Here is a 56,687-nt window from a genome sequence, read left to right on the forward strand (position 1 = left end):
CGTCGGTGAGGGCGAGCGGCGCTTCAACGTGCTGCATGCGGAGTTCTTCGGCAACGATGCCGAACTCGACGCCGGCGACTTCCACGAAGACGTGCGCGGCCAGATCCTGTGGGGCCGCGGCCTCGCGCTCGGCCACGCGGACCCGGCGCAGCAGTTCGGCCTGTCGCCCACGTATTGCGGCCATACGCCGACGCGCGCGGTGAAGAGAATCGGCTCGCAGATTTACATCGATACGTGCGCGTTCGCGCCCGAAGGCCGGCTCACGATCGTCCAGGCCGGCACCGACGAGCGCTGGTCGGTGAAGGAGCGCTGGGCGTCGTCCGAAGGCGCGAGCGAACTCGCGTGGCCTTGACGCCCAACTAACCCGGCACGCACGTTGCTCGACGTTTCGCCAACGATCGAAGATCAACCGAATCAGTGGAAACTACCGGGCGAGGCGCGCTGTGGCGAGAATCGGAACGAACAACGAAACAGGCGGCGGGGCCAGCGCCCCCTTAAGCGCGGGCGTGCAGGGGTGCCCTGAAGACCTGCCGCCGGGCCTGCGCTATATGGACGATTCACGGCGCGGCTATACGCGCGAATGGATCGACGGCGCCTTCGCGTACTTCAACACGCAGGGCAAGCGCATCGACGACGAAGCCGAGATTCGCCGCATCAACGCGCTCGCGATTCCGCCCGCTTACGTCGATGTCTGGATTTGCCCCGATTCGCGCGGCCATCTCCAGGCGACCGGGCGCGATGCGCGCGGGCGCAAGCAATATCGATATCACCCGCAATGGCGCGAAACCCGCGACGCCAACAAGTACGAGCGCATGCTCGCGTTCTCTGCGGTGCTGCCGAAGCTGCGCGCGCGCGTCACGCGCGATCTGTCGCTCGACGGCATGCCGCGCGACAAGGTGCTCGCCACCGTCGTGCGGCTGCTCGATACGACGCTGATCCGCGTCGGCAGCGAAGAATATGCGCGGGAGAATCGCTCGTACGGGCTGACGACGCTGCGAAAGCGTCATCTGAAAGTGTCGGCGGGAACGCTGCGGTTCAGGTTTCGCGGCAAGAGCGGCATCGAGCACGATGTCGCCGTGAGCGACGCGCGTGTCGCGCGCATCGTCAAACGCTGCATGGACCTGCCGGGCCAGGATTTGTTCCAGTATCTCGACGCCGACGGCGAGCGCCATTCGGTTTCTTCATCCGATATCAACGATTATCTGCGCGAGATAACCGGCGCCGATTTCACGGCGAAGGACTACCGGACATGGGCGGGCAGCGTGTTCGCGCTCGCGGCGCTGAGAAAGCTGAACTGGGAGACGGTGACGGAGGCGCGCAAGCATATCGTCGGCACGGTCAAGGAAGTCTCGCAACTGCTGCGCAACACGCCCGCCGTGTGCCGCAAGTGTTATGTGCATCCGGCGGTGATCGAGGCGTTCGAAGCGGGCGAACTCGCCGAGTCGATGCCCGCGACCCGCCGTCACGGACTCAAGACCGACGAAGCGGCCCTCGCGATCTTCCTCGAAAAGGAAGCGAAACGCCGCACGCGCGAGGCGGCGCGCAAGAACCGCAAGGGCGCTGCGCCGAGCGATGCGCGCCTCACGCGGCTGCTCGGCGAATCGAGCCGCAAGGCGCGCGCCGGTGCGCTGAAGGCGAGCGGCAAGAACGCGGCGTCGCAGGCTCTGGAAAACGTCGCGAAAAAGCCGGCGAGCAAGGCGGCGCGCCCGGCGTCGAAGAAGCTCGCGCGTGTGCGCACGCAAACGGCGGTGGCGATCGGCTAGGGCGTGTGAAACGTTTGCCCGATCAGCCGATTCGATTCAGCTCGAAGACGTAATCGATCGTCTCGCCGTTCCAGTTGTACTCGAGATACGCGGCGTGGCGGCAGTCGCGCAACATCGTCGTGCGCAGGGCGGCGAGGCATTCCCCATCCGGATCGCGCACCGACGGATACACGATGCCCGGCGCACCCGCCGTGCGCACCGCGCGCCCAAGCGCCTTGCCCGCGGAGTAGTCATCGGGCGCGAGGATGCGCGTGTCGAGCCCGGCTTGCGCGATCGCGTCGCCACGCAGATCGACGGCTTCTCCATGCGTCGTCACGCGATAGAGACGCATCTGCTGGCGCAGCGGCGCTTCGTTCGTCGCGGCGAGAAAGAGTCCCGAGTGATAGCGCGTTTCCGCAATCGCCGTCTGACGTTCGCGGCCGCAATAGAACACACCGTAGCTGCCGTCGGAGAAGCGGCTGCCGTTCGGATTCAAGTGCGTGAACGCGGCCATGATCGGCCCGCAACCCGGCCCGAAGCAGCGCTCGTCGGGCGGCACGAGATCGAGTTCGCCGAGTTCCGTGCGCAGCCGGTCGTTGGTCATGGCTTCGAGCGCGTAGAGCGCCTCGAAATCTTCTGGCGACGCCACGCGATCGAATAGATTGACAGCCGGAAAGCGTGTGGGGATCACGCGATATGCAGGCGACCAGTCGATGAGGCTATGCGGCCAGCGTTCGCGCCAGTTCGACGTTTCCTTGCTGAAAGCGATCCCCATCACGCCCAGCCGCCTCGCATCGCATCGAGGTATTGGCGTACGGCGACGAGATCGCTGATATTGCCCGCGAGCAACCGATCCAGCGCCGGGCGGCCGCCGAACGGCGGCGCCGCGTTGGCGCGGCGAATCCAGGTGTCAGCGGCTTTGGGATCGGGAAGGAGGATTTGCAGTGCCTTGTAGATGCCGAGAATCAGCGAAAGGCGCTCCAGCGTGTCCCGCGCGAGGCGGGCGGATTCGGGGTCCTGCTTCCACTTGAAATAGGTAGAGCGCCCGGGCGAGCCTAGCAGCGTAATCTGCTCTTCGGCGGATAGCTCCCAGTCGCTGGCGATGCGGAAAAAGGCGCGCAGGCCGGCGGCGGAGAGATCGCTCGAATCCAGCGCCGGACGCGGCACCGGGCGGCCTGCCGGCGCATGTTCGGCGCGTGCGGCGTTAGACATGTCATCAAGTCTCGAAAGGAACTTGTCCTGCATATTAGTCCATATATGGATTAATGCAAGGATGTCATGCGCTTTTCTGCTCGCGGCGCCGGATCATTCTTCGTCGTCGGACGGACCATAGCGGCGGCCCGGCACGTGCGATTTGAGCGCATCGGCGATCTGCGACGGCGTGCAGTCGGCGGGAAGCACGCAGCACTGCACGCGCTGATCGTTTTTCATCACCCATTCGACCATTCGATACGGCGCGCCCCAAGGTCGCTCGACCGGCAGCGACAGACGGCATTCGCGCAGCGTGAGCGCGTACTGTTTGCGCATCGTCGGGGCGAGATTGGCGGAGCTTCGGCGTGCGACGGTGTTTGCTGGCATGGCACATTCCTCTCGGTGATGGGTCGGCCGTCCGGTGCGGACGGCGGCATTGGAGCCGGATCGCGAGACGAGTGTGTCGGCAGAGAATTAAGCGCAACTTAATCGCTAAGGATGGCCTTTGGGAGCGCGGCGAAATGTCGCCGCACACCATTCGCGATGTCACCGATGGCGGCCGCATACGCCGGTCAAGAGGCGCTTCGGCATTTTCGCCACGTCGCGCGGCGCTCGTTTGCCGCCGCGTCGGCTTACTGTATATTCGTACAGCTTGTCTGCAACAGGAGCTTGCCGATGACCCCACGCAACGATCCGCTCGAAGCCGCTGCGCTCGAACGTTTCATGCGCGCGACGCGCGCGGTCAACGCGGCGTTCGATGCCACGCGCGGCGAGTCCGGTTTCGAGCCGGACGGGCATTCTGTCGCGCGCTCCCTCGAGCGTCTCGACGCCGCGTTGCGCGAACTGGAAACATCCGAGCAGTCGCTCGACGCCATCCTCTCGCGCAGAGCGGGCCACTAACCGTTGGAGCGAATCACTTGAAGCGCGTATTCCTGATCGTCGTTCTTCTGATCGGCTCGTCATCGCTTTTCGCGGCCGAGCGCTATACCGAAGTCTGGAATCCTCCCGAAGCACAGTCCGTGAAGGGCAAGAGCAAGACGCACGCGGCGCAGACCGCGGCGAAGAAAAAGCGCAAGAGCGCGACGCCAGTCAAACAGGTCGCCGATAAAACCGCTAGCGAGCAGCCGAACGCGACGCCGCGTCCGAAGACCATGTCGCCCAAGCAGAATGAGCCCGTCATTCCGCGCAAGATCGAACCGAACGGCCAGGTGATGCGCGTCTGAGCACGCAAGAACGAACGTAAAAAAGGGCGCTCCGACGGAGCGCCCTTTTTTTGCGACTAAGCGCGGCAGTGTGACTTCACAAGCGGCCCATCAACAAAAGCACGATCACCACGACCAGCACGACGCCAAGAATACCGCTCGGCCCGTAGCCCCAACTGCGGCTATGCGGCCAGGACGGAATGGCGCCGATCAAGAGCAGGATCAGGATGATCAGCAGAATGGTTCCGATCGTCATTCGACTCTCCTTATTAAAATTGACCGCTTGACGGATCGGCGCCCGGCGCAGCCTCCCAACTGTCATCGACAGTCATACGCCGGGTGTGCGGCGGCGCTGGGCCGCCGGCGCGATCAGTGTTGCGATCGACGGACTCAGTAGAGCAATGGCCGTGCCAATGCGCACGAAAGCCCGTGGCGCAAGGCTTTCCGCGCAGCGGCGCAATGCGCGCGTGAACCGACGATTGTCGAAAAGGAGAGTCGAAACGAAGCGCGGTAGGCAAAAGTTGCACGGCGCGGGCAAGCCCTTAGAAGGCTTCGCGCGCCGTTTGTCCGATCCGGCGTTCAGAAGATGCCGCGGAACGCCCAGAACAGCAGTCCCGAGAGCGCGATCGATACCGGCAGCGTCAGAATCCACGCGAGCGCGAGACTGCGCACTGTGCGCCACTGCAATCCGGAGCCGTTCGCGGCCATCGTGCCCGCGACGCCCGACGACAGTACGTGCGTCGTGCTGACGGGCAGGCCATAGGCATCGGCGGCGCCGATGGTCAGCATCGCGACCAGTTCCGCCGATGCGCCTTGCCCGTAGGTCAGATGCGTCTTGCCAATGCGCTCGCCTACCGTCACGACGATGCGCTTCCAGCCGACCATCGTGCCCAGACCGAGCGCGACGGCCACGGCGACCTTCACCCACGTCGGAATGAACTTGGTCGCGTGGTCGAGCTGCTTCTTGTAGTTGTTGAGCACGGCGTCATCGTCCGTCGAAAACGCGGGCGCTTTCTGTTTCTCCATGATGCGCAGCGCCTCGGACGCGATGTACATCTCGTTGCGCACGTTGCGAACATTGCCCTGCGGCACGTCGGCGATCGTCGGGCTCGGGCGAATCTGCGATTCGATGGAATCGACGAGACTCTTCAGCGACGCGATCGTGTTCGGCGCGAGCGTTTTCGTCTGTACGAATTTCTCGACCTGCGCGCGCGCGTCGGCAGCGGGCGCCGCGCCGTTGCTGTAGCGCTGCAGCACGCCGGATGCGCTGTGGCTCACCGCGACGAAGGTCTGCGTTTCGTTCGCCGTCACGGCCTTGTTTAGCGCGTATGCGGTCGGCACCGTGCCGATCAGGATCAGCATGATGAGGCCCATGCCTTTCTGGCCATCGTTCGATCCGTGCGCGAACGACACGCCCGTGCACGTCAGGATCAGCAGGCAGCGAATCCAGAACGGCGGCGGCGTGTTCTTCTCTGGCTCCTTGTAGAGCGCCGGCACGCGCACGACCAGCTTCAGCACGTAAAGCAGAAAGCCCGCGAGGATGAAGCCGACGAGCGGCGAGAACAGCAGCGACTTGCCGACCGACATCGCCTGACTCCAGTCGACGCCCGACGTCCCGTTCGTGCCGTGCAGCATCTGGTTCATCAGGCCGACGCCGATCACCGAACCGATCAGCGTGTGCGAACTCGAAGAGGGAAGACCGAGCGCCCAGGTGCCGAGATTCCAGATGATCGCCGCGATCAGAAGGGCGAAGACCATCGCGAAGCCTTGCGAGCTGCCGACGCCCAGGATGAGTTCGACCGGCAGCAACTGCAGGATGCCGAAGGCGACCGCGCCACTCGAAATCAGCACGCCGATGAAATTCCAAGCGCCCGACCAGACGACCGCTAAGTTTGGCGTCAACGAGTGCGTGTAAATTACGGTGGCAACGGCGTTGGCCGTATCGTGAAATCCGTTGACGAATTCGAAGCCGAGCGCGATCAGCAGCGCAACGCCGAGCAGGATGTACGGAAACGCCGACGATTCGCGTACCGGCGCGAGGTCTTCGAGCAGATGCAGCACGCAATAGACGGCGCCCGCGCCGATGGCGAGCAAAAAGATCAGCAGCGCGAGTCGCTGCCCGAACGTGCGGCCCTCTCGGGATTGGGGAAAGGCAATCTGGTTCATGTCGCGTCCTTGGGGGCTGGTCCTGCGCGAGTCGTATCGGAAGATGACAGGTAGACAAGAAGCGTTTCTGAAGCTCGAATGAGCATGTTTCCCGTGGCGTGTGTCGTTTTCATGAATCGGGAAATGACAATGATTTCGTATGAATTGAGGGGCGGCGCAAGACCGCTCAGGGAGCGTTCATGACGATGTGGGTCGAAGTGACGTTGCAACCGCATCGATCGGACGACGAAGCGATCGGTCCGCTCGCGGACGAATTGCAGCGCATTGCCGCGTTTGCGCATGTGACGCCCGCGCCGACGCGCTATTCCACGCGCGAGATTCCTTTGGAAAGCGCGGGCTGGCGGCTGATGGTCCAAACGCAAGAGGGCGCGCGCACGTTGTGCGCCGTGCAGGAGGAAGGCGCGCCGATGCCCGGCTTCACGCGCTATCGGACCTTCGCGCGGCCTGCGGGCGAGGATCTGGCGGCGTCGCTGATCGACTTCGCGCAATCCGACGATGCGCTCGCCGGGCCGCTCGAGGGCGCGCAGCGGCATATGCGGCCGGAAAGCGCCGCGACGCCCGAGGACGACGGCGGCGAAACCGTCGGCGTTCCTGAGCGCAAGATCGAGCGCATTCAATGGCGCGTCGAGAAAGGCGGCGCGGAAGTCCTCGTGACGCTCGAAACGCCGGAGCACGGCTCGCCGGTGTTGCGGTTCGCGACGCCGGCGGTGAACGGCGCGCTCGACGCCGTTTTCGGCCTCGCGGGCGACGTGCTCGACGCGGCGCCGTTCTTCATCGCACCGGACGACGCGCAGGAAGCGCGCAGCGAGCCTGTGCATGCCGCGAAGCTCGATCTGCCGCGCACCGCGACGCGCCGCGAAGCGTTCGTTGCGATCGCGGCGTCGGTGGCCGCCCAATGGTTCGGCAACGCGGCGGCTGCGCGCCCGAATCTCGGCGATGAACACGTGCATCAGTTGCGCGTCGCGCAGCGGCGGCTGAAGACGCTGCTCAAGCTCTTTCGCGACTATGTCGACGATGCCTGGAACACGCGCATCGCGCCCGATCTGAAGTGGTTCGGCGATCAGCTCGCCGATGCGCGCGACTGGGACGTCTTCACCGACAAGACGCTGCCCGCGTACGCCGAAGCGGACGACAGCGCAGATCGCTGGCAGCCCGTCATCGCCGCTGCGGACGTGAAGCGCCAGGTCGCGCGCGACAAGGTGCGCGACGCGCTCGCGTCGAAACGCTATGCGCGCCTGACACTCGCGTTCGTCGAATGGCTCGCGCGCTTTGCATCGCACGAGGACGAGTCGCCGGTGCGCTTCGTCAGTTATGCGGAAAAGCGGCTGCGCAAGGATTATCGGCGGATCGCGCGCGTGCCCGATCTGGTGTCGCTCGAAGCACACGAACGGCATCGCGTGCGTATCCACGCAAAACGCCTGCGCTACGCGCTCGAATTTTTTCGCGCGGTGACGTCGCGGCGCACGCGCAAGGACACGGCGAAGCTGCTCGGCGAGTTGCAGACGGTGCTCGGCGAAGCGAACGATGCGTCCGTCGCCGCCGATCGGCTCGCGGCCTTGTCCGAAGCCACCGACTATCAGCGCGGTTTCGCGCGGGCGTGGGGCGCGGCGTCGGCGCGAAAGGACGCGCAGGAGGGCGAGCGGCTGCTTCGGGCGCTGCATCGTCCGCGTGTGAAGGCATCGATATAATGCGTCACGCGTTTCATTGTTTCAGCACGATCCAAGAGGCGATAAGTGAATACAACAGCACCGTCCAAGGCACGTGATCCGCTGGAACTCGGCGGCGCCGTATGGCTGCGAAGCGGCACGGAAACGCTCGGCGGCGCGGCGCGCATCACGCTGCTGGCCGCGATCCGCGACTCGGGATCCATCACCGCGGCGGCGAAGGCCGTCGGCATGAGCTACAAGGCCGCGTGGGATGCGGTCGACGCGATGAACAACCTCGCCGGCGAGCCGCTCGTGACGACCGCGGCGGGCGGCCGAGGCGGAGGCGGCACGACGCTCACGCCAGCGGCGCTGCGTCTCATCGACACATATCGCGCGATCGAGCGCGAGCATCGAAAATTTCTGGAACGGGCGGGCGCGGCCATCGAGGGCTTCGCCCGCGATTGGCAACTTATCGGGAGACTTGGCATGAAAACAAGCGCACGCAACCAACTGGCCGGCAAGGTGACGAAGGTCACGCGCGGTGCGGTCAACGACGAAATCGAACTCGGCTTGCCGGGCGGCCAGACGATCGTCGCCGTCGTCACGCACGAGAGCACGCAGTCGCTGGGCCTGAAGGAAGGCAGCGAGGCGTTCGCGCTCATCAAGGCGTCGTGGGTGATGCTGATGGAAGACACGAATGCGAAGCTGTCCGCGCGCAATCAATTGCGCGGCACGATTGCCAGCGTGACGAAGGGCGCGGTGAATGCGGAAGTGTCGCTGTCGCTCGACGGCGGTACGACGATCACCGCGATCATTACGAACCAGAGCGCCGATACGCTCGGCCTCGCGCAAGGTCAGAAGGCGGTGGCGGTGATCAAGGCGTCGAGCGTGATTATTGGCGTGAACGACTGAGCGTCACGCCGAAGGCAGCGGCCGTTTCAGGCGGCGGCGCGTTCTTCTGAGGGTCGTTCTGTGCGGCGATCCGGTGCGCGGAAGGTTTTTGCCTTCCAGCTCGCCCGCACATAAGGGCGCTCGTGGCCCGACAGCCCGAGCGCGATTTCCGTGATCCAGTGCTGCGTGGGCACCGGCACGCCGTGCAAAGCCACGACGACGGCCGCGAGACTCGCCGCGACGGGCATCGGTGCGAGCTTGCCGGCCTCCGCGCGCCACGCGATCCACACGAACGCGAGCGCGACCACCGCGCCGAGCGCGCAGCCCGCCACCACTTCCGATACCGAATGCGCGTCCAGCACTACGCGCGACACGCCGACCCACGTGCCGATCAGCAGACCTAGCATGACGCCCGCGGCGCGCACTGCACCGCGCGCGGGCAGCAGCGCGACGAAAATCGCGACAGGCAGCACCGCCGTGGACATCAGCGCATGTCCGCTGATGCCGGTGAAATCAAGATGGCGCACGCCGATTCCCCAGCCGATGAACGCGATCTTGCTCAACGCGACGAGTCCGCTCGCCGCGCCGAGCAGCCCGAGCCAAGCGCCCGCATATTTCCAGCGATAACCGATTGCGAGCCATGCGGCGACGATCAGCGCCACGGGCCCCATGACGCCCACGCTGCCGAGCGCGGTGACGGAAATCCAGGCGGAAACGGGTAAGTCCACGTTCATTGTTGTTCTTGGGAATAAGGGTTGCTGCAGTGCGGCAGCGGCAGCGTGAACCGTTAAGCCGGCGGAAGATTCATTCGACACGCTGCCGCAAATTCTCACCAGTATACCGCTTGGGACGTTGCTGAATTATGCGACATTCCTTAAAGCTGCTCACGGTAACATCGCGTAACTTTCGCATATTTTCGGCTTCTTTATTGATTTACAGTTAATTCATCCAGATATGGAAGCCGGAGCGGTGCGCTGCGCAGCCGTTTTGGTGTTATTGTGCAATGCACAACCCGGCGCGGTTTTTCGTCGCGCCATCCGATTGCATGTTTGTGGAGGACCCAGCCGAATGCCAAAAAGCCTAACCAAGCTCTGGTTGCGCGGCTTGAGACGCCTGGTCGCCGGCCAGGTCGAACCGATCAGAACGCCGAAGCCGCGCGCCGCGGCCAAACCCACGCGCGCGAAGACCGCAACCAGGTCGAAGCTCAAGTCGGGTGCGGCGACGAAGGCGGCTGCGCCACGCGTCGGCACGAGCCCGGCGCCGCGCGAGTCGCGCGTGCGTCCGCGCGCTTCGGCGTGGGCGCGCGGGAAATGGGCGCGCTCGTATCATTCCGCGCCGCCGACGGCGGGCCGCTTCGTGAATCACATGTCGTACGCGCTCTATATGCCGCCGAAAGCCGACGCCGAGCCGATGCCGCTCGTCGTGATGCTGCACGGCTGCAAACAGAACGCGGACGAGTTCGCGCAAGGCACGCGCATCAATCTGCTCGCGGATCGTTATGGGTTCGCGGTGCTTTATCCCGAGCAGTCGAAACACGATCACGCGCATCGCTGCTGGCGCTGGTATGACGATTCGGGCAGCGGAGGCGGCGGCGAGGCCGCGTCCGTCGTGTCGCTGGTGAACGCGATGATCGAGCAGCACGATTTCGATCCCGAGCGCGTCTATCTTGCAGGCATGTCGGCCGGGGCGGGATTGTCGGCGCTGCTGGCGGTGCGTTATCCGCACATGTTCGCGGCCGTCGGACTGCACTCGGGTGTGGTTTTCGGCGAGGCCAACTCGGCGATCGGCGCGATGGATGTGATGCGCCGTGGCTCGCGCAGCGATCCCGTTGCGCTGATCGACGCGGCCGTCGACGTGCGCGCTTATCCGGGCATGCCGGCGATCATCGTGCACGGCGAACTGGACTCGGTGGTGACCGCGACCAATGCCGAACAACTCACGAAGCAGTTCCTGCGGCTGAACGGCTTTATCGATGCGGCGGGCAGTCGCCGCGCGGGCGAGGCGCGCGAGGAAACGCATCCGGATGGCGTCGTGACGGATTACTTCAAGAATGGCCGGCGGGTCGTGAAGACGTCGATCGTGCGCGGGCTCGGTCATTCCTGGGCCGGCGGCGACGATACCGTCGCGTTCCATTCGTCGAAAGGGCCGGATTCATCGGCGGTCATGTGGGAGTTCTTCAAGCATCAACGGCGTCCGAGCGAGACGCGCGCGATGCCTTCGTCGCATGAGGCGGGACGCCAGCGTTTCGAGTGTTGCAAATAAGTCTTTAGTATCAGTCTTCTAGCACGCAGGGCTTGGCTTGAATCAGGGATTACCCTATAATCGCTGTCATAGGTAGTAACCCTAGTATTCCAGCGAGGTCCACCATGTTTCTTCTTAGCCGCCTTTTCCTGTTCCTGACGAAGTCCGCCGACGAGCGCGATCGTGCGCGCGACGACGCTTATCTCGCAGAAGCCACTGACATCTACGATCTCGAATATCGTATGAAGAAGTTGGATAAGCGTGGCGCGGCGCGTCATCCGTCGTGGATGTCGAATTAAGCGCAACGTTTGATTCGTGAAAGCCGGCTTTCCAGCCGGCTTTTTTCGTTTTCGGGCCGCGAGCGTCTCTGCGCACGTGCACGCATCGCGCCCGCTCGATGTGCGCGTTGGTCAGGCGCTCAGGCGTTGGGCGTGCCGGGCGCTTCGGGAATATCGGGCGAGTCGGGCGACTGCACGCCGAAGCATCCGCGATAGGTTGCGTAGAACGAGCAATACAGCGCGGTCGTGACGATGATCGACGCGGGCATCAGCACCGCGAGCGCCATTTCCTGCCCCGCGCCGAGCGCCTGCATCAGCGCGGTCAGGCCGAACGAAACCGCGAGCGCGATGGCCATCCACAGCACGCCGTAGTAGACGAACGCGCCGCGATTGCGCCAGCACGAGACGAGGCTGAAGAACAGCGCTTTCGCGGGCGGAACGTCGTGCCATGCGACGAGGATCGGCGCGAACCAGAAGAGCATCGCGACGGGAAGGTAACACGCCATCGCGACGAGCACCGCGAGCGGGCTGAAGCTCGCGGCAACCGTTTCGGGATCGCCGCTCGGGCCGTCGCCCAGCATGATGCTGAGCAGCGTGCCGCCGTCCGCCAGCGCCGACGCCATGAAAATCACCATCATCGCGACGATGTACAGCGCGCCCAGCGCAAGCAGCCTGCGCGCGACGACGCCGCCGTAAGAACGGAATCCGTCGACGAGGATGGTCGGCCATACCGGCTTGCCCGCAATCGTGTTGCGGCACGCCGCCATGAAGCCGACCGCGACGCCCGGAATGAACAGCAGCGGCAGCAGCGGCCCGACGAGCGGCACGCGCGAGATCAGCGTCATCACGAACAGGTAGGCGAAGAACACCGTGAGAAACGCAAACGGGTTGCGGCGGAACAGCCATATTCCCTGACGGAACCACACATAGCCGGTTTTGGCGGGAACTTCGATCAGTCGCATGTCGCTGGGTTATCGGTTGACGGGAGAAGCGGATTGGACGCGTTCGCGCAGAATGCGTTCGAAATGGCCGGGATCGTGCGCTTTCAGCATCTGTGCTTCGCGCGGGCAATGGAAGTCGTACAGGCGCGAAACCCAGAAGCGCATCGCGCCGGCGCGCAGCATGTCGTTCCAGTGACGCTCTTCGGCCGGCGTGAACGGGCGCACGGTCTGATAGGCGCGCAGCAATGCATCGACGCGCGCGGCATCGAGCACGCCGGTGGCAAGATCGATGCACCAGTCGTTCACCGTCACGGCGACGTCGAAAAGCCACTTGTCGACGCCCGCGAAGTAGAAGTCGAAGAAGCCGCCGAGACGCGCGTGCTCGCGGCCGTGCGCGAAGAGCACGTTGTCGCGGAACAAATCGCAATGGCATGGACCGTCGGGCAGCGAAGCGTAATCCGCCGAACCGTAAAACGCCGCCTGATGCGCGAGTTCGTTCTCGAACAATTCGCGCTGCTCGCGGCTCAGAAATTCGACGATCGACGGCGCTTTCTCCTGCCACCACGACAGGCTGCGCAAATTAGGCTGATGCCGCGCGAAGTCGCGTCCCGCGAGATGCATGCGCGCGAGCATCTGACCGACTTCGATGCAATGCGCGGGCGTCGGCGTAAGTTCGGGCGCGCCTTCGAGCTTCGTCACGATCGACGCGGGCTTGCCGTGCAGCAATCCGAAGAGCGAGCCGTCGCGGCGCGGCATCGGATCGGGAACGGGCACGCGATGCGAGGCCAGATGGCGCATCAGATCGAGATAGAACGGCAGTTGCGTCGCCGTCAGATTCTCGAAGATCGTGAGCACATACTCGCCGTGCGTCGTCGTGAGAAAGAAGTTGCTGTTCTCGATGCCGGACTGGATGCCGCGAAATTCGACGACATCGCCGAGATCGTAGTCTTGCAGCCAGTCGCCGAGATCGGCGTTGGTGACGGGAGTGAAGACGGCCATGCGGAAAACGTCGGTCAGGTTGGGCGGCCGGGAAGCGGCCGGTGAATGATGCCGCCGGACAGGGCGCCACGGTGCGGTGACCCGCCCGAAAACGAGCGGGTCCGAAGCAATCTTGCGGGATCAGTAATGCAGGTTGATCGACGGCAGGCGCGTGCTCGCCTTGCCGTTGTCGCGCACTTGCGGCGATGTGTCGGCGGGCGCGCTCATCTGATAGCGCGTGCCGAAATTCGAACGCACGTCGATTTCGACGGGCTTGCCCTTGTCGCGGAACTCGGTGATTTCCGTGCCGTTCGTGCTCAGTTCGTGATAGCTCGGCATGCGCGGCGGCGAAATTTCGACCTTCGAGCTGACATTCGCGGGCGGACGGTTGATGGACTTCAGATCGGGCAGGCCCGCGGCTTCTTCCGGCGACATTTTCTGCACCGCTGGTTGAGGTGCCTCGTTGGCGGACTGCTGCGCCGGTTGCGCAAATGCGCCGAAGCTTGCTGCGGCGAGGACTGCCGCGGCGGCGGCGCAAAGGTGCGGCTTCATGATGGTTCTCCAGGCGATGGCCGGATTCTAACAAAACGATTGCTGACTGAGCGGCGCGCGCACGGCCAACGCCTTATTTTGCGCCGCTTTCACGAATTCTGACCTCGAAAGCCAAAAAGGTGTTGCGAGGTGTGATCGCTCGCACTCACATGAAAAGGGACTTCATGGTCCGCCCATTCTTCCGTGTTAATGTCGATTCATCACGAGGGCATCGAAGAACACACAAGATCATGACAAACGACCGGACACAAATTACGCAGGGCACGCCTGCCAGCGATTTTCCGACCGAATCCTTCGAAGATCCCGCCGCGGCCGTCGCGCGTCTTTCGGCGATCTATGAAGCGAATACCGCCTATCTGCGCGATGCGTTCGCGCGTTATCGACGTAACGAGCAGTTCACGCATCGCGTACGCGCGTGCTATCCGTTCGTGCGCGTGCGCTCGGAGCTCAACACGCAGATCGATTCGCGCCGCTCATACGGTTTCGTGGCCGGCCCGGGCATCTATGAAACGACGCTGACGCGCCCTGATCTTTTCGGCGATTACTATCGCGAGCAATTGCGCCTGCTCACGAAGAATCATCACGTGGGCCTTGAAGTCGGCGTGTCCGCGCAACCCATTCCGATTCACTTCGCATTCGCCGAAGGCATTCACCTTGAAGGCGATCTCGATCGCGACCGCTTGCTCGCGATGCGCAATATCTTCGATACGCCCGACCTCGCGCTGCTCGACGACCGCATCGTCAACGGCACGTACGAGCCGGGTCCGGGCGAGCCGCATCCGCTTGCGCTCTTCACGGCGGCGCGCGTCGATTTCTCGCTGCATCGGCTGAGACACTATACGGCGACTTCGCCCACGCACTTCCAGAACTACGTGCTGTACACGAACTACCAGTTTTATATCGACGAGTTCGTGAAGCTCGGCCGCACGATGATGTCGCGCGCCGACGATGAAGAAACGCGCGCGTATCGCAGCGAGTATTCGTCGTTCGTCGAACCGGGCGATGTCGTCACGTACAACGCGAATCTCGGCGAGCAGCCTGAGGAAGGCACGCCGTCCGTGCGTCTGCCGCAGATGCCGGCGTATCACCTGAAGCGCGCGGACGGCAGCGGCATCACGATGGTGAACATCGGCGTGGGGCCGTCGAACGCGAAGACGATCACGGACCACATCGCGGTGCTGCGTCCGCATGCGTGGATCATGCTCGGGCACTGCGCGGGGCTGCGTAACACGCAGCGACTCGGCGATTACGTGCTTGCACATGGATACGTGCGTGAGGATCACGTGCTCGACGACGATCTGCCTTTGTGGGTGCCGGTGCCCGCGCTCGCGGAAGTGCAGGTGGCGCTCGAGCGCGCGGTGGCGCAGGTGACGAAGCTCGAAGGCGTCGATCTGAAGCGTGTGATGCGTACGGGCACGGTCGCGAGCGTCGATAACCGCAACTGGGAGTTGCGCGATCATCGCGAGCCGGTGCGTCGCTTGTCGCAAAGCCGTGCAGTGGCGCTGGATATGGAGAGCGCGACGATCGCCGCGAACGGGTTTCGTTTTCGCGTGCCGTACGGGACGCTGCTATGCGTCTCCGATAAACCGCTGCATGGGGAATTGAAGCTGCCAGGGATGGCGGATCAGTTCTATCGCGCGCAAGTGGATCAGCACTTGCAGATCGGCGTGAAGGCGATGGAACTGCTGCGCGAGAACGGGCTGTCGAAGCTGCACTCGCGCAAATTGCGGAGTTTTGCGGAGGTGGCGTTTCAGTGATGCTTTCTTCGTGAAGCGATGCGAGCGGCTTCGAAGGCCGCTCGCATCGAACGAGATTACAGATAGAACATCCGATCCTCATCCGACTTCCCTTCCGCCGGCTGCTCGACCGATTCCTCGCGATCCTCGTAGAACCGCAGCACTGCATCCAGCACCTGATCCGGATCGTCGATGACCTGCATCAGATCCAGATCCTTCGGGCTGATGACGCCGTTGGTCAAAAGCGTGTTTTTGAACCAGTCCAGCAAGCCCGCCCAGAACTCCGCACCGACGAGCACGATCGGCACGTGACGCGACTTCTTTGTCTGGATGAGCGTGAGCACTTCGGCGAGTTCGTCCAACGTGCCGAAGCCGCCGGGCATCACCACGACCGCGTCGGAGTTCTTTACGAACGTGACCTTGCGCGTGAAGAAGTGACGGAAGCGCAGCGAGATGTCCTGCCATTGATTGCCCGATTGCTCGTGCGGCAATTCGATGTTCAATCCCACCGACGGCGACTTGCCCGCGTGCGCGCCCTTATTGGCCGCTTCCATGATGCCCGGACCGCCGCCCGAGATGACGGCGAAGCCCGCATCGGAGAATTTCTGCGCGATTTCGATCGTGAGCTGGTAGTACGGCGACTCCGGTTTCAGACGCGCCGAACCATAGATGCTGATGGCAGGGCGGATCTCCGAGAGGTACTCGGTCGCCTCGATAAACTCTGCCATAATCGTGAACATCTGCCACGATGCGCGAGCCTTCTTGGCCGTCGCGCGCTCTTGATCTGCGAGCGATCGCAGACTCGGAATCACTTTTCTCTTGTTCATAATGCCTGAAGAACTAAGTCTTGAAGGTAAGACCCTGCTATTGGTCGACGGTTCTAGTTACTTGTACCGGGCCTACCATGCGATGCCGGACTTGCGAGGCCCCGACGGCGGCCCTACCGGCGCTCTGTATGGGATGGTCAACATGCTGCGGCGCTTGCGGCGCGAAGTCAATGCAGAGTATAGCGCGTGCGTATTTGATGCCAAAGGCAAGACCTTCCGCGACGACTGGTACGCCGAGTACAAGGCCAATCGTCCCTCGATGCCCGAAGAGCTCGCGAGACAGATCGAACCGATTCACGTCGCCGTGCGCGCGCTCGGATGGCCGCTCGTCATGATCGAAGGCGTCGAGGCGGACGACGTCATCGGCACGCTCGCGGTTCAGGCGGAGAAGCGCGGCATGAAGGTAATCGTGTCGACGGGCGACAAGGATCTGGCTCAGCTCGTGACGGATCATGTCACCCTCATCAATACGATGACCAGCGAAACGCTCGACCGCGCCGGCGTGCTCACGAAGTTCGGTGTGCCGCCGGAGCGTATCGTCGACTATCTGTCGCTTATCGGCGATACGGTCGACAACGTGCCGGGCGTCGAAAAGTGCGGGCCCAAGACAGCAATCAAATGGCTCACGCAATTCGAAACCCTTGATGGCATCGTAGAACATGCGGGCGAGATCAAGGGTGCGGTAGGAGACAATCTGCGCAAGGCACTGGACTTCCTGCCAATGGCGCGCAAGCTCGTCACGGTGCACACGGAATGCGACCTCACCTCGCAGATCGAGTCCATCGACGCGACGCTTCAGTCGCGTCCTGAATCGCGCGATGAACTGCGCGACGTCTTTCTGCGCAACGGCTTCAAGACGTGGCTGCGCGAGATCGAAATCGCGGATGCCGTCGAAGGCCCGACCGACACGCCGCCCGCCGAAGTCACCGAAATCGTGCACCACTACGAGACGGTGCAGACGTGGGAGCAGTTCGATGCGTGGCTCGAGCGCATCGACGAAGCGGAGCTCACGTCCTTCGACAGCGAGACCACGTCACTCGATCCGATGAACGCGCAGCTCGTCGGCATGTCGTTCTCGGTCGAGCCGGGGCACGCGGCGTATATTCCGGTCGCGCATCGCGGGCCGGACGCGCCCGAGCAGTTGCCGCGCGATGAAGTGCTCGCGAAGCTCAAGCCGTGGCTCGAAGATGCATCGAAGAAAAAGGTCGGGCAACATCTGAAGTACGACGAACAGGTTCTCGCGAATTACGGTATCGAGATGCGCGGCGTCGAGCACGACACGCTGCTGCAATCGTATGTGCTCGAATCGCATCGTCCGCATGACATGGACAACCTCGCGTTGCGTCATCTCGGCGTGAAGACGATCAAGTATGAAGACGTCGCGGGCAAGGGCGCGTCGCAGATCGGTTTCGACGAAGTGCCGCTCGACAAGGCATCGGCGTATGCGGCCGAAGACGCCGACATCACGTTGCGTCTGCATCACGCGCTTTATCCCCAAGTCGCGCAGGAAGAGGGCTTGCTGCATGTGTACCGCGATATCGAAATGCCGACGGCGCGCGTGCTGCGCAAAATGGAACGCAACGGAGTCCTGATCGATCGCGAACGGCTCGATACGCAGAGCAATGAAATCGCGAAGCGCCTCATCGATTTGCAGGCGCAGGCGTACGAGCTCGCGGGCGGCGAATTCAATCTCGGCTCTCCGAAACAGATCGGCCAGATTTTCTTCGAGAAGCTGCAATTGCCGGTCGTGAAGAAGACGCCGAGCGGCGCGCCGTCCACCGATGAAGAAGTGCTGCAAAAGCTCGCGGAAGATTATCCGCTGCCGAAGGTGCTGCTCGAACATCGCGGGCTTTCGAAACTCAAGTCCACGTACACCGACAAGCTGCCGCGCATGGTCAACGCATCGACGGGACGCGTGCACACGAACTACGCGCAGGCCGTCGCGGTGACGGGGCGCCTGTCGTCGAACGAGCCGAACCTGCAAAACATTCCGGTGCGTACGGGCGAAGGACGGCGCATTCGCGAAGCATTCATCGCATCGCCGGGCTGCAAGATCGTGTCGGCGGACTACTCGCAGATCGAACTGCGCATCATGGCCCATATTTCCGGCGACGAGTCGCTGATGCGCGCCTTCAAGGAAGGCGAGGACGTGCATCGTGCGACCGCGTCCGAAGTGTTCAGCGTGACGCCGCTCGAAGTCGACAACGACCAGCGCCGCATCGCGAAGGTCATCAACTTCGGTCTCATCTACGGGATGAGTTCGTTCGGGCTCGCGTCGAATCTCGGCATCACGCGCGATGCGGCGAAGCTTTACATCGACCGATATTTCGCGCGTTATCCGGGCGTCGCGGCCTACATGGAGAACACGCGCGTGACCGCCAAGATGAACGGCTTCGTCGAGACCGTGTTCGGCCGGCGTCTTTGGCTGCCCGAGATCAACGGCGGCAGCGGACCGCGTCGTCAGGCGGCCGAGCGCGCCGCGATCAACGCGCCGATGCAAGGCACCGCCGCCGATCTCATCAAACTATCGATGATCGCCGTACAGGACTGGCTCGAAAGCTCGGGCATCGGCGCGAAGATGATCATGCAGGTACACGATGAACTCGTGCTCGAAGTGCCCGAAGAGTCGATGCCCGAGGTCAGGAAACGCTTACCTGAACTGATGTGCGGCGTCGCGACGCTGAAGGTGCCGCTCGTCGCGGAAGTGGGCGTCGGCAATAACTGGGAAGAAGCGCACTGAAATTTCTGGCGCAAGGACATATGCGGCATGTGTCGCGTATGTCCGACATGTTGGTGACGCGCTTGTGACTGTCACCGAAGCTCCGCACAATGTTTGAATCGAGGAAGATAAGCACGCAGGCCGATCGAATATAAAAGCACAGGGAGAGTTCCATGCATCGCTTCATCATCATCGGCGGAGGCGCTGGCGGCCTCGAACTCGCGACGCGTCTCGGCGACCGCTTCGGATCGACGGACGGCAAGACGCCGCCCAAAGCGCAAGTCACGCTCGTCGACCGCAATCCCACGCACATCTGGAAGCCGCTTCTGCATGAAGTCGCAGCGGGCAGCATGGACCCGTTCACGCAAGAGCTCGAATATGCGGCGCAGGCGTTGTGGCACGGCTTCGAGTTTCAGCAGGGCGAGCTTGTCGGGTTGAATCGCGCGGCGAAGCGCATCACGATCGGCGCATTGCGCGATGAAGAAGCGGGCGAGCTTCTACCCGAGCGCGAGCTGGAATACGACACGCTCGTCATCGCGATCGGCAGTACGACGCATTTCTTCGGCGTGGAAGGCGCGCAGCAGAATTCGATCGCGCTCGATACCGTCGGTCAGGCCGAGTTGTTCCGCAAGCGCCTGATCGCGGCCTGCATGCGCGCCGAGCATTTCGCGCCGGAGCCGGTCGCGGCGGGTATCGACGAGGCCGAAGACGAGCCGGGCGTCGATCCGGTGCCGCGCATCCAGGTGGCGATCGTCGGTGCGGGCGCGACGGGCGTCGAACTATCGGCGGAACTGCGCAATACCGCGCAAGTGCTTTCCGCATACGGATTGCACAAGCTCGATCCAAAGCACGATATTGGCATCGTGCTAATTGAAGCCGGACCGCGCATCCTGCCCGCGCTGCAGGAACGCGTGTCCAGCGCGACGGCGGAACTGCTCACCAAGCTCGGCGTCAAGTTGATGACGGGCGAGACCGTCGCGCAGGTTTCGCGCGATACGATCCGCACCGCGAGCGGCAAGACGATCCGCGCGGATCTTACCGTGTGGGCGGCGGGCATCAAGGCGCCCGCGATCCTTACCAATCTCGACGGTCTTCCGACCAACCGTCTCGGCCAGCTCGTCGTGCGCCGCACGCTGCAAACCGAAACCGACGACAACGTCTTCGCGCTCGGCGATTGCGCCGCCTGTCCGTGGCCCGGCAACGAGCGCAACGTGCCGCCGCGCGCGCAGGCCGCGCATCAGCAGGCGAGTTTTCTGTTCAAGTCATTCGAGCGGATGTTGCAGGGCAAGCCGCTGCCCGAGTACACGTATCGCGATTTCGGCTCGCTCGTGTCGCTCGGGCATTACAGCGCAGTCGGCAATCTGATGGGCGGGCTGATCGGCGGCAACATGCTGATCGAAGGGCTGTTCGCGCGTTTCATGTACATGTCGCTTTATCGGCTGCATGTGGCGGCGCTGCACGGCTATGCACGCATGGTGCTGGATACCGTCGCGCATTGGCTGCGCCGCTCCACCGCGCCGCGCGTCAAGCTGCATTGATGGAATAGATCCGCTGCGCCGGTCGTTCAAAGCTGTTTAAAATGAGCGGCGCGCTTAATCCATATGCGCGTTCGTTGTCGTGCAGCGCCGCGCCGCGTGCAGCCTCGGACACGCAGCGCGGTTCCAAGCATCCATGCCGTCGCATTCGAATCGCGAACATGACGCGACGGCCCCGCCGCGGGAGCCATCCATGCTAGACCCCGAAGTCGACAGCCTCATTCCGCACGTCCCGTTCAACCGCCGCACGTTCATCAAGGCGACCTTCGGCACCGGCTTCGCGGCCGCCGTGCTGCCGGTGTCCGCGCAGACCATTCACACCGACAGCGACGGGCTCGAAGCCGGCGCTATCGGCATACGCGGTGCGGACGGCGCGCTGGTTCCGGCGTATCGCGCGCAACCGAAGGGCAAGACGCATCTGCCGGTCATCATCGTCATTCACGAGATTTTCGGCGTCCACGAGCATATCGCCGACGTGTGCCGGCGCTTTGCAAAGCTGGGTTATCTGGCCATCGCGCCCGACCTCTACACGCGTCAGGGCGATGCATCGGCGTACAAGTCGATGCAGCAGCTCAACGAGCAACTGGTGTCCAAAGTGCCCGATTCGCAGGTGATCTCCGACATCGACCAGACCGTCAAATGGGCGGATGAGCACGGCGGCGATCCAAAGCGCATCGGTATCACGGGTTTTTGCTGGGGCGGGCGCATCACGTGGCTCTATGCCGAGCACAATCCCAACGTGAAGGCGGCGGTCGCGTGGTACGGGCGGCTTGTCGGCAACAAGACCGAGAACACGCCGACGAATCCGATCGATCTCGCGAGCCAGCTCAAGGTGCCGGTGCTCGGACTGTATGGGCGGCAGGATCAGAGCATCCCGCAGGACACCATCGAGCAGATGAAGCAGGCGCTCGCGAACGATCCGCCGCCCGCGAAGGACTCGCAGTTCGTCGTGTACGACGACGCGCCGCATGCCTTCTTCGCGGATTATCGGCCGAGCTATCGCAAGGCCGACGCCGAGGACGGCTGGAAGCGCGCGCTCGCGTGGTTCCGCGAGCACGGCGTCAAATAACGGCGCTTAAGGGTTCGCGCCGGTCGCGACGGGCCGGCCTGGATCGGCGCTCCATTCGCTCCACGAGCCGGGATAGAGCGCCGCGCCGTGCAGACCGGCAATCTCCATCGCGAGCGCGTTATGGCATGCCGTGACGCCCGAGCCGCATTGCAGGACGACGCGATCCGCAGGCGTCGCGCCGACGAGCGAGCCGAATGCCTCGCGCAGTTCGTGCGCGGTCTTGAAGCGGCCTTCGGCCGTCAGATTGTTCTTGAAGAAATGATTCAGCGCGCCGGGAATGTGCCCGCCGACGGGATCGATGGTTTCGTTCTCGCCGCGGTAACGATCGGCGGCGCGGGCATCGATCAGCAGATGATCGCGCGTGCCGATGCTGCGTTCGATCGCCTGGGCGTCGATCGTCACCTGGAGCGGCGCGCCCGCCTTGAACGTGCCTTGCGTCTTCGGCGGCACGGTGGCGTCGAGCGGATTGCCCGCGGCTTCCCAGGCTTGCAGGCCACCGTCGAGCAGCGCGACGGAATCGTGTCCGAGCCAGCGCAGCAGCCACCAGAGACGCGCGGCGTACATGCCGCCTTGGGCGTCGTAGGCGACGACCTGCTGGCCTTCGTTCAGGCCGAAGCTCGCCAGTTTCGCGACGAGCGCGGCGCGCTCCGGCAACGGATGACGCCCGTTCGTGCCGGTCTTGGCGCCGGACAGATCGCGATCCAGATGAAGATAGTGCGCGCCCGGAACGTGCCCTTGCGCATAAGCCGCTTCGCCCGATTCGGGCGCGGCGAGATCGAAGCGGCAATCGAACACGACAATGCTGCCGGGCGCGGCGGCGAGCCGTTCGGCGAGATTCGCCGCCGAGATGAGCGTGGTGTAGTGAGTGTGCGGCATGACGGCTCCTGAGGGGCGCTCCTGTGCGAGGCCTTGAACCGTTAGTCTAAACAAAAAGGCGAGCCCGAAAGCCCGCCTTTTCGTAACACTGGCCGAACGGCCTATGTCAGATCACGCCCAGTTGATGCCGCAGGAATTCGTGGAAGTGCTGCATTCCGGATTCCATCGGGCTTTGATACGGCCCGACCTGGTTTTCGCCGCGCGACATCAGCGCGCGACGGCCGGCGTCCATGCGTTCGGCGATCTCGTCGTCCTCGCGCGCGGTTTCCAGATACGCGGCGCGTTCCGCCTCGATGAACTCGCGTTCGAAGAGCGCGATTTCCTCGGGGTAGTAGAACTCGACGATATTCGTCGTCTTCTGCGTGCCCTGCGGAATCAGCCAGGACACGACCAGCACGTGCGGATACCACTCGATCATGAGACCAGGGTAGTAAACCATCCAGATCGCGCCGAATTCGGGCGGCGCGCCGTTGCGAAACCGCAGGACTTCGTCGTGCCACTTGCGATACGTCGGGCTGCCCGGCTTTTCCAGATTCTTGTGGACGCCGACGGTCTGCACGCTGTACCAGTCGCCGAATTCCCATTCCAGGTTGTCGCACGACACGAAGCTGCCGAGCCCCGGATGGAACGGCGCGACGTGATAGTCCTCCAGATAGACCTCGATGAAGGTCTTCCAGTTGTAGTTGCACTCGTGCACTTCAACGTGATCGAACATGAAGCCCGAAAAATCGAAGTGCCTCGCCGTGCCAAGCCTCGCGAGATCCGCGGCGACATTGCGGCCCTCCGATTCGAAGAGCAGGCCTTGCCAGTTCTGCAGCGAAGTCTTGCCGAGGTTCAGGCAGGGCTTGTCCGCGAAATGCGGCGCGCCGAGCAGTTGACCATCGAGATCGTAAGTCCAGCGATGCAGCGGGCAGACGATGTTGTCCGCGCTGCCGCGGCCATTGAGCATGATCGCCTGGCGATGGCGGCACACGTTCGACAGCAGCTCGATATTGCTCTGCTGATTACGGACGAGCACGCGCCCTTCGCCTTCGCCCGGAAGCGCGAAATAGTTTCCCGCCTCGGGAACCATGAGTTCGTGCCCGATGTAGCGTGGACCTTGCTTGAAAAGTGTGTCGAGTTCGCGCGTAAGAAGCGCTTCGTCAAAGTAAGCCGTGACTGGCAGCTGACTGTGAATGGCGTTCAGCTGCAATGCATTGCTCAGATTGGACATTCCCACTCCCGATGAAAACGTGAAAGCAGTGAACAACCCAACCATCGAAGATTCGATTTAGGGAGCCCGCGATTATACCGAAATCCGCATCTCTGGGGTGCTTAAGGTCTTGATTTGGGTATAAATTGTCGCGAGAGTTCCTCGCAATCGACACGCATACGCGCGCTGGCGCCACACGCCGCGATGTTTGGCGGACAATCCCGCCGGACGGCGTCACCGCTTCGGCATGGACGGGATGCGGGTCGAAAAAATGTCTTTTGCCGTAGAATGTGCGACTTGGTTCCAAAAATTCAATTTGCACATCCACGATTCATGGCAAAGACCGCTGTCCAGGAAACAGGCGAGCAGACCGGCGCCGAGGCGCCGAGCGCGGACGCCGCGCAGCTTCCGGAAAATTACGAGGCGGCGCTGGCAGAACTCGAAACGCTCGTCGCGCGCATGGAAGAGGGCGCGCTGAGTCTCGAGGAATCGCTTGCGGCCTATCGCCGCGGCGCGGCGCTTGTCGGCTTCTGTCAACAGCAACTCGAAAAAGTCGAGCAGCAAGTACGCGTTCTCGATGGCGAGACGCTCAAGCCGCTGCCCGCCGAGGTACAGCGCGCCACCCAGGGTGCCGGAGCGACGAACGACAACGGGGACGACGATCTATGACCTTCGAACAATGGATGCGCGCGACGCTCGATCGCGTCGAGACGGCGCTCGAACACTATCTTCCCGGCACCGACATCGCGCCGGCGCGACTGCATGAAGCGATGCGCTATGCGGTGCTGGGCGGCGGCAAGCGCGTGCGGCCGCTGCTCGTCCACGCGGCAGGCGAACTGACGGGCGCAAGCGCGCACGCCGTGGAAGCGGCGAGCGCGGCGCTCGAGATGATTCACGTGTATTCGCTGGTGCATGACGACATGCCCGCCATGGATGACGACGCGTTGCGCCGTGGCAAACCTACCGTACACATCCAATATGACGAAGCGACGGCACTACTCGTCGGTGACGCGCTGCAATCGCAGGCGTTCGTCGCGCTGACCGCCGAGGGCAATGGTCTGAGCGATGTCCAGCAGGCCGCGCTCGTGCGCGAACTGGCGGTCGCGAGCGGCTCGCTTGGCATGGCGGGCGGACAGGCCATCGATCTCGAAAGCGTCGGCCGCAAGCTGTCGCGCCCCGAGCTCGAAACGATGCATCGCAAGAAAACGGGTGCGCTGTTGCGCGCGTCGGTGCGTATGGGCGCGCTCGCGGGCGCGCATCCGGGCGCGGACGCGCTGACGTCGCTGGATCAGTATGCGGCCGCGATCGGCCTGGCCTTCCAGGTCGTCGACGACATTCTGGACGTCACCGCCGATTCCGCCACGCTCGGCAAAACGGCCGGCAAGGATGCGCAGCACGACAAGCCCACTTATGTATCGATCATCGGGCTCGATGCATCGCGCGAACTCGCCGCGCAACTCGGCCGCGACGCGCACGCCGCGATCGAGCCGTTCGGCGCGCGCGGTCAGCGTCTTGCCGAACTTGCCGACCTGGTTGTAAACCGGGTGAATTGATTGTTGAACGCGTGACGAACCCCACGGCGCGACCGGGCAAACCCGAAACAATCGCGCCGAACGAATCACGCCAGTTTTCCTAAAATGGGACGACGATGTACGACTTGCTGAAAACCATCGACGATCCGGCCGATTTGCGTGCCCTCGATCGCCGCCAACTGCAACCGCTGGCCGACGAGCTGCGAGCCTACGTGCTCGACAGCGTGTCCCAGACGGGCGGCCATCTGTCGTCCAATCTGGGCACGGTCGAGCTGACGATCGCGTTGCACTATGTGTTCGATACGCCTAATGACCGCATCGTCTGGGACGTCGGTCATCAGACGTATCCGCACAAAATTCTCACCGGCCGCCGCGACCGCATGCCGGGGCTGCGCCAGCTAGGCGGCATTTCCGGCTTTCCGCGCCGCGCCGAGTCGGAATACGACACCTTCGGCACCGCGCACTCGAGCACGTCGATTTCGGCGGCGCTCGGCATGGCGATCGCCAACAAGCTGCAAGGCGACAACCGCTATTCGATCGCCGTGATCGGCGACGGCGCGATGACCGCCGGCATGGCTTTCGAGGCGATGAACAACGCGGGCGTCGCCGATGACGTGCCGCTGCTCGTCATCCTCAACGACAACGACATGTCGATCTCGCCGCCCGTCGGCGCGCTGAATCGCCATCTCGCGCGTCTGATGTCGGGCCGCTTCTACGCCGCCGCGCGCGCGGGCGTCGAGCGCGTGCTGCGTCATGCGCCGCCGGTGCTCGATCTTGCGCGCAAGCTCGAAGAGCACGCGAAGGGCATGATCGTGCCGGCCACGTTGTTCGAAGAGTTCGGCTTCAACTACATCGGCCCGATCGACGGTCACGATCTCGATTCGCTCGTCCCGACGCTGCAGAACATCAAGGAACTGCGCGGTCCGCAATTCCTGCACGTCGTGACGAAGAAGGGCCAGGGCTACAAGCTCGCCGAAGCCGATCCGGTGCTCTATCACGGTCCGGGCAAGTTCAATCCGGCCGAAGGCATCAAGCCGTCGACAGCGCCGTCGAAGAAAACCTACACGCAAGTGTTCGGCGAATGGCTGTGCGACGTCGCCGCGCAAGACTCGCGCGTGGTCGGCATCACGCCGGCGATGCGCGAAGGCTCCGGCATGGTCGAGTTCGAGAAGCGCTTTCCCGAGCGTTATTTCGATGTCGGCATCGCGGAGCAACACGCGGTTACGTTCGCGGGCGGATTGGCGGCGGACGGCATGAAGCCCGTCGTCGCGATCTATTCGACCTTCCTGCAACGCGCGTATGACCAGTTGATCCACGACGTCGCGCTGCAGAACCTGCCGGTCGTGTTCGCGATCGATCGCGCGGGCCTCGTCGGCGCGGACGGCGCAACGCACGCAGGCAATTACGACCTCGCGTTCCTGCGCTGCATCCCGAACATGACGGTGATGGCCGCATCGGACGAAAACGAGTGCCGGCAGATGCTCTACACGGCGTTGCAGCAGCCGAACCCGACCGCCGTGCGCTATCCGCGCGGCGCGGGTACGGGCGTAGCGACGGTCAAGCAGTTCACGCCCATTCCGGTCGGAAAGGGCGAGATCCGCCGCGAATCGTCGCAGAAGCTGGGTTCGGGCAAGCGCATCGCGATCTGCGCGTTCGGCACGATGGTCGCGCCGTCGCTCGCCGCTGCCGAGGAACTGGATCTGACGGTCGCGAACATGCGTTTCGTGAAGCCGGTCGACGCCGACCTGCTGCGCGAACTCGCCGAAACGCACGACGCCATCGTGACGATCGAGGAAGGCGCGATCATGGGCGGCGCGGGCTCGGCGTGCGTCGAGGCGCTGCTCGCGGGCGGCGTCGTGAAACCGGTGCTGCAGCTCGGTTTGCCCGACGTGTTCATCGATCACGGCGATCCGGCCAAGCTGCTTGCGAGCGTCGGACTGGACGCGGCCGGCATCGTCAAGTCGATTCGCGAGCGTTTCATCGACGCCATCGAAAGCGCCAACGCAGGCAAGCTGACCAAGCGCGTCGCCTGACGGCGTACCGCACGAACGGCGCGCTCGGGGTGCGCCGCGCAGCAACGCTTTGGCACACGGCGCGGGCATCGTCCCGCGCCGTGTGCGCTTGAACGTATCGAACCGCGCGTCTCACGCGACGCGCGGCGCATAAGGAAAAACAAATGAATCAGATGAATCCCGCCTTCGTGATGCCCGACGTTCAGAGCACGCCCGACACGCGCCAGATCGCGATTCAGCGCGTCGGTGTGAAGGGCGTGCGTTATCCGCTGACGGTGTTGACCGAAGACGGTCTGAAGCCGACCGTCGGCGTATGGAATCTGGATGTCCATCTGCCTGCCGAGCAGAAGGGCACGCATATGTCGCGGTTCGTCGCGTTGCTGGAAGAGAATCGCCTGCCGGTCGATCAGCACGCGCTGCGCGGCATGCTCTCCTTGATGCTGGCGAAGCTCGAAGCCCACTCGGGGCGCATGGAAGTGACCTTGCCGTATTTCGTGATGAAGACCGCGCCGGTGTCCGGCGTGAAAAGCCTGCTCGACTACGAAGTGACGTTCGTCGCCGAGCGCCGCGACGGCGAAACGCGCATGTCGCTCAAGGTGCTCGTGCCGGTGACGAGCCTGTGCCCGTGCTCGAAGAAGATCTCGCAATACGGCGCCCACAACCAGCGTTCGCACGTCACGATCGCGGCGGAGCTGGCCGAGGAAATGCCGGTCGAGGAACTGATCCGCATCGCGGAAGAGGAAGCGTCGTGCGAACTGTGGGGCTTGCTGAAGCGCCCCGACGAGAAGTTCGTGACCGAGCGCGCGTATGAGAATCCGAAGTTCGTCGAAGACCTCGTGCGCGATGTCGCGACGCGCCTGAACGCCGACGCGCGCATCGTCGCTTATACGCTCGAAGCCGAAAACTTCGAGTCGATTCACAATCACAGCGCCTACGCGGTGATCGAGCGCGACAAGCGCCGCGACGCCTGAACACGCTATCAAGAGCCGGTCATCGAACCGGCTCTTTTCTTATGCGAGCGCCGTTTCCGACGAAACATGCGCTTCTCGCACCGATTCCACCACGAGCGATGCGAGCCGCTCGACCAGCGGGGAGCCTTTTCCGGCCGCGCGATGCAGCGCGAGCGGAATCGACGGCAGCGCGGGCAGGCCGCCTTCGTCGCCATCGAGTGTCCGGACGGTCGACGGCAGGCCGTAGCTCGTGCGCACCGTCACACCGAGCCCCGCCGCCGCCGCTGCCCACAGCCCCGACAGGCTCGGGCTCGTGAACGCAACGCGCCACTTGATGCCCGCGCGATCGAGCGCCGCCGCGGCCGCGCTGTGGAAGAGGCACGGACGATCGAACGCGATCAGCGGCAAGGGTTCATCGGCATCGAAATGCCAGGGCACGGTCGATGACGCGATCCAGCGCATCGGCGGCGCGGCTATCGGTTCGGGCAAATTGGACGCCTGACTGTTGTCGGGCGCGCCCGCCGCGCCCCACACGAGCGCGAGATCGAGCTGTCCGCCGCCGATGCGCTCCAGCAACTCCGTATTGCGCGCGACACGCGCTTCGATCCGCACTTTTGGATGCGCCCGCGCGAAGCGGCCGAGGACATCCGGCAACACGATTTCTCCGAAATCTTCCTGCATCCCAAGCCGGATCCAGCCTTCCAGATCGACGCCGCGTACCGCCACGGCTGCCTCGTCGTTCAGTTCCACGAGGCGCCGCGCGTAGTTCAGCATGACCTCGCCCGCGTCGGTGAGTGCAAGGCCGCGCCCCGATTTGCGGAATAGCGGCGTGCCCGCCTGTTCCTCCAGCTTGTGAATCTGCGCGCTGACGGCGGATGTCGAGCGACCGACGCGATCCGCCGCCTTCGCAAAACTTCCCAAGTCCACGCCCGCGACGAAGCTGCGCAGCACCGCGAGATCGAAAGTCGTCTGAGCCATCGTGACAATCCTGTTTTGACGAACGTTTTATCGCAAAATTTGCGATTTTCAGGATGATGCTAAGCCCGCAAACTGACCGCAGTCAAATCTTTCATGGGTTGAGCATGGCTACTTCTCTCGCATTGAATTCGAAAGCGGTCCTCAGCGGGGCGCATCGGTGGAAAGTGTTGGGCGTCGGTGTCGCGGCGAACGCGAGCGTTTCGGCGGCGGCGACGGGCTTTCCGACGACCGCCGTCTGGGTGCGCAGCGCGTATCACCTCGACAACGGACATCTCGGCGTCGTGCTAGGCGCGCTGGGTTTGGGCGTCGCGCTGTCCGAACTGCCGTGGGGCGTGCTGACCGACAAGTGGGGCGATCGTCCGGTGCTGCTGACGGGCCTCTTTTCGACGGCGGGTTTGCTTCTCGCGATGACGCTCTTCGCGACGCCTGCGACGGCGAGCTTCGGCGTTCTCGTCGCCGCGATGTGCTTGCTCGGCTTGCTCGGCGGCAGTGTCAACGGAGCGAGCGGGCGCGCGGTGATGGCGTGGTTCGGCGAAGGCGAGCGCGGCCTCGCGATGAGCATCCGCCAGACGGCCGTGCCGCTCGGCGGCGGCATCGGCGCGGCGTTGCTGCCGTGGCTTGCGTCGGCGCATGGTTTCGCCGCGGTGTTCGGCGTGCTGGCCGCGATGTGCGCGCTTTCCGGCATCTTCGCCTGGCGCTGGCTGCACGAGCCGCCGGAGACGATGCATCGCGCGAGCCGACTCAAAAGCGCCGCACCGTTGAGGAACGGACTTGTGTGGCGCGTCGTGCTCGGCATCGGCGTATTGTGCGTGCCGCAGTTCGCGGTGCTCAGCTTCGCGACGATCTTCATGCACGACGCCGCGCGCTTCGGCGTGAGCGCGATCAGCGCGACGATGGCCGCGCTCCAGACAGGCGCGATCGCGATGCGCGTCTGGAGCGGGCGTCACACGGACCGGCATGGCAATCGCCGCGCGTATCTGCGCGTGTCGACGATCGCGGCGTGCGCGTCGTTCGTCGTGCTCGGCATCGCGACGGCGCTCGGCGCGGCGCACATACCCGCCCTGCTGGCGACGATGCTGATACTCGCGGGCGTGTGCGTGTCCGCGTGGCACGGCGTCGCCTACACGGAACTGGCGACGCTCGCGGGCACCGAGCGCGCCGGCACCGCGCTCGGCATGGCGAACACGGCCGTGTTCGCGGGATTCTTCCTCACGCCGCTCGCCATTCCGCATGTGCTCGCGATCGGCTCCTGGCCGATGGTCTGGCTCGCGGCGGGCGTGTGCGCGTCGTTCGCGTGGCCGTTGTTTCCGAGGCCCGCGCGCGCTTAAACTGGCCGTCCCGTCATCACGACCCTGCGGAGCGCATCGTGATTCTCATCGGTCAATACGATTCCCCGTTCGTGCGGCGCGTCGCGATCGCGCTGAAGCTCTACGGCATCGCGTTCGAGCATCGTCCGTGGTCGACCTTCAGCGATGCCGACAAGATCGCGCCTTACAACCCGCTATGCCGCGTGCCGACGCTCGTGCTCGATTCCGGCGATACGCTGATCGAAAGCACGATGATGCTCGACTATCTCGACGAACAGGCGGGCGATGCGCGTGCGCTGATCGCATCGAGCGGGGCGGAGCGTCGTCAGGCGCTGAAGGTTTGCGCGCTGGCGACCGGCCTCGCCGACAAGGCCGTCGCGCTCGTCTACGAACGCGTGCTGCACAAGGAGAAATCGCAGGCGTGGCTCGATCGCTGCACGGGGCAGGTCGAACGCGTGTTGAACGCGCTGGAAGCGGACCGTGCGCCGCGCGCGTCGCCTTACTGGTTCGGCGATGCCATCGGCCACGCCGATATCGCCGTAGCCTGCGCGCTGCGCTTTGCGCGCGAGGCGCATCCGGAAATTTTCAGTCCGACGCGCTGGCCGACGCTCATCGGTCATAGCGACCGCTGCGAGGCGCTGCCGGTCTTCAAGGCGATCGCGCAGCCGTTCAATCCGCCGCGATGAAAACGAAAAGGCTCAGGCGCGCGCGAGCGACGTGAGATCCCAGCGCGGCTTCACGGTGAAGGCGTAGTCGCGCACGGCCTGGTCGGGCCAGCGCGCGAGCCGCAGCGCGCCCGCGAGCGCGATCATCGCGCCGTTGTCGGTGCACAGCGACAGGTCGGGGTAATGCACGTCGAAACGGCGCTTTTTCGCCGCCGCCGACAGCGCCTCGCGCAACTGCCGGTTCGCCCCGACGCCGCCCGCGACGACGAGCCGCTTGAGTCCCGTCTTCTTCAGCGCGGCGAGCGATTTGGCGACGAGCACGTCCACCGCGGCATCGACGAAACCGCGCGCCAGATCGGCCTTCGCCTGCTCGCAGATGTTGTTGCCGAGCTTGCGGCTTTGCGTGAGCACGGCGGTCTTTAGGCCGCTGAAGCTGAAATCGAGATCGCCGGAATGGAGCATCGGGCGCGGCAGCGCGACCGCGCCCGGCGTGCCGAATTCAGCCAGCCGCGACACTTCCGGCCCGCCCGGATAGCCGAGGCCGAGCAGCTTCGCGGTCTTGTCGAAGGCTTCGCCGGCGGCATCGTCGAGCGTTTCGCCGAGCGTCTCGTACACGCCGACATCCGTCACGCGCATCAGTTGCGTGTGTCCGCCCGACACGAGCAGCGCGACGAACGGAAACGGCGGCGGTTCATCGACGAGCAGCGGCGACAGCAGATGCCCTTCCAGATGATGGATGCCGACGGTCGGCTTGTCCCACGCCATCGCGAGCGCATTCGCGATGCTCGCGCCGACGAGCAGTGCGCCCGCGAGTCCCGGCCCTTGCGTGAACGCGATGGCGTCGATGTCGCCGCGTTGCGCGCCAGACTTGTCGAGCACTTCCTCCAGCAGCGGCAGCGCGCGCCGGATGTGATCGCGCGAAGCCAGTTCCGGCACGACGCCGCCGTATTCGCGATGCATCGCGATCTGCGAGTGAAGAGCGTGCGAAAGCAGGCCGCGCCCGGTGTCGTAGAGCGCGAGGCCGGTTTCGTCGCAGGAGCTTTCGATGCCTAGAACTAGCATGGATTCAATGCTTTAAAGGGAACAAAAAAGTATAGCAGCGCTCGCTCGCAAGCGTGTCGACGGTAAAATGCGCGCCATGGAATCCTTCGATATCGCCGTCATCGGCGCGGGTGCGGCCGGCATGATGTGCGCGGCCGTGGCCGCTCAATCCGGGCGCCGCGTCGTCCTCATCGACCACGCCGAGCGTCTCGCAGAAAAAATCCGCATCTCCGGCGGCGGGCGCTGCAACTTCACGAACGTCAATGCGCAGCCGGCCAATTTTCTGTCGGCGAACCCGCATTTCTGCCGCTCCGCGCTCGCACGCTACACGCCGCGCGATTTTCTCGCGTTGCTCAAGCAATATCGCGTGAAATGGCACGAGAAACACAAGGGCCAGCTTTTTTGCGACGACTCCAGCGACACCATCATCGACGTGCTGAAGAGCGAGTGCGATGCGGGCCGCGTCGCGTGGCGGCGTCCGGTCGCCGTGCACGAGATTCGTCACGACGGCGCGCGCTTTTCGCTCGATACGACCGCGGGCGCGATCGGCGCGGCGGCGCTCGTGATCGCGACAGGCGGCCTGTCGATCCCGAAGATCGGCGCGACGGACTTCGGTTATCGCGTCGCGAAGCAGTTCGGCCACAAGCTCGTCGATACGCGTCCGGCGCTCGTGCCGCTCACGTTCACGTCCGCCGACTGGGCGCCGTTCGCTGAACTGTCGGGGCTGTCGCTGCCGGTTCGCATCAGCACGGGCAAGGGCAAGACGCGCGGCGAATTCGACGAAGACTTGTTGCTCACGCATCGCGGCGTGTCGGGGCCGGGCGTGCTGCAGATTTCGAGTTACTGGAACACGTCGGAGCCGATTCACGTCGATCTGCTTCCCGATGTCGACGCAACCGGCATGCTGATCGAAGCCAAAGCCGGCTCGAAAAAACAGATCGGCAACTTTCTGGCCGAGCACGTGCCGGCGCGGCTCGCGCACGCGTGGCTCGAAGCACGGCACGTGCCGGTCGATGCGCGGCTCGCCGATCTGCCCGATCGCACGTTGAAGGCGATCGGCGCGTCGCTGTCGGACTGGACGCTCACGCCGAGCGGCACCGAAGGCTATCGCAAGGCAGAAGTGACGCGCGGCGGCGTCGACACGCGCGAGCTTTCGTCCGCGACGATGATGAGCGAACGCGTCGCCGGGCTCTATTTCATCGGCGAAGCAGTCGATGTCACCGGCTGGCTCGGCGGCTACAACTTCCAGTGGGCGTGGGCGTCCGGCGTAGCGGCCGGCAAGGCCGCCGCCCAGTATTCGCGAGACGCGGCGAACGCCGCCTGAGCGCGTCCGTCCGGGGGTTTTGGCGAGTCTCGAAACGCGGACCCGTTTGCTATACTCGGACGGTCATCGGAGGATTCTCTCCGCTTTCTGCCGGCGCCAGAAAAACAGTCTGCTCATCCCGCTTGAGGAAGCGCTCCCAAGCGGGTTTTTGCTTTCGCAGGATGCGTGCGCCGGCCGGAAATCAACTTTCGCAATTGCACCGGGTGAACGATGAGCCTCAAAGACCAGATCAACGACGACATGAAGACTGCCATGCGCGCGAAGGAAACCGAGCGCCTCGGCACAATTCGCCTGCTGCTCGCGGCAATCAAGCAGCGTGAAGTCGACGATCGCGTCACGCTCGACGACGCGGGCATCACCGCCGTCATCGACAAGATGATCAAGCAGCGCAAGGATTCGATCAGCCAGTTCGAGGCCGCGAACCGCACCGATCTCGCCGACAAGGAAAAGGCGGAGCTTGCGGTGCTCGCGGCGTACATGCCCGAGCAGCTTTCCGCCGACGCGATCGCCGCCGAAGTTCAGGCCGCCGTCGCCGCGACGGGCGCCGCTGGCCCGCAGGACATGGGCAAGGTGATGGGCGTGCTCAAGCCGAAGCTCGCCGGCAAGGCCGACATGACCGCCGTTTCCGCGCAGGTGAAAGCCGCACTCGCCAAGTAACTTCGGCCGCTTTTGAATCGGTGATTCCGCACGCTTTCCTGCAGGATTTGCTCAACCGCGTCGATATCGTCGACGTGGTGGGCCGCTACGTCCAGTTGAAAAAGGGCGGCGCGAATTTCATGGGCCTCTGTCCGTTCCACAACGAGAAGAGCCCTTCGTTCACGGTCAGCCCGACCAAGCAGTTCTATCACTGCTTCGGCTGCGGCGCGCACGGAACGGCCATCGGCTTTCTGATGGAGCACACCGGCCTCACGTTTCCCGAGGCCGTGAAAGATCTCGCGCAGGGCGCGGGACTGACGGTGCCGCAAGAGCCTTCCGGCTCGTTCCGTGGAAGCGGCGGCGAGAGCGCGCCGAGCAAGGCAGTGAGCGTCGCGCTGACGGAGGTCATGCAGACCGCTTGCGATTTCTATCGCAAGCAGTTGCGCGGTGCGCCGAACGCCATCGCTTATTTGAAAAAGCGCGGTTTGACCGGCGAAGTCGCGGCCCGTTTCGGACTCGGTTATGCGCCGGATGGCTGGCAGAACCTCGAATCGGCGTTTCCCGATTATCGGGACGACAATCTCGTCGAATCGGGTCTCGTGATCCTCAGCGACAAGACCGATTCGCAAGGGCAGGCGCGTCGGTACGATCGCTTCCGCGAACGCGTGATGTTCCCGATCCGCAACGTGAAGGGCAACGTGATCGGCTTCGGCGGACGCGTGCTCGACGGCGGCGAGCCCAAATATCTCAACTCGCCCGAAACGCCGCTTTTTAGTAAAGGCAGCGAGCTCTACGGCCTGTTCGAAGCGCGCCTCTCGATTCGTGAACTGGGCTATGTGCTCGTCGTCGAAGGGTATATGGACGTCGTCGCGCTCGCGCAACTCGGTTTTGCGAACGCGGTGGCGACGCTCGGGACCGCCTGCACGCCGGTTCACATGCAGAAACTGTTTCGTCAGACGGATGCCGTCGTTTTCAGCTTCGACGGCGATTCGGCCGGTCGGCGCGCGGCGCGGCGCGCGCTCGAGGCGGCGCTGCCGCATGCGGCGGACAACCGGACGGTGAAGTTTCTCTTCCTGCCCAAGGAGCACGATCCGGACAGCTACGTGCGGGAGTTCGGTACGGATGGATTCGGCGAACAGGTCGATCGCGCGATGCCGCTGTCGCAATTCCTGCTCAACGAAGTGCTGAACGACAAGGAACTCGAACAGCCCGAAGGCCGCGCGAAAGCGCTCTTCGATGCGAAGCCGCTGCTGCAGGCGCTTCCCGCGAACGCGTTGCGGGTGCAAATCCTGCATATGTTGGCAGATCGGCTCGACACGCCGTTCACGGAAATCGCCGCGCTGTGCGACATCGATTCCCGCGCGGCCGCAGTCGCGCGCGCGAATGTGCCGAAGAGCGAGCGGCGTCGTGTTACCGGGCAGGAACAGCGTGCGCTACGCAATCTGGTGATGTATCCCGGCATTGCGGTTTCGCTCAGTCAGGACAGCGAGCACACGCTGGTAACGATGACGGAGCACGGCGAATTGTTCGGTGAAGTGATTTCTCACGCGCGCGAACTCGGCGGCGCGGCGGAATTCCAGTTGCTGTCGGAGATCTTGAGAAATGCAGCAAACGCGCCAACATACGACGATATCTTTCAGGAAATTCTCGCCTATGATGAAAACGTTCGCGATTTACTGATGCGCGATCCGTCCGATGAGGACGCGGCGCAGCGTGTCGAGGAACAGAAGCGCCTGCTCGCGGAAGAATTGCAGGCGACGGTGGTGAAGTTGCGGCACGACAGCTATCGCGCGCGGCTGGATCAGCTGGCGCGGCAGTCGAGTTTGTCGGCGGAAGAGGTGGCGGAGTTTTCGGAATTGTCGGCCAAAGTGGCTCAGATCAAGGCAGGGCGGGGCGCGAGCCCGGATGCCGGCAGGTGAGAATGCTATAATATAAAGTTCAAACCGAATTGCTTTTTGTCAACTGTTTGGGCTCATTCGTCGTTTTTTGACAGAAGAAGAGCGTTAGCAACGAGCAGTCGACAAAGCGCGATTCGAGTTGTTTTGCATAGGGAAGTGGAAGCAGAAAGGTGGCTGAATCGGCTCCGGAACGACAGTGCGTGGCGCAAGGTGACGCGCGCCGCATAAATTACACGGAACGGGCCGATAAGCATGCCGACGTACAGACGGGCTTAAGGGAAGCGGCTGCTAATTGAGGGTAGGGCGAGGAGACGATTCACACTCGTTCGAACCGCGATGGCGCTCCGGGCAGGGCACGCAGGACGAAGCAGCGTGCGCGTATTGAGTATTCACGGTTCCATCGGCTGTTGTCCAGCAGCCGCGAGTCGAGACTAAAGCCGGTATGGCGAACTCCATGACGAAAAAGCTGAACGATGTATCCGTCGAAGACGACGCAGTGCAAAACGCAGAGTCTGGCGCCGCGCCTGCGGCGAAGGTCGAAAAGGCCAAGGCTCGCGACCGTCGTGCGAAAGAAAAGGCGCTGCTGAAGGACGCGTTCTCGTCGAGCGCGCCGGGCACCGTCGAGGAACTGGAAGAGCGGCGCGGCAAGTTGCGCGCGCTCATCAAGCTCGGCAAGGAGCGCGGCTTCCTCACCTATGGCGAAATCAACGATCACCTTCCGGACAACTTCACCGAAACCGAGGCGATCGAGGGCATCATCAGCACGTTCAATGACATGGGCGTGGCGGTGTACGAACAAGCGCCCGATGCCGAAACGCTGCTGCTGAACGACAACGCGCCGAACGCTTCCTCCGACGACGAAGTCGAGGAAGAGGCCGAAGTCGCGCTCTCCACCGTCGATTCCGAATTCGGCCGCACGACCGACCCGGTCCGCATGTACATGCGCGAGATGGGCACGGTCGAGCTGTTGACGCGCGAAGGCGAAATCGAGATTGCGAAGCGCATCGAGGACGGCCTCAAGCACATGGTCATGGCCATCTCCGCGTGCCCGACGACTATCGCCGACATTCTCGCGATGGCCGAGCGCGTGCAGAACGAGGAGATTCGCGTCGATGAACTCGTCGACGGCCTGATCGATCCGAACGCGCAGGACACGGACGGCTTCTCCGAGCAGGAAGCGGAAGCGATCGAATCGGAAGACGAGGAAACCGAGGAAGAGGGCGACGAGGAAGAGGAAGAAGAGGACGACGGCAGCGCGCAAGCCAGCGCCAATGCCGCGCAACTCGAAGCCTTGAAGCTCCAGTCGCTCGAGAAATTCGCGCTCATCAGCGAATGGTTCGACAAGATGCGCCGCGCCTACGAGAAGGAAGGCTATAAGTCGAAGGCCTATCTTAAGGCGCAGGAAGCCATCCAGACGGAGCTGATGAACATCCGCTTCACCGCGCGTACCGTCGAGCGTCTGTGCGACACGCTGCGCGCGCAAGTCGACGAAGTGCGTCAGGTGGAGCGTCAGATCCTGCATACGGTGGTCGACAAGTGCGGCATGCCGCGGGCCGAATTCATCACGCGCTTCCCGGGTAGCGAGACGGATCTCGAATGGTCCGACAAGGTCGTAGCTGAAGGGCACGAGTACAGCGCGGTGCTCGAGCGCAATATTCCGGCGATCCGCGAGCAGCAGCAACGTTTGCTCGACTTGCAGGCGCGCGTCGTGTTGCCGTTGAAGGACTTGAAGGAAACCAACCGTCAGATGGCGGCGGGCGAATTGAAGGCGCGTCAGGCGAAGCGTGAAATGACGGAGGCGAATCTGCGTCTCGTGATTTCCATCGCGAAGAAATACACGAATCGCGGCTTGCAGTTCCTCGATCTTATTCAGGAAGGCAACATCGGCCTGATGAAGGCGGTGGACAAGTTCGAATATCGTCGTGGTTATAAGTTTTCGACGTACGCGACGTGGTGGATTCGCCAGGCGATCACGCGTTCGATCGCGGATCAGGCGCGTACGATCCGCATTCCGGTTCACATGATCGAGACGATCAACAAGATGAACCGCATCTCGCGGCAGATCTTGCAGGAAACCGGTCTCGAGCCGGATCCGGCAACGCTCGCCGAGAAGATGGAAATGCCGGAGGACAAGATCCGCAAGATCATGAAGATCGCGAAGGAGCCGATCTCCATGGAGACGCCGATCGGCGACGACGACGATTCGCATCTCGGCGATTTCATCGAGGATACGAACACGGTGGCGCCGTCGGATGCGGCGTTGCATGCGTCGATGCGCGATGTCGTGAAGGACGTGCTCGACTCGCTGACGCCGCGCGAGGCGAAGGTATTGCGCATGCGCTTTGGCATCGAGATGAGCACGGATCACACGCTGGAAGAGGTCGGCAAGCAGTTCGACGTGACGCGCGAGCGGATTCGCCAGATCGAGGCGAAGGCGCTGCGCAAGTTGCGGCATCCGAGCCGGTCGGACAAGCTGAAGTCGTTCCTCGAAGGCAACTGACGGGGCTTGTTTTGAGAGGCGTTGTGAGGCAAACTCGCTACCCTTCGCAGTTGCCTCGCGCAAAATTCTGATGTGATGGAAAGCGCCGATAGCGGCGCTTTCTTTTTGCCCTGTCTCTCTTGAAGGGCCGGAAGCTTAACTGGTATAAGCTGTCGACTCATAATCGACCGATAGTGGGTTCGAGTCCCACCCGGCCCACCATTGCATTCTCCGCTAATTCAGAGACTTAGCGCCACTTTTCCGCCACCAGTTTGCCTTCAGGGACACACCGGGGACAATGGCGGGGACGATGTGGGTCCATGTGACGCACTGGGGCGAGACGCGTTTGGGGACGCTGGTGGGTCACAGCACCCACGCGGCGGTTGACGTTGCCGCCTTGCCCAGCCTGGGTTTGCGCCGCTTCTATTCTGCATCCCAAAATAAAAGGAACCCACCATGAGCCCGCTTCATCCCAAACAGGGATCAACGTAACGCGAAGGAGTCGGAAGAGCAAAGCCGGAGCTTTTTGTTGCGACTCGACATTGCTATCCGCTCGAAGTAATCTTCGCCTCGCTCGGATAATCTGCGTTCGCACGCGAGAGGTCGGAAATCGGGATGGGCTCGACCAACGCCGGGGGCGTCGGCGCTGCCCTGAAGCAGATCGCACATCCACGCGACCAATACGTCGACTTTATGCTTTGTGAGCGATATCTGAATGTCGATACCGGAGGCCGCGTCGAGTTGCGCGTTCCCCGGATCGAGGATGCCGTGGTATTGGCGTTAGGAATTGTTCAGCGCCTAATCGACCGTCAACGGGCCGATGCGGTCGGTCGCGCGCCAGCGGCGGCACGGTCGGGAGCGGTCGCGCACCACTATGGCAAGCGGATAGAGCAGCCTGGGGTCGGTGGGGGCGGCCTCGTCGGCCTTGGAGCGGGCCGAGGCACGGCGCTCCTGTGCGCGCTGCCCGGTGCGCGGCCACGGCGTTTTGGCTGCTCACGGATAAGGGTGGACACAAAAAACCCCGCTGGAGATGGGAGGCTCATGCCTTAATACAGATTTTGGTTCGAGAGCATTGCGCGAGGTATCCATCTATCCGCTGCAATAAGTCCGTCACGCTCTTTTCAAGCGCGGCGTCGAGTTCCTTCAGATTGACGGCTTGTGAGGTCAGTTTCGCAAGAATCTGCTTGATTTGCTCAACGCGCTCCCACGGCATCGCTCCCGAAACTAGCGGAAGACTTCGCAGGCCGTTCAGTTCATGGATCGACGCGTTATTGATGTGAAAAGTCACGATCAGACTCTTCGCGAGGGCGTAGGTCTCAACGATGCTCTCCTGCAATCCGACATCCGAAACCCTACCGACCTGCACGCCTGCATTGTCATAGATCGAAAACGATTTTTCGCTGAACAGAAAATTGGCTCCGATGTAGTTCGTTCCGGTCTCCACATCCTGAAAGTTTGGCCGTATGCGACTGTAGTTCTTCCATGCAACGCTTGCTTCCGCCCGTATGGCTTGTAGAAAAGAGCAGACTTCAGCTCTTTCTTTCTCTTCTGCCAGAATCGCCGAATGCTTATTCTGAAAATAGGGAACAGCGATCGCTACAGCAAAAGCTGAGAGCACGCCCAACAATGTGAAGATCGCGCTGGCTAATGATATGTAGTCTGCAATCTTCCAACCGTCGTCATCGGGCGTTGGCGTACAAAAGGCTGCGACAGAGTGAAGAATCCCAAGGAATAGCGAGCACGTGTGCATCATGTCTTGATCGTTGTTAAATCGTGCGAATCATCTCAGACCATCCTCCATGTCTTCATCCTCACGCTCCCCACCGCACTCTCGGCCCCATCCCCGCAGAAGATGAAGAGCTTACGTAACTGAGCGAAAGGTGAGTGAGTGCAGTCAGATTCGATAGCACAAAAATCTCGACGACTCTAATGTTTGAAATCCTACTCATCGTCTCGTTCGGCAATGAAATAGCCATGGTCGTTAATGGCTCCCCGGCGTGTAACTTCATGTACGGTAGCATTTCCACGAGGACGTATGAAGAGGCGGGCCCGTTTGACCCAAACTGCTGAGATTGCAAGCGCGGAAGTAGCCCAATGAATCCCTTGCCCCACTCTTCGTCAAGATAGTCTCGGTAAGATAGGCAGCCAAGTACCCAAAGCTTTGTTGACCCGCTACGAATGCTCCTCAAAATGTCAGGAGAAAGATTAAGTCCCTGCTCAACCACAACGTCATTGTCTGTTGAGACGATCTGCCCGTAGGTCCTCGGTATCTCTCGAAAGCCCGGATTAAACGACGCGTTACCGTCGACGTATTAGGGATGCGACGGATTTCCGTTCGATACTTCAATTAAACAACGCTGGGCTGTGACCTCCGCACTAGTCACGCCGTGGTTCTTCAATCGCACGCGAATGATGCCGTGCAACGAACCGTACTCCGTCGAATGAAACTCGCCGACGGACATATCATCAACAACGAATCGCGGACGCTGAGTTGCGGAAGCTATGCTTGCACTCGACAAGGCAGCTTTCGCGCTAAGGTCAGCCGCCTTTGCGGACTTCCAAGCCAACCAGCCAAGCAATGCCGTATTGACCAAAGTGAGCGCTGCCGCAATGGCGCCTACAAACACTTGCAGCCAGTCAGTAAGTTTCGGCGCAACTATGAACCCGCATGGCGTCCGAATCAGGTCGATGCGTTGAAGACAAAATGCTGGCAGACGGTCGGACGCGGTACGCGCTCGTGGCGATTTTATTCGGTCCGGACCAGTACAAAAAGAACTTCTACATCCATTTCTGCCAGAACGTGCTCGCCCGCCGATCCGACCGCAACGCGCCTATGCAAGGCGCGCCTCGACAGGATCTGCGCGCTCGATCAGCGATCGAAAAAGGGTATTGGTCCGCATGAACTGCAGGCTTGCGGCGGCTATCTACCGGATGGCAGTCATGTTGAGAGACCGCCGCGCCGCTGCATTCGCACGTTGCTGCGATGAACACCGACGATTTCGTGGTCCGCCCGCGTCTTCAGTTCGTCGACACGTCGACAAGTTCAATCGGGCCGATGCGTGGCAGTCGCTCGGCCGGGAGATCGATCGATTGCTCAGGGTCCCGAATCTGATCCGTGTGAGGGCGGTGGCTTAGCAGTGCGCTGCTGCCTTAGAACTTCCGTCAAGCTGCAGACGCACGATCGGCGACTGCGACGTCACCCAAAGCGCCCTACATTCGGACAATTCCCAAATAAGCGCCATACAACGCTGCTCATAAAAATACCGGGGCACGATCCCGCTGATTTTTGGCATCATTCGGCATGCCAATGAATCGTGCGATGCAACCTTCGAGCCGATAGCGCGTCCGTCGTTGCTGTAATCGAACAGATGGCGCATATCAGGGGAGTGTTTCGCATGTCAAAGGTGTTGCCGAGTCAGGCCTACGAGTTTCATGAGATTGAGGAACGCGAGGCGTACCGACGCCCGGCATCATCGGTATGAAGATCGTGTCATCCGGTCAAAAGTTTCATTGCTCAAATCAGATAGAGCAGCGGCTGCCGTTCGCATCGCCGGGGCGGGCGCTGAATAACATTGCCCGGCTCCAAACGCAGATCGACGCGGGCGGCTTGCGCTCGACGCTATATCCGCAGGCGCGCTTCGCGCTCATCCGTTTGATGACTCGCGCAAAGATCTCACAGCGTGACAACGCGCGCTATCGACTCTCGTGGTCGCCTGATCAGAATGCGGGGCCGACGCTTTCAGTCCAGTTGCGCGCCGAGAGCGGTGCGGGTCCGCTCGACATCCTTACGTCGCGGAATTTCACGTCGCCCGCGCGCATCTGCGAGACCAAGTCATTCGTTGATCGATCCGCGGGCCCCAATCCTCCACTTCTACCGCCAGGCGCGTTCATTGCCGCGCGAAAAGCGGGTGTACCCCTGCCGGGAGATGAATGATGCTGGCAAGTCTTCTCAAGAAACTCTTTCCGGCACAGGACGCCGAGCAGTTTGCGCGAGCGCGCCTCGACGCATGGAGCGCATGGCTCGTGCCGCTTTCCGGTGAAAGCGATGTCGGGCGCGATCCCGGTTACGAAGATGCCTTCTTCGAAGTGAAGGACGAAGCGGGCAAGCTGTCGGACATCGACGATGCCTTGATCGCCCGCACCTGCGAGCAACTGACAAAGGAAATCGGCAAGGACCTGCGCGTGGCGAGCTTTTATGCGTTTGCGCGTCTGCGTCAGGATGGCACGGCCGGATTCGCGGACGGCCTCGAACTGATCGCGGCTTTGGTTGACCGGTTCGGTGACCTGCTGCACCCATCGCGCGCCGAAGCGAAGAAGGGCGCGCTGGAGATGATTGCGACCGCGCGCATCCTCGACCTGCTCGATGTCCGTGGCGCATTCGCGCCTGTCGACCTGGAACGCGCAATCGCCGCGCTGGATGTGATCGTCGGGCGCACGAGTGAGTGGGCTCAGGCCGCGCGTCCGAATCTGCAGGCGCTCGTCGTGCGCTTCGAGCGTAACGACGACACGCAAAGCGCCGAGCCGAGCGCGACCGCACCGATTCCCACGAGTTCGACGCTGCCGTCCTCGGGCCCGATCGCTTCGACGCGCGACCTGCTGGATCAGGCTCGCACGATGGCCGCGTGGCTGCGCGATCAGGAGAACGGCTATCTGCCATCGGCGCGTCTGGTGCGCGGCATCCGTTGGGACACGCTGCACGAAGTGCCGCCTGGCGACGCGAGTGGACGCACTCGCATCGAACCGCCGCGCGCTGAGCTCCGCCAGCAGTTCAAGCGGCTCGTGCTGCAGAAGCAGTGGAACGAATTGCTCGAACGCGTCGAAGGCGCATTCATGGAAGGCGTCAACCACTTGTGGTTCGACCTGCAATATTTCCAGCACGTGGCGCTCGATAACGCGGGCGCGCCCTACAGCGCATGGCGGGAGTTGCTGCGCGCCGACTTCGCACTTTTCCTCGAACGCCTGCCCGGAATTGAGCGTCTGTCGTTCAACGACGGCACGCCCTTCGCCGACGACGCCACGCTCGAATGGATCGCCCGTCACGCGGTGGTCCGCGATCTCGAAGCGGGCGAGAGCTTGGCGGCGCTGCCCGTGTCCGCCGATGCGGACGAGCACTCAGCCGGCGATTGGCCGGAAATCGAAGCACAGGCGCGCGATGTGTCGGCGCGAGAAGGCGTCGAAGCGGCGTTCGCGTGGCTCGACGCGTTGCCGGGCATGAGGACGGAACGTCATCGGTATCTGCAGCGCCTGGTGATGGCGCGCGTCGCCGACTTCGCCGGCCGCACGGACGCCACCTTGGCCCTGCTCGCCGAACTCGACGCCGCCGCCACAACGCTGCCGCTTACGCGCTGGGAACCGGCGCTCGTCTTCGAAGTGAAGCAGCAACTGCTACGCGCGCTGAAATCGCAAACGACGCGCAAAGATGCCGACAAGACCAAACTTACCGCGCGCATCGACGATCTGCGCAACCAACTGACCGTGCTCGATCCGGCGCGCGCGTTGACGCTCTCTTGACGAAACAATGAAGAACCCCTACGCAATCGACGGCGACCCGAACGCCGCTATCGACACCCATCACGACGATCCCGTGCTCGGCTACTACGAAGCCGAAATGCGCTATCTGCGCGAGTCGGGGCGCGAGTTCGCCCGGGCGCATCCGGACCGCGCGCGCATGCTCAATCTGGATCGCATCGGCGATCGCGATCCATATGTCGAGCGCCTCTACGAAGGTTTTGCGTTTCTGACCGGCCGTTTGCAGCAAAAACTCGACGACGAACTCCCGGAACTGACCGAAGGCCTCGTCAGTCTCCTGTGGCCGCACTATCTGCGGATGATTCCGTCGCTCTCGGTGGTGGAACTCATTCCCCTCGGCGAGAAGATGCAGAGCACGATTGCCGTGCCGGCCGGCGTGCCCGTGCGCTCCGCGCCGATTCCCGTACCGAAGGAGCACGGAGAAGGCGTGACGCCTGAAACCGTGCAGTGCCTTTATCGCACGACGCAAGCCGTGACGCTTCAGCCGCTCCAGATCACCCGGGCCGGACCCGCCGTGCGTCATGACGGCAAATCGGTGATCCGCATCGCGTTCGAACTCGATCATTCGACGCGACGCGCCGAGACAGACCTGTCGCGCATCCGCCTGCATTTGAGCGCGGAGCTGCCGACCGCCTTCGCGATGCATCTGGCGTTCACGCGTCACGTCGAGTCGATCAATTGGCGCGTGCCCGAAGTCCGCGATGGCGAGGCGCGCCCGCTCCCGGGCATCACGCTCGAAGCAGCGGGATTTTCGGCCGACGAACGCCTGTGGCCCAAGGCCGATGCCGCGTTCTCCGGATATCAGTTGCTGCTCGAATATTTCACGTTCCGCGAGAAGTTTCTCTTCGTCGACATTTGCGGTTTCGACCTCGATCAGCTTCCCGAACAGTCGACCCGGTTCGAGCTGGAGTTCGTGCTCCGGAAGGCCTATCCGTCCGACCAGCGCTTCAACAAGGACAACGTGCGCCTGTTCTGCTCGCCCGTCATCAACCTTTTTCAACTCGATGCCGAAACCGTCACCATCGATCATCACGAAACGGAATATCGCGTGGTGCCGGCAGGCTATCAGGGCGGCCACGTAGAAACCTATTCGGTCGATGCAGTCGAGTCGTTCGATCACCTGACCTCCGAGCGCTATGAGTACGTGCCCTTCGCGACCTTCCGTCATCGGGGCGGAATGTTGCGGCACGAATCGCCCGAACGGTATTTCCACACGCGCGTGCGCGCGGGGCTGGACGGTCTGCACGAAACCTGGCTGATTCTCGGCGGGAACGCGTGGGAGTCGATGGCCGATCTCCCCGAGGAAAGCCTGTCGCTGCGCGTCACCGGCACCAACGGACTTCTGCCGCGCAAGGGTTTGCGCGAGGCGCGTCTGGACGAACTCGCTGAAAGCACGCCGAACGTCGGTGGCGTGCGCAACCTCGTGGCGCCCACGCTGCCGCTCTATCCGCCCACCGGCGACCGCTTCCAGTGGCGGGTGCTCTCGCATCTCGCGCCCAACTTCCTCTCGATGATGAACGCGGAAGTGCTGCGCGGCGCGCTCGCGCTCTATGACTGGACCAACGATGAACTCAATCGAAGACGGCTGGCGGGCATTCTGCACGTATCGGAGGAACTGCTCGAGGAGATCACCGGTGGCGCGGTCGAACGCGGTGTACTGATCGAAGTCACGCTCGATTCGCAAGCCTTCTCCGGAGAGGGCGATGTGATGCTGTTCGGCGAACTGCTGCATCGCTTCTTCGAGTCGTATGCGGAAGTGAATCTTTTTACGAAGCTCGCGCTCGTGACGCTGCCGTCGAAGGCGCGTATCGAATGGCCGCGCAGCAAGTCGCATCGGGCGCCGCTATGAAGCCGCGCGATATTCCGAATGTGGAGCCGCTGGTCGCTGCATTGCTCTCGCGCGCGCCGCGCATGAACTTCATGCAACTGTGCCGGCTGTTCCAAGCGAGCGCGCCGGACCGTGCCGGTTTCGGCGAACGCGACACGCCGGCGCACGAACCGGTGCGTTTCCGTCCGAGCCCGCGCATGGGCTTTCCGGCAGGCGAAATCGCGGCGGTCGAGTTCGATGACACCGACGACGGCGGATACGGCGAACCGCTGCCGCCGACGATCCGCACGACCTTCATGGGCCTGTACGGCGTCGATGCGGTGATGCCGACGCACTATCTCGACGACATCGCCATGCGCGAGGAAGGGCACGAAGCCGTCGAAGCGTTTCTGGATCAGTTCAATCACCGGTTCGTGACGCTGTTGTATCGCGCGTGGAAGAAGTACCGCTATCCGGAAACCTTCCGGTACGGCGGCGCCGATCCATATTCTAAAAGCCTGCTGTGTCTCGCCGGCTTCGGCTGGGGCAGCAAGCCTGCGCGCGCGGGCTTGCCCGACTCGCGCATGCTCGCGTTGCTGGGGCTGCTGATTCAGCGCACGCGCACGCCCGAGGGGTTGGCCGGCGTGATCGCATTGGGCGCGCCGGGCGTGGATGTGCGCGTCGACGAGTTCTGGCCGGTGGCGCGGCGTGCGGGACAAGGGCAGCCGTTGAGCGCGAAAGCGGCGCCGGAAGTCAGGCCGAGGGGTCTGGGCGGTGGCTACGTGCTCGGCAAGCGCCTGCACTATCGCAGCCGCGCGGTTCGCGTGACGCTGCGTCCCACGAACGCGCAGCAGGCGCAGGATCTGTTGCCGGGCGCGTGGCTGCATCGGGATTTGATGGCGTTGGCGCGGCTATATATCGGCACGAAGGCGGATGTGCACATGCGTATGCAGATGTCCTCGCGCTACACGCCCGAGCCCGCGGTAGGCAAGTCACGCGCGGCCGTATCGCCGCGTTTGGGCTGGACGGTCGTGCTGCCCGCGAAGGATGAAGGGACGATTACAGTCGCACTCGGCGTGTGCGAAGCGTTTCCGGCGTCGCAGCCGAACCCGTATCTCGAACCGCACGCCGCATGAGGGGGCACACGATGTCGAAATTTTTCACTGCGTTCAGCGTGCTCGCGATCGTCTCGCTGCCGGGCTGCGGGATCTGGCAGGCGGCATCCGATGGCACCGCGCACGCCTATCACGCGATGACCGACTGGCGCGTCGAAACAGTCGACGTCGACATGAGCGCGAGCGCCGACCTGAACCCCGATGCGTCGGGCCATGCGCGATCGGTGGCGGTGCGCGTCTATCAGTTGACGGACCGGAAGCGCTTCGATAAAGCGTCGTTCGATGAACTCGTTCGCAACGATCAGACCGTGCTCGCGCCGGATTTGCAGGCGGACGTGGCGACGGTGATCAATCCGGGCGCATCGGCGAGTTTGTCGCAGCCGATGCAGAAGGACACCGCATACATCGCGATCGCCGCGTTCTATCAAGGCGCCGACAAGTCGGGAACGTGGAAGCAGGTGATTCCGGCCAGAAAACTGCCGGACGACGCGCCGCTGAAGTTGACGCTATCCGGTGCAAAACTCGGCGTGAGCGAAACGAGCGCGCAGACGCGCCGGAAATGAGCAATCCTGATTCGCCGAACCAACACATCATGGAGTGAAAGTAGGGCAACGCAATGCAGAAACATCGATTCAACGCTTCACGCGCACTCGCCGCGGCGAGTCTTCTGTCGCTTGCTGGCTGCGGCGTCTGGCAAGCGACTAGGGACACCACGGTAAGCGCCGCCGAATGGGTCTTCACGACGCAGGTCAAGACGATGAATGTCGAACTGACTAGCCGGGCCGCATTGAACGAGAATACGACAGGCCAGCCGCTTTCGACGGTCATCCGGCTCTATCAATTGAAGGATTCGAAGACCTTTGCGCAACTCGAATACGTTCAGTTGCAAAACGCCGATCTGGAGTTGCTCAAGGCCGATCTCGTCGCCACGAAGGATGTCGTGCTGCGCCCCGACGCGAGCGCCACCGTCTCCGAACCGATGCAGAAGGATGCCGAATACGTGGGCGTCGTGGCGTTCTTCCGTTCGCCCAGCAGCGCAAGCGCATGGAAGCTGCTCATCCCGAAGAAGCAGTGGAAGGATACGGATCCGGTCAAGATCGTCGTGAAAGGCAATCTGCTCACGATGGAAGGCGCGGACCCGAAGCCGGTGCGGCGCGATGCACCGCAACAGTCGGTGCCGAAATCCGGCGCGATGCTGGATTCGGCCGCGTCAGGCGTGTCGCGTGCATCAGCTGCGGGCAAGGCTGCCGCGCAGAACGCCGGCGCTGCGGCCGATGCGCTCACCGACGCAAAGGCAAGCGCCGCTTCGCTCACGAAGAGCGCGGCGGGACTGATTTCTAATTGACGGACCGCGACGATTCGAGACCGTCGCAGCCCATTTTGTCAAAATTCTGCGTGCGGCGGTTCCAGCGTTCGCAAGCGATTCATCCCTGATACAGTCGAAGAGGAAGTGCATCGATCTTCTGCCGGTAAATTGATCAGGATGTCAAACTATGTGTCTGGACTCTCTCAGGCCGTATAACAACGCAGTCTCACATCGAAAAGCCAATAAAACATGAAGTCCGTTCTTTCTATTACTACTTGTGCGCTTGCCGGATTGCTGCTGGCGGCCTGCGCCACGGGTCCGAATCGGAACGAAGAAATCGCATTGAATCAGCAGGTTGGCATCGAGGTGACGCAGATCAAGGACGGCGTGCAGGTGCGCTTGCCAGACCGCGTGCTGTTCGATTTCGACAAGGCTGACCTGCGCAGCAACTCTGGCGCGGCCATTCAGCGCGCGGTCGTGCTGCTCAAGCGCAGTCAGAAGCCTGTGATCGTCGAGGGTCATACCGACAACACCGGCACGCACGAATATAACCAGGCGCTCTCCGAGAATCGCGCAAACACCGTGGCGGGGGCGCTCGAGCAGCGCGGCATCGCCGCCTCGCGCATCAAGACGAAGGGTTTTGCGTACGATCGCCCGACGGCGAGCAACGGCACGCCTGAAGGACAAGCGAAGAACCGCCGGACGGAAATCGTCGTGATCGGCGAATCGCTCGATGCAATCATGGGCAAGCCCGTGAGCAACCGCTAAACCGTTCGCATCGGAAAGACGCGTATCCGGCGCACTCGGCGTCAACATATTTTCAAGCAAGGCGAAGCGCAATCCATGCGGATCGATAAACCGCTCTGGCACGAAGGCCTGATTCTCACGCAACAACATTTTCAGCAGCAAGAGCGATGGACCGAGTTCGCGCTGCGCCAGGTCGCCACGGCTGCGCTGGCGCATCCGTGGGGCACGCTCGATGTCGCCATCGACGAAGACGCGCTCGCCGCCGGGCGCGTCAAGCTCACACGGCTGAAGTTGCGCTTTCCCGATGGCACGCCGGTCGACAGCACGGTCGCCGATACGTTGCCGCCAGCACGGGTCCTTACGCAAGGCGTGAGTGTCGATCGGCAAAGCGTCACGGTGCTCGCCGCGCTTGCATTGCCGGATGCGAACGGCGACAACTGCCGCATGGACGAGACGGTGCTGACGCGTCCGCGTCGCTCGTTTCGCGAGTTCGTCAGGGTGACCGACCTGAACGGTACCGATGAAGTGGAGATCGCGGCGGAGCGGCACGCGGTGCGCGTGCTGTTCGACTTCGAGCCGCACGCCGACGACACCGTCTGCGCCATCGCGCGTCTCACTCGATCGACGAGCGGTCAGTTTCAACTCGACCCGCGTTTCGTGCCGCCGTGCTTCACGCTCGCGGCGCATGCGCTGCATACCGAGCGCATCGCCCGTATCGCCGACATTTTGCTGGCCAAGAGTCTGGCATTGGGCACGCGTCGCAGTGAGCGTATCGAGCAGGTGGCCGAGTACGGCGTCGCCGACGTGCAGTTGTTCTGGCTGCTGCATTGCATTCACGCGGCGTGGCCGAGGCTGCGGTACCTCGCATCGAGCCCGAATCAGCCGCCCGAACGGCTGTACGGCGTGCTGTCGGAATTGGTGAGCGCGCTCATGACTTTTTCGACGGGCTCGCAGCTTACCGATATCCCGCTCTACGATCACGCGCGCGCTGATGAAGTGTTCGCCGAGCTGGAGTCGCGCATTCGTTCGCTGCTCGATGCCATCATTCCGTCGCGCGTCGTGTCTATCGATTTGACGCATTCGAACACGACGACGTGGACCGGCCAGATTCTCGACGAGCGTATCGCGGAGGGCGCGGCCGACTGGTATCTCTCAGTCAACTCGACGCTGCCTGCATTCGAGCTCATCGAGCGCATTCCGCATCTGTGCAAGATCGGCGCGCCCGACGAGGTCGATCGCATCGTGAACTCGGCGCTGGCGGGCATCGCGCTCAAGCCCGTGCAACGCGTGCCGGCAGCCATCCCGGTGCGGCTGGACAACCAGTATTTCGCGCTCGACGCCACGAGTCCCGCGCACGCGCGCATGCTTGCGGCGCGCGCCTGTCAGGTCTATCTGCCCGCAGCGCTGCCCGATGTCTCGCTCGAACTCTATGCGGTGTTGCGCTCATGAGGTCGCAGTCGTTCGCCGCGGAAGGGCGCTACTGATGCCAGCGGGTCCTTCACTCTACGACATGCTGCTCGGCCAGATCGATGGCGAGCCGATCGGCAATTTCGACGACCGCACGCTCGAGGCGCTGAGCGTGCAGCAGAACGTGCGGCGCATCCTTAACACGCGCGCTGGCGCGCTCAAGCATCTGCCCGACTATGGCTTGCCCGATCTGACCAATATCTACAAGGCGCTGCCGGCGTCATCGCAAGCGCTCAGGGAGCAGATGGAAGTGACGCTTCTGAAGTACGAACCGCGTATTCGCGCGATCGACGTGGCGATGATCGACACGAACGAACCCGGGCTGCAAGTGAGCTTCGAGATGACGTGTCATCTGAAGAAGTCGGGGCTGGTGCGGTTCGGCACATACTTCATGCCGCCGGGCGTCTTCCGGCTGGAACGACGTGTACGCGAGGGGAAAATCTGATGTCGCCGTCTATCGTCGTGGCGCGGCTTCACGCATCGGACGCGCTCGCGAACAGCGCAAGATAGTCTGCCGGATCGACCGGTTTTCCGGCAACGCGGACTTCGAAATGCAGATGCGGGCCCGTCGAGCGACCGGTCGAGCCGACTTCGGCTATCGTCGCGCCCGGTTGGACTTGTTGTCCGACGTGCACGTTGATCTTCGACGCGTGAGCGTAGCGCGTGATGAAGCCGTTGCCGTGATCGATCTCGACGGTATTGCCATAGCCCGGCATTGGTCCCGCGTGAATCACGCGGCCAGCGGCTGTCGCAAGCACGGGCGTGCCGGTCGGAGCGACAAGGTCTATCCCCGGATGGAAACTCATATGTTGCGTGAACGGGTCGCGCCGGTTGCCAAACGACGAACTGGTGCGCCCGAGCCCGATCGGACGGCGTCCGGGAAACGCTTCCCACGCCGCCTCGCGTTGCGCCACGCCTCGTTCGAGCGCGGCGAGCGTAGACGACAGGCAGTCGAGTTCGCCGCGCGCGACTCGTGCATCGGAACGTGTGTCGCTGGTTCGACAGGACCGAGGCGGCAGTTCGGGACCGCCCGCGGCGTTGCTGTAGGCGGTGCGCTCGGCCGTCACCGCGCTCGTCGCGGTGGCGCGAGGCGATTGCTTACGCAGACGCTGATCGAACGCGCTGAGTGAGTTCAACTGCGCGGCAAGCTGTCCCACGCGCGCGTCCAACGACGCGTTCGCGGCTTCCAGACGCGCGATATCTCCTGTCGCGTCGGCAGGCGCAGGGGAGAGGACGGCGGAAGTTGTCGCGGGCTCGGGATGGACATGCAGCGTCTGCGTGCCGTAATGTCCCAGCGCAAGACCGGCGGCTAGGGAGAGCACGACCGCCGCGCAGGCGGTCCGAACGATGCCGCGCAACGCGCCCCGCTGCATCACGATGTAGAGATCGTTCTTCGGATGCGAGTTGTACCAATCCATCTTGTGCTCCCTGCAACCCATGTCATTTTCGAGATGGTAGGGGTGTGCAGAGACGCTACATATCGGACAATTCAGATTGTTTTGAGATGGGCGTGCGTGCCATTAGGAACGGTCACGCGGCTTCGCGGAGTTGACCAGCGGCGGCAGGGAAGCTCAATCAATTAGCTTCGGATTGGAAACGCTAAGTTTCACTCGCGCATGAGTTTCAGCCGCGGGTGCGATTGATAGAATCATTGCGTGTCCATCACCGGGTTCTGCGGGTCGAGCGCCCACATGAACCGGTCGTGCCGCTACGTCTGACATCCGAAATTTCATGAGTACCTTCGATAGCACGAAGCGCTTGTTGCCCGAAATCCTCGGCGATATCGTCAAAGGCAAAATCCAGTTGCCAGATTTTCAGCGGGGCTGGGTCTGGGACGACGACCACATCCGCAGCCTTCTCGTGAGCGTTGCCAGATCGTTCCCGGTCGGAGCGGTCATGCTGCTGGAAACAGGAGGCGAAGCACGATTCCAGGTCCGTTCCGTAGAAGGCGTTGATTTGTCGTCGGCTGGTCCCGATGCCGAGCTGTTGATTCTCGACGGCCAACAACGCCTGACGACCCTGACGCAGGTTCTCGCGCTTTTAACGTCCGTGAAGACCCGAACAGAGAAAGGGAAGTCGATCGAGCGGCATTACTACTGGCACATTCCCACGGCGCTGGAAGGTGGGGAGCGACTCGAGGATGCAGTCGTCGCAACTGATCGAGACCGAGTGTTACGGTCGAATTTCGGTCGCGATGTGACGCTCGACCTCACCACGACGCAGAAGGAGTGCGAACAGCTTTATTTCCCCTGCAACCAGATTCTCAATTCGGACGCGTGGGAAGAGGCGTTGCAAGAACATGCGCCTGTACATTTCGGTTTGTATATGAAGTTCCGCAAGGAGGTTTTGGCGGCTTTCCGAAATTATCAACTTCCTGTGATTCAGCTTGACCGGTCGACGTCCAAGGAGGCGGTTTGTCTGGTCTTCGAAAAGGTCAACACAGGAGGCGTGCCGCTCAACGTGTTCGAACTGGTCACCGCCACCTATGCCGCCGATGGCTTCAATCTCCGTGACGACTGGCTCGGGAACGCGCAAGGTAACGGGACGGTATCCGCGATTGCGCGCGGACGAAATCCTTACGCCCGTCGAGTCGACCGACTTCCTGCAGGCTGTGTCGATGCTCCATACGCTTGAACGCCGGAAAGCGGACGTGGACGAAGGAAAGACAGGAAAGGCCGTGCAGCCTGTCAGCGCGAAGCGTGCCGCAATTCTTTCCATGCCGCTTTGGGCGTATCAGAAATGGGCCAATCAGGTCGAGACAGGTTTCGTTGCCGCCGCCAAATTTCTTCACATGGAGTGCATCACCAAGGCCCGAGAACTGCCGTATCGGACGCAGCTCGCGCCGCTTGCGGCCATCATGGTCCATCTGCAGGAACGCTGGCTGGAGCCGGCGATCTACACCAAGCTCGCACAATGGTTCTGGTGCGGCGTGTTGGGCGAACTGTATGGTGGCGCCATCGAAACGCGGATCGCAAACGACGTCGAGGACGTGCTCGCCTGGATCGAAAACAACGATGGCACACCGCGAACGGTCGTCGATGCCGTGTTCAATCCGGATCGCCTTGACCGCATGAGTTCCCGTCTCTCGGCTGCGTACAAGGGTTTGAACGTGCTGCTATTGCGCGAGGGGGCGCATGACTTCTTCTGGAAAGCGGAGATCAGAAAGCTCGATCAGGAAGAACTCGCACTCGATATTCACCACATCTTTCCTCAGGACTGGTGTGAGAAGAACGGAATCAAGCGCGCAATCTACAACTCGGTGGTGAACAAGACGCCCATTTCATACAAGGCGAATCGCATGATCGGCGGCCAGGCGCCGTCGGGTTATGTGCGCAAGCTGCAGACGCATACGCAGCTCAATGACGCAGCGATGAATGCAATTTTGGAGAGTCATAGAATCGACGTGGAAGCGCTGCGCCAGGATGATTTCGAGACTTTCTATGCCCAGCGCAAACAGGCGTTGATTCAACTTATCGAAAAGGCGATGGGAAAGAAGACTTCCCCATCGGCGCAGGCGGACGCGTCCGCGTTGGATGAACAGTTGTTCGAGGACGAAGTATCGGCCGAGTAACGGTGTCGAGTGCGGCCGCTGCGCAACCAGTGGCACTCGACAAGGCGTGATCGCACATGACCCGACACGCCACGCAGATCACGCTTTCTTGACGAACTCCGTCTTGAGACTCATTGCTCCGAAGCCATCGATCTTGCAATCGATGTCGTGGTCGGCGTCGACGAGGCGAATGTTCTTCACCTTCGTGCCCACCTTGATGACGCCGCCGCCGCCTTTCAACTTCAAGTCCTTGATGACGGTGACCGTATCGCCGTCGTGCAGAACGTTCCCGGCGGAATCGCGATAAACCTTCGTTTCCGATTCCGATTCAACGCTCGTTTGCGCGGTCCATTCGTGCCCGCATTCGGGGCAGAGAAAGATGCCGGCGTCTTCGTAAGTGAAGGCCGACTGGCATTGTCGACAGGGAGGCAGGGCGTTCAGCGTCATATTGTGATTGGCCGGCATTCAGGCGTTCCGGGTGGCGTCATCCACAGGCTCTTGCGACACGAGTCGCTGACGTTTGATCACGCCCAGATACGGGATATCGCTATCCGGTTCATGATAGAACACGCGCTGCGCGAGCGTCACGTTCGTGTGAAAGGCATTGGGATTTTGCTGGCGCAACACTGCGATGAGGGCATCGATAGCGGCCATTCGGCTATCGGCGTCCTGTTGCAGCACGGCGGTTTCCATCAGCGCGATGCGTTGATCAGAGGTGAGAAACACGTGACTTCCTTGCCATCGCGCGGGACGCAGGCTTTGGGATGATGAAGGGGCGACCGAGCCGTCGATTAGGGCGTGCGCGAGTCGCATTTGAGTCGAAAATTCTCTTCAACGCGGCATCGCCGTCCTATCAGAAAAGCCCTAAACATCCGTAACGTTGCATCACCGTTCGAGCCACGCGCTATATCCGTACATACATGCCGGCCTATATAAACAATAAAAATGTTTTGCTTCCGTGAATGGTCGTTCTGCTCCACCATGAGGTGATCCTTAAAAGTAGAAGGAGCGAGACATGGACAGCACGGCCGACCTGAAGCGCTACGAATTGCTGATCGATGGCGAGTTTGTCCCGCCGAGCGGCGGCGATTATTCGACGAACCTCGATCCGTCCAACGAAGATCCCATCGCGTATGTGGCGCAAGGCACGTCGGCGGACGTCGATCGCGCGGTGCTGGCGGCGCGCGCCGCGCTCAAACCGTGGAACGCGATCCGTGCCGCGGAGCGTGGCCGCATCCTGATGAAGCTGGCCGACCTGCTGCGGGAGAACCAGGAAGAACTGGCGGCGCTCGAAAGTCTCGACGCCGGGAAACCGATCGCCGGCGTGCAGCGCCAGGACGTGCCCGCCGCCATCGATACACTCGCCTACTACGCCGGCTGGTGCGACAAGATCAACGGGCAGGTCGTGCCCGCGCGGCCCGACGCACTGACTTACACTGTGCGAGAGCCCGTTGGCGTCGTTGCCGCGATCGTTCCGTGGAACTTTCCGCTGATGATCGGCATGTGGAAGATCGCGCCAGCGCTCGCGTGTGGCTGCACGCTGATCGTCAAGCCGGCCGAAATCACGCCGCTCTCCGCGCTGATGGTCGGACGGCTCGCGCTGGAAGCGGGCGTGCCGCCGGGCGTGCTGAATATCGTGACCGGCAAGGGCTCGGTCGTCGGCGATGCGCTCGTCGCGCACCCGGGCGTCGACAAGGTGACGTTCACCGGGTCGCCCTCCGTCGGGCGCGGCATCCTGCAAGGCGCGGCGGGCAATTTCAAGCGCGTCACGCTGGAGCTGGGCGGTAAATCGGCCAATGTGATTTTCGCGGACGCCAATATTGACGGCGCCGTGCGCGCGGCCGCGTCCGGCATCTTCTTCAACGCGGGTCAGGTCTGCTCGGCGGGCTCGCGCATTCTCGCCCAGCGCGCCGTCTACGACGAGGTCGTCGAGCGTCTTGCGCAGCGCGCGCAGACAATCAAGCTCGGCGATCCGTCAAAGCGCGAAACGAATATGGGCCCGCTCATCTCCGCCAAGCAGATGAAGAGCGTGCTGGATTATGTCGATATCGGCAAGGGAGAGGGCGCGTCGCTCGTCACGGGCGGCAGGCGCTCAGGCGAGCGCGGTTACTTTGTCGAGCCTACGGTCTTCGCGAACGTCGAGCACGAGATGCGCATCTCGCAGGAAGAAATCTTCGGGCCGGTGGCGAGCGTGATTCCCTTCGACGACGAGGCCGACGCGCTGCACATCGCCAATGGCACCGCTTACAGTCTCGCCGCGGGCGTCTGGAGCGCGGACATCGGGCGCGTGCATCGCATGGCGGCCGGGTTGAAGGCGGGCACGGTCTGGGTCAATACCTACGGTTTCACGGACGTGCGCTTGCCGTGGGGCGGCGGCGGCGACTCGGGCTTCGGCCGCGAGCATGGCGATGTCGCGATCGAAAACTTCACCGAGCCGAAGGCCGTCTGGGTCGCGCTCACGCCCTGACGCCGTGAATGCGAAACGGGCGATCCGACTCGGCGGACCGCCCGTACGTATAAGAAGGAATCGTCAGACGCGCGCCGTTTCCTGGTTGCGCGCCC

At 62.8% G+C, this 56,687-nt stretch carries 54 protein-coding genes and 1 tRNA gene (2 of these 55 cut by a window edge); 36 read left to right on the plus strand and 19 right to left on the minus strand.

Going from position 1 to position 56,687, the window contains the following annotated elements; translation table 11 throughout:
* A protein-coding gene (locus AWB77_RS27485; RefSeq protein ID WP_082852766.1) for a metallophosphoesterase crosses the window boundary here: on the plus strand, positions 1-352 show its end. The gene continues 386 nt to the left of window position 1, outside the view; the window shows 352 of its 738 coding nt (coding positions 387-738); its start codon lies beyond the left edge, outside the window; its stop codon occupies positions 350-352.
* Positions 353-443: 91 nt separating this feature from the next.
* On the plus strand, positions 444-1,763 hold the full coding sequence (locus AWB77_RS27490) for a DNA topoisomerase IB (protein ID WP_061137625.1): 1,320 nt from the start codon (positions 444-446) through the stop codon (positions 1,761-1,763).
* Between the two features lie 22 nt (positions 1,764-1,785).
* On the opposite strand, the gene AWB77_RS27495 is transcribed toward AWB77_RS27490, so the two are convergent.
* The 3 genes from AWB77_RS27495 to AWB77_RS27505 form a co-directional block, all read right to left on the minus strand.
* On the minus strand, positions 1,786-2,517 hold the full coding sequence (locus tag AWB77_RS27495; protein ID WP_061137626.1) for an RES family NAD+ phosphorylase: 732 nt from the start codon (positions 2,515-2,517) through the stop codon (positions 1,786-1,788).
* Positions 2,517-2,954 (minus strand): MbcA/ParS/Xre antitoxin family protein, encoded by a 438-nt coding sequence (locus AWB77_RS27500; RefSeq protein ID WP_061137627.1) that lies wholly within the window; start codon positions 2,952-2,954, stop codon positions 2,517-2,519. The genes AWB77_RS27495 and AWB77_RS27500 overlap by 1 nt, the downstream gene beginning before the upstream one ends.
* Positions 2,955-3,047: 93 nt before the next feature.
* Positions 3,048-3,320: a DUF2866 domain-containing protein gene (locus tag AWB77_RS27505; protein ID WP_061137628.1), complete on the minus strand. Its 273-nt coding sequence runs from the start codon at positions 3,318-3,320 to the stop codon at positions 3,048-3,050.
* 288 nt (positions 3,321-3,608) lie between these two features.
* Here AWB77_RS27505 and AWB77_RS27510 point away from each other — a divergent pair, with 288 nt between their 5' ends.
* Both AWB77_RS27510 and AWB77_RS27515 read left to right on the plus strand, forming a co-directional pair.
* Positions 3,609-3,833 carry a hypothetical protein gene (locus AWB77_RS27510; protein ID WP_061137734.1) on the plus strand — a complete coding sequence of 75 codons (225 nt, stop codon included), beginning with the start codon at positions 3,609-3,611 and terminating at the stop codon, positions 3,831-3,833.
* Between the two features lie 17 nt (positions 3,834-3,850).
* Positions 3,851-4,156, plus strand: coding sequence for a hypothetical protein (locus tag AWB77_RS27515; RefSeq protein ID WP_061137629.1), 306 nt, complete (start codon positions 3,851-3,853; stop codon positions 4,154-4,156).
* 76 nt (positions 4,157-4,232) lie between these two features.
* On the opposite strand, the gene AWB77_RS34100 is transcribed toward AWB77_RS27515, so the two are convergent.
* The gene (locus tag AWB77_RS34100; protein WP_035502384.1) at positions 4,233-4,391 is read right to left on the minus strand and encodes a DUF3309 family protein; all 159 of its coding nucleotides are present in this window, start codon (positions 4,389-4,391) and stop codon (positions 4,233-4,235) included.
* A 323-nt stretch (positions 4,392-4,714) separates the two neighbouring features.
* Positions 4,715-6,301, minus strand: a complete 1,587-nt coding sequence (locus AWB77_RS27520) for an inorganic phosphate transporter (protein ID WP_061137630.1) — start codon at positions 6,299-6,301, stop codon at positions 4,715-4,717.
* A gap of 179 nt (positions 6,302-6,480) precedes the next feature.
* Here AWB77_RS27520 and AWB77_RS27525 point away from each other — a divergent pair, with 179 nt between their 5' ends.
* Both AWB77_RS27525 and AWB77_RS27530 read left to right on the plus strand, forming a co-directional pair.
* Positions 6,481-7,989: a CHAD domain-containing protein gene (locus AWB77_RS27525; RefSeq protein WP_061137631.1), complete on the plus strand. Its 1,509-nt coding sequence runs from the start codon at positions 6,481-6,483 to the stop codon at positions 7,987-7,989.
* A gap of 45 nt (positions 7,990-8,034) precedes the next feature.
* Positions 8,035-8,859, plus strand: a complete 825-nt coding sequence (locus AWB77_RS27530) for a TOBE domain-containing protein (RefSeq protein WP_061137632.1) — start codon at positions 8,035-8,037, stop codon at positions 8,857-8,859.
* Between the two features lie 26 nt (positions 8,860-8,885).
* Here the strand turns inward: AWB77_RS27530 and AWB77_RS27535 are convergent, their stop codons facing one another.
* Positions 8,886-9,572, minus strand: coding sequence for a phosphatase PAP2 family protein (locus AWB77_RS27535; RefSeq protein ID WP_061137633.1), 687 nt, complete (start codon positions 9,570-9,572; stop codon positions 8,886-8,888).
* Positions 9,573-9,906: 334 nt separating this feature from the next.
* Here AWB77_RS27535 and AWB77_RS27540 point away from each other — a divergent pair, with 334 nt between their 5' ends.
* Positions 9,907-11,100 (plus strand): extracellular catalytic domain type 1 short-chain-length polyhydroxyalkanoate depolymerase, encoded by a 1,194-nt coding sequence (locus AWB77_RS27540; protein WP_157694931.1) that lies wholly within the window; start codon positions 9,907-9,909, stop codon positions 11,098-11,100.
* Between the two features lie 104 nt (positions 11,101-11,204).
* Entirely contained in the window at positions 11,205-11,378 is a 174-nt protein-coding gene (locus tag AWB77_RS34105) for a DUF3563 family protein (protein ID WP_064506479.1), read from the plus strand.
* 119 nt (positions 11,379-11,497) lie between these two features.
* Here AWB77_RS34105 and AWB77_RS27545 read toward each other — a convergent pair whose 3' ends face one another.
* The 3 genes from AWB77_RS27545 to AWB77_RS27555 all read right to left on the minus strand — a co-directional run bounded on the left by AWB77_RS27545 (position 11,498) and on the right by AWB77_RS27555 (position 13,828).
* A complete protein-coding gene (locus tag AWB77_RS27545) occupies positions 11,498-12,319 on the minus strand; it encodes a BPSS1780 family membrane protein (RefSeq protein ID WP_061137634.1) in 822 nt (273 codons plus the stop codon).
* Positions 12,320-12,328: 9 nt separating this feature from the next.
* Positions 12,329-13,297, minus strand: coding sequence for a homoserine kinase (locus AWB77_RS27550; RefSeq protein ID WP_061137635.1), 969 nt, complete (start codon positions 13,295-13,297; stop codon positions 12,329-12,331).
* Positions 13,298-13,417: 120 nt separating this feature from the next.
* Entirely contained in the window at positions 13,418-13,828 is a 411-nt protein-coding gene (locus AWB77_RS27555; protein ID WP_061137636.1) for a hypothetical protein, read from the minus strand.
* Positions 13,829-14,058: 230 nt separating this feature from the next.
* Here AWB77_RS27555 and AWB77_RS27560 point away from each other — a divergent pair, with 230 nt between their 5' ends.
* The gene (locus tag AWB77_RS27560) at positions 14,059-15,585 is read left to right on the plus strand and encodes an AMP nucleosidase (protein WP_061137637.1); all 1,527 of its coding nucleotides are present in this window, start codon (positions 14,059-14,061) and stop codon (positions 15,583-15,585) included.
* Between the two features lie 56 nt (positions 15,586-15,641).
* On the opposite strand, the gene AWB77_RS27565 is transcribed toward AWB77_RS27560, so the two are convergent.
* Positions 15,642-16,391, minus strand: coding sequence for an LOG family protein (locus AWB77_RS27565; protein ID WP_061137638.1), 750 nt, complete (start codon positions 16,389-16,391; stop codon positions 15,642-15,644).
* A gap of 1 nt (position 16,392) precedes the next feature.
* Between AWB77_RS27565 and polA the strand changes: the two genes are divergently transcribed.
* The 3 genes from polA (at position 16,393) to AWB77_RS27580 (ending at position 21,714) form a co-directional block, all read left to right on the plus strand.
* Entirely contained in the window at positions 16,393-19,131 is a 2,739-nt protein-coding gene (gene polA / locus AWB77_RS27570; protein ID WP_061137639.1) for a DNA polymerase I, read from the plus strand.
* Positions 19,132-19,283: 152 nt separating this feature from the next.
* Positions 19,284-20,648, plus strand: coding sequence for an NAD(P)/FAD-dependent oxidoreductase (locus AWB77_RS27575; RefSeq protein ID WP_061137640.1), 1,365 nt, complete (start codon positions 19,284-19,286; stop codon positions 20,646-20,648).
* Positions 20,649-20,838: 190 nt separating this feature from the next.
* A complete protein-coding gene (locus AWB77_RS27580; protein ID WP_061137735.1) occupies positions 20,839-21,714 on the plus strand; it encodes a dienelactone hydrolase family protein in 876 nt (291 codons plus the stop codon).
* A gap of 6 nt (positions 21,715-21,720) precedes the next feature.
* On the opposite strand, the gene AWB77_RS27585 is transcribed toward AWB77_RS27580, so the two are convergent.
* Both AWB77_RS27585 and AWB77_RS27590 read right to left on the minus strand, forming a co-directional pair.
* Positions 21,721-22,590 (minus strand): sulfurtransferase, encoded by an 870-nt coding sequence (locus AWB77_RS27585; protein ID WP_061137641.1) that lies wholly within the window; start codon positions 22,588-22,590, stop codon positions 21,721-21,723.
* Between the two features lie 106 nt (positions 22,591-22,696).
* Positions 22,697-23,803, minus strand: a complete 1,107-nt coding sequence (locus AWB77_RS27590) for an aromatic ring-hydroxylating oxygenase subunit alpha (protein WP_061137642.1) — start codon at positions 23,801-23,803, stop codon at positions 22,697-22,699.
* 312 nt (positions 23,804-24,115) lie between these two features.
* Between AWB77_RS27590 and AWB77_RS27595 the strand changes: the two genes are divergently transcribed.
* The 4 genes from AWB77_RS27595 (at position 24,116) to folE2 (ending at position 28,297) form a co-directional block, all read left to right on the plus strand.
* Entirely contained in the window at positions 24,116-24,451 is a 336-nt protein-coding gene (locus AWB77_RS27595) for an exodeoxyribonuclease VII small subunit (RefSeq protein WP_061137643.1), read from the plus strand.
* On the plus strand, positions 24,448-25,335 hold the full coding sequence (locus AWB77_RS27600; protein WP_061137644.1) for a polyprenyl synthetase family protein: 888 nt from the start codon (positions 24,448-24,450) through the stop codon (positions 25,333-25,335). Before AWB77_RS27595 ends, AWB77_RS27600 begins: the two co-directional genes overlap by 4 nt.
* A gap of 95 nt (positions 25,336-25,430) precedes the next feature.
* A complete protein-coding gene (dxs, locus tag AWB77_RS27605; protein WP_061137645.1) occupies positions 25,431-27,347 on the plus strand; it encodes a 1-deoxy-D-xylulose-5-phosphate synthase in 1,917 nt (638 codons plus the stop codon).
* Between the two features lie 143 nt (positions 27,348-27,490).
* Positions 27,491-28,297 carry a GTP cyclohydrolase FolE2 gene (gene folE2, locus AWB77_RS27610; RefSeq protein WP_061137646.1) on the plus strand — a complete coding sequence of 269 codons (807 nt, stop codon included), beginning with the start codon at positions 27,491-27,493 and terminating at the stop codon, positions 28,295-28,297.
* A 39-nt stretch (positions 28,298-28,336) separates the two neighbouring features.
* Here the strand turns inward: folE2 and AWB77_RS27615 are convergent, their stop codons facing one another.
* The gene (locus AWB77_RS27615; RefSeq protein WP_061137647.1) at positions 28,337-29,254 is read right to left on the minus strand and encodes a LysR substrate-binding domain-containing protein; all 918 of its coding nucleotides are present in this window, start codon (positions 29,252-29,254) and stop codon (positions 28,337-28,339) included.
* 104 nt (positions 29,255-29,358) lie between these two features.
* Between AWB77_RS27615 and AWB77_RS27620 the strand changes: the two genes are divergently transcribed.
* Positions 29,359-30,582 (plus strand): MFS transporter, encoded by a 1,224-nt coding sequence (locus AWB77_RS27620; protein ID WP_061137648.1) that lies wholly within the window; start codon positions 29,359-29,361, stop codon positions 30,580-30,582.
* A 38-nt stretch (positions 30,583-30,620) separates the two neighbouring features.
* Entirely contained in the window at positions 30,621-31,247 is a 627-nt protein-coding gene (locus AWB77_RS27625; protein ID WP_061137649.1) for a glutathione S-transferase family protein, read from the plus strand.
* A 12-nt stretch (positions 31,248-31,259) separates the two neighbouring features.
* On the opposite strand, the gene tsaD is transcribed toward AWB77_RS27625, so the two are convergent.
* The gene (tsaD, locus tag AWB77_RS27630; RefSeq protein WP_061137650.1) at positions 31,260-32,288 is read right to left on the minus strand and encodes a tRNA (adenosine(37)-N6)-threonylcarbamoyltransferase complex transferase subunit TsaD; all 1,029 of its coding nucleotides are present in this window, start codon (positions 32,286-32,288) and stop codon (positions 31,260-31,262) included.
* 76 nt (positions 32,289-32,364) lie between these two features.
* On the opposite strand from tsaD, the gene AWB77_RS27635 reads away from it, so the two are divergent.
* From AWB77_RS27635 to AWB77_RS27655, 5 genes are all read left to right on the plus strand, one after another.
* A complete protein-coding gene (locus AWB77_RS27635; RefSeq protein ID WP_061137651.1) occupies positions 32,365-33,591 on the plus strand; it encodes a BaiN/RdsA family NAD(P)/FAD-dependent oxidoreductase in 1,227 nt (408 codons plus the stop codon).
* 210 nt (positions 33,592-33,801) lie between these two features.
* Positions 33,802-34,248: a GatB/YqeY domain-containing protein gene (locus AWB77_RS27640; RefSeq protein WP_061137652.1), complete on the plus strand. Its 447-nt coding sequence runs from the start codon at positions 33,802-33,804 to the stop codon at positions 34,246-34,248.
* 20 nt (positions 34,249-34,268) lie between these two features.
* Entirely contained in the window at positions 34,269-36,146 is a 1,878-nt protein-coding gene (gene dnaG, locus AWB77_RS27645; RefSeq protein WP_061137653.1) for a DNA primase, read from the plus strand.
* Positions 36,147-36,567: 421 nt separating this feature from the next.
* Positions 36,568-38,625, plus strand: coding sequence for an RNA polymerase sigma factor RpoD (gene rpoD, locus AWB77_RS27650; RefSeq protein WP_074168979.1), 2,058 nt, complete (start codon positions 36,568-36,570; stop codon positions 38,623-38,625).
* A 124-nt stretch (positions 38,626-38,749) separates the two neighbouring features.
* Positions 38,750-38,826, plus strand: a tRNA-Ile gene (locus AWB77_RS27655).
* 817 nt (positions 38,827-39,643) lie between these two features.
* Here the strand turns inward: AWB77_RS27655 and AWB77_RS27665 are convergent.
* The gene (locus tag AWB77_RS27665; protein WP_061137655.1) at positions 39,644-40,357 is read right to left on the minus strand and encodes a hypothetical protein; all 714 of its coding nucleotides are present in this window, start codon (positions 40,355-40,357) and stop codon (positions 39,644-39,646) included.
* Between the two features lie 688 nt (positions 40,358-41,045).
* Here AWB77_RS27665 and AWB77_RS36520 point away from each other — a divergent pair.
* From AWB77_RS36520 to tssE, 10 genes are all read left to right on the plus strand, one after another.
* Positions 41,046-41,591, plus strand: coding sequence for a hypothetical protein (locus AWB77_RS36520; RefSeq protein ID WP_167354185.1), 546 nt, complete (start codon positions 41,046-41,048; stop codon positions 41,589-41,591).
* 485 nt (positions 41,592-42,076) lie between these two features.
* Positions 42,077-42,538: a type VI secretion IcmF C-terminal domain-containing protein gene (locus AWB77_RS27675; RefSeq protein ID WP_341845005.1), complete on the plus strand. Its 462-nt coding sequence runs from the start codon at positions 42,077-42,079 to the stop codon at positions 42,536-42,538.
* Entirely contained in the window at positions 42,535-44,115 is a 1,581-nt protein-coding gene (gene tssA, locus AWB77_RS27680; protein WP_061137658.1) for a type VI secretion system protein TssA, read from the plus strand. Before AWB77_RS27675 ends, tssA begins: the two co-directional genes overlap by 4 nt.
* A gap of 7 nt (positions 44,116-44,122) precedes the next feature.
* Positions 44,123-45,982 carry a type VI secretion system baseplate subunit TssF gene (tssF, locus tag AWB77_RS27685; RefSeq protein ID WP_061137659.1) on the plus strand — a complete coding sequence of 620 codons (1,860 nt, stop codon included), beginning with the start codon at positions 44,123-44,125 and terminating at the stop codon, positions 45,980-45,982.
* Complete coding sequence (tssG, locus tag AWB77_RS27690) at positions 45,946-47,076, plus strand: type VI secretion system baseplate subunit TssG (RefSeq protein ID WP_061137660.1); 1,131 nt, start codon at positions 45,946-45,948, stop codon at positions 47,074-47,076. Before tssF ends, tssG begins: the two co-directional genes overlap by 37 nt.
* 11 nt (positions 47,077-47,087) lie before the next feature.
* Positions 47,088-47,618, plus strand: a complete 531-nt coding sequence (gene tssJ / locus AWB77_RS27695; RefSeq protein ID WP_061137661.1) for a type VI secretion system lipoprotein TssJ — start codon at positions 47,088-47,090, stop codon at positions 47,616-47,618.
* Between the two features lie 53 nt (positions 47,619-47,671).
* Complete coding sequence (gene tssJ, locus AWB77_RS27700) at positions 47,672-48,400, plus strand: type VI secretion system lipoprotein TssJ (protein WP_061137662.1); 729 nt, start codon at positions 47,672-47,674, stop codon at positions 48,398-48,400.
* Between the two features lie 303 nt (positions 48,401-48,703).
* A complete protein-coding gene (locus AWB77_RS27705) occupies positions 48,704-49,129 on the plus strand; it encodes an OmpA family protein (protein ID WP_244158668.1) in 426 nt (141 codons plus the stop codon).
* A gap of 75 nt (positions 49,130-49,204) precedes the next feature.
* Positions 49,205-50,557 carry a type VI secretion system baseplate subunit TssK gene (gene tssK, locus AWB77_RS27710; RefSeq protein ID WP_061137664.1) on the plus strand — a complete coding sequence of 451 codons (1,353 nt, stop codon included), beginning with the start codon at positions 49,205-49,207 and terminating at the stop codon, positions 50,555-50,557.
* Between the two features lie 34 nt (positions 50,558-50,591).
* A complete protein-coding gene (gene tssE / locus AWB77_RS27715; RefSeq protein ID WP_061137665.1) occupies positions 50,592-51,020 on the plus strand; it encodes a type VI secretion system baseplate subunit TssE in 429 nt (142 codons plus the stop codon).
* 28 nt (positions 51,021-51,048) lie between these two features.
* On the opposite strand, the gene AWB77_RS27720 is transcribed toward tssE, so the two are convergent.
* The gene (locus AWB77_RS27720; protein WP_061137666.1) at positions 51,049-51,993 is read right to left on the minus strand and encodes a M23 family metallopeptidase; all 945 of its coding nucleotides are present in this window, start codon (positions 51,991-51,993) and stop codon (positions 51,049-51,051) included.
* 313 nt (positions 51,994-52,306) lie between these two features.
* Between AWB77_RS27720 and AWB77_RS37085 the strand changes: the two genes are divergently transcribed.
* Positions 52,307-53,209: a DUF262 domain-containing protein gene (locus AWB77_RS37085; protein ID WP_244158669.1), complete on the plus strand. Its 903-nt coding sequence runs from the start codon at positions 52,307-52,309 to the stop codon at positions 53,207-53,209.
* A 16-nt stretch (positions 53,210-53,225) separates the two neighbouring features.
* The gene (locus AWB77_RS37090) at positions 53,226-54,146 is read left to right on the plus strand and encodes a hypothetical protein (protein ID WP_244158670.1); all 921 of its coding nucleotides are present in this window, start codon (positions 53,226-53,228) and stop codon (positions 54,144-54,146) included.
* Positions 54,147-54,224: 78 nt separating this feature from the next.
* Here AWB77_RS37090 and AWB77_RS27730 read toward each other — a convergent pair whose 3' ends face one another.
* Positions 54,225-54,566: a zinc ribbon domain-containing protein YjdM gene (locus tag AWB77_RS27730; protein ID WP_061137737.1), complete on the minus strand. Its 342-nt coding sequence runs from the start codon at positions 54,564-54,566 to the stop codon at positions 54,225-54,227.
* A 24-nt stretch (positions 54,567-54,590) separates the two neighbouring features.
* Entirely contained in the window at positions 54,591-54,851 is a 261-nt protein-coding gene (locus AWB77_RS27735) for a hypothetical protein (RefSeq protein ID WP_157694932.1), read from the minus strand.
* 289 nt (positions 54,852-55,140) lie between these two features.
* Here AWB77_RS27735 and AWB77_RS27740 point away from each other — a divergent pair, with 289 nt between their 5' ends.
* Positions 55,141-56,592, plus strand: a complete 1,452-nt coding sequence (locus tag AWB77_RS27740; RefSeq protein WP_061137668.1) for an aldehyde dehydrogenase family protein — start codon at positions 55,141-55,143, stop codon at positions 56,590-56,592.
* Between the two features lie 63 nt (positions 56,593-56,655).
* Here AWB77_RS27740 and AWB77_RS27745 read toward each other — a convergent pair whose 3' ends face one another.
* Positions 56,656-56,687, minus strand: partial view of a hypothetical protein gene (locus tag AWB77_RS27745; protein WP_061137669.1) — the 3' portion only. The gene runs 307 nt beyond the window's last position; 32 of the gene's 339 nt are visible here — the last part of the coding sequence; its start codon lies beyond the right edge, outside the window; it ends in the stop codon at positions 56,656-56,658.

The sequence above is a fragment of the Caballeronia fortuita genome, from assembly GCF_001544835.2.
Lineage (GTDB): Bacteria > Pseudomonadota > Gammaproteobacteria > Burkholderiales > Burkholderiaceae > Caballeronia > Caballeronia fortuita.

Coding starts and splice junctions, on each gene's coding strand:
- AWB77_RS27495 (WP_061137626.1), bottom strand. CDS start 2,517: ATGGGGATCGCTTTCAGCAAGGAAACGTCGAACTGGCGCGAACGCTGG.
- AWB77_RS27500 (WP_061137627.1), bottom strand. CDS start 2,954: ATGTCTAACGCCGCACGCGCCGAACATGCGCCGGCAGGCCGCCCGGTG.
- AWB77_RS27505 (WP_061137628.1), bottom strand. CDS start 3,320: ATGCCAGCAAACACCGTCGCACGCCGAAGCTCCGCCAATCTCGCCCCG.
- AWB77_RS27510 (WP_061137734.1), top strand. CDS start 3,609: ATGACCCCACGCAACGATCCGCTCGAAGCCGCTGCGCTCGAACGTTTC.
- AWB77_RS34100 (WP_035502384.1), bottom strand. CDS start 4,391: ATGACGATCGGAACCATTCTGCTGATCATCCTGATCCTGCTCTTGATC.
- AWB77_RS27520 (WP_061137630.1), bottom strand. CDS start 6,301: ATGAACCAGATTGCCTTTCCCCAATCCCGAGAGGGCCGCACGTTCGGG.
- AWB77_RS27525 (WP_061137631.1), top strand. CDS start 6,481: ATGACGATGTGGGTCGAAGTGACGTTGCAACCGCATCGATCGGACGAC.
- AWB77_RS27535 (WP_061137633.1), bottom strand. CDS start 9,572: ATGAACGTGGACTTACCCGTTTCCGCCTGGATTTCCGTCACCGCGCTC.
- AWB77_RS27540 (WP_157694931.1), top strand. CDS start 9,907: ATGCCAAAAAGCCTAACCAAGCTCTGGTTGCGCGGCTTGAGACGCCTG.
- AWB77_RS34105 (WP_064506479.1), top strand. CDS start 11,205: ATGTTTCTTCTTAGCCGCCTTTTCCTGTTCCTGACGAAGTCCGCCGAC.
- AWB77_RS27545 (WP_061137634.1), bottom strand. CDS start 12,319: ATGCGACTGATCGAAGTTCCCGCCAAAACCGGCTATGTGTGGTTCCGT.
- AWB77_RS27550 (WP_061137635.1), bottom strand. CDS start 13,297: ATGGCCGTCTTCACTCCCGTCACCAACGCCGATCTCGGCGACTGGCTG.
- AWB77_RS27555 (WP_061137636.1), bottom strand. CDS start 13,828: ATGAAGCCGCACCTTTGCGCCGCCGCCGCGGCAGTCCTCGCCGCAGCA.
- AWB77_RS27560 (WP_061137637.1), top strand. CDS start 14,059: ATGACAAACGACCGGACACAAATTACGCAGGGCACGCCTGCCAGCGAT.
- AWB77_RS27565 (WP_061137638.1), bottom strand. CDS start 16,391: ATGAACAAGAGAAAAGTGATTCCGAGTCTGCGATCGCTCGCAGATCAA.
- polA (WP_061137639.1), top strand. CDS start 16,393: ATGCCTGAAGAACTAAGTCTTGAAGGTAAGACCCTGCTATTGGTCGAC.
- AWB77_RS27575 (WP_061137640.1), top strand. CDS start 19,284: ATGCATCGCTTCATCATCATCGGCGGAGGCGCTGGCGGCCTCGAACTC.
- AWB77_RS27580 (WP_061137735.1), top strand. CDS start 20,839: ATGCTAGACCCCGAAGTCGACAGCCTCATTCCGCACGTCCCGTTCAAC.
- AWB77_RS27585 (WP_061137641.1), bottom strand. CDS start 22,590: ATGCCGCACACTCACTACACCACGCTCATCTCGGCGGCGAATCTCGCC.
- AWB77_RS27590 (WP_061137642.1), bottom strand. CDS start 23,803: ATGTCCAATCTGAGCAATGCATTGCAGCTGAACGCCATTCACAGTCAG.
- AWB77_RS27595 (WP_061137643.1), top strand. CDS start 24,116: ATGGCAAAGACCGCTGTCCAGGAAACAGGCGAGCAGACCGGCGCCGAG.
- AWB77_RS27600 (WP_061137644.1), top strand. CDS start 24,448: ATGACCTTCGAACAATGGATGCGCGCGACGCTCGATCGCGTCGAGACG.
- dxs (WP_061137645.1), top strand. CDS start 25,431: ATGTACGACTTGCTGAAAACCATCGACGATCCGGCCGATTTGCGTGCC.
- folE2 (WP_061137646.1), top strand. CDS start 27,491: ATGAATCAGATGAATCCCGCCTTCGTGATGCCCGACGTTCAGAGCACG.
- AWB77_RS27615 (WP_061137647.1), bottom strand. CDS start 29,254: ATGGCTCAGACGACTTTCGATCTCGCGGTGCTGCGCAGCTTCGTCGCG.
- AWB77_RS27620 (WP_061137648.1), top strand. CDS start 29,359: ATGGCTACTTCTCTCGCATTGAATTCGAAAGCGGTCCTCAGCGGGGCG.
- tsaD (WP_061137650.1), bottom strand. CDS start 32,288: ATGCTAGTTCTAGGCATCGAAAGCTCCTGCGACGAAACCGGCCTCGCG.
- AWB77_RS27635 (WP_061137651.1), top strand. CDS start 32,365: ATGGAATCCTTCGATATCGCCGTCATCGGCGCGGGTGCGGCCGGCATG.
- AWB77_RS27640 (WP_061137652.1), top strand. CDS start 33,802: ATGAGCCTCAAAGACCAGATCAACGACGACATGAAGACTGCCATGCGC.
- rpoD (WP_074168979.1), top strand. CDS start 36,568: ATGGCGAACTCCATGACGAAAAAGCTGAACGATGTATCCGTCGAAGAC.
- AWB77_RS27665 (WP_061137655.1), bottom strand. CDS start 40,357: ATGATGCACACGTGCTCGCTATTCCTTGGGATTCTTCACTCTGTCGCA.
- AWB77_RS36520 (WP_167354185.1), top strand. CDS start 41,046: ATGAAACTCGCCGACGGACATATCATCAACAACGAATCGCGGACGCTG.
- tssA (WP_061137658.1), top strand. CDS start 42,535: ATGATGCTGGCAAGTCTTCTCAAGAAACTCTTTCCGGCACAGGACGCC.
- tssF (WP_061137659.1), top strand. CDS start 44,123: ATGAAGAACCCCTACGCAATCGACGGCGACCCGAACGCCGCTATCGAC.
- tssG (WP_061137660.1), top strand. CDS start 45,946: ATGGCCGCGCAGCAAGTCGCATCGGGCGCCGCTATGAAGCCGCGCGAT.
- tssJ (WP_061137661.1), top strand. CDS start 47,088: ATGTCGAAATTTTTCACTGCGTTCAGCGTGCTCGCGATCGTCTCGCTG.
- tssJ (WP_061137662.1), top strand. CDS start 47,672: ATGCAGAAACATCGATTCAACGCTTCACGCGCACTCGCCGCGGCGAGT.
- tssK (WP_061137664.1), top strand. CDS start 49,205: ATGCGGATCGATAAACCGCTCTGGCACGAAGGCCTGATTCTCACGCAA.
- tssE (WP_061137665.1), top strand. CDS start 50,592: ATGCCAGCGGGTCCTTCACTCTACGACATGCTGCTCGGCCAGATCGAT.
- AWB77_RS27720 (WP_061137666.1), bottom strand. CDS start 51,993: ATGGATTGGTACAACTCGCATCCGAAGAACGATCTCTACATCGTGATG.
- AWB77_RS37085 (WP_244158669.1), top strand. CDS start 52,307: ATGAGTACCTTCGATAGCACGAAGCGCTTGTTGCCCGAAATCCTCGGC.
- AWB77_RS27740 (WP_061137668.1), top strand. CDS start 55,141: ATGGACAGCACGGCCGACCTGAAGCGCTACGAATTGCTGATCGATGGC.